Origin of the sequence: Streptomyces sp. NPDC048142 (assembly GCF_043202835.1) — a bacterium.
Classification (GTDB): Bacteria; Actinomycetota; Actinomycetes; order Streptomycetales; family Streptomycetaceae; genus Streptomyces.
Genome location: NZ_JBIDBC010000039.1, coordinates 1 through 57671, shown reverse-complemented (window position 1 = coordinate 57671; position 57671 = coordinate 1). Strand labels below are relative to the sequence as shown.

The following is a 57671-nucleotide window of genomic DNA, read 5'->3' as shown; positions in this document are numbered from 1 at the left end:
GTTCAACCCGGCCGCCCATGTCGAGATCGACCCCGTGCGCAAGCCGAAGGCGCTCGTGTGGACGGACGAGCGGGTCGCCAAGTGGGAGCAGACGGGCGAGAAGCCGTCGCCCGTGATGGTCTGGACGCCGGAACAGACCGGTGCCTTTCTCGACTTCGTCGCTGAGGACCGGCTGTACGCGATGTGGCACCTGATCGCGTTCCGCGGCCTGCGCCGAGGCGAGGCGTGCGGCCAGCCGTGGTCGGAGACGAACCTCGACACCCACTTCCTCACCGTCTCCTCTCAACTCGTCCAGGACGGCTGGGAGGTGGAAGCGTCCGACCCCAAGACCGACAGCGGCTCCCGCGTAGTCGCCCTCGATGACGACACGGTCGACGTCCTGAAGCACCACCGCGAACGGCAGGAAACGGCCCGCGAAGAATGGGGCACAGCCTGGGTCGAGACCGGCCACGTCTTCACGCAGGAAGACGGCTCCTGGCTCCACCCCGGCAAGGTGACCGACCTCTTCGAGCGCCTCGTCGCCGCCTCCGGCCTCCCGCCGATCCGCCTACACGACCTGCGGCACGGCGCGGCCACCCTCATGCTCGCCGCCGACATCGACATCAAGATCGTGTCGGACACCCTCGGGCACAGCGACACCCGGATCACGCGCGACATCTACCAGAGCGTCCTCCCCCACGTGGGGAAGAGCGCCGCCGAGGCGACCGCGAAGCTCGTCCCCCTCCAGCGCAAGGCCGAGGCCGAGAAGGCCGCGCGCAAGGCCACGAAGAAGGAGAAGGCCAGGAAGGCTGCGGCCAAGGAGTCCGACGCTGGTAAGGGCGGCAAGCCGAAGGAAGACAAGGCGAAAGCCCAGGCCAAGGCCGTCAAGAAGGCCACACGCCGCAAGCCCAACAAGTAGGTCCCGAGCGGCTCCGCTCACGCATCGCTCACGCAGGCAACATCACGGCACCCCGACCGTGTGACGCGCCATGCCCGAGCAACAGAAAACCCCAGGTCACGGGCTATGTGACCTGGGGTTCTTCTGAGCCGCCTTCGGGATTCGAACCCGAGACCTACGCATTACGAGTGCGTTGCTCTGGCCAACTGAGCTAAGGCGGCACGCCCTGTCGCACTATGGTGCGATCAGCAGCGGGGCCAAGTCTACACAGTTTCCGGGGGTGCTCCGCACAGGGCGCCCCCGGAAGAGTTTGCGCAGGTCAGGCCAGATCCAGACAGGTCAGGAGCGGGTCAGGTGCACTTCTTGCCGTCGGTGGGCGGGGTGCCCTCCAGGAGGTAGGTGTTGATCGCCGTGTCGATGCAGTCGCTGCCCCGCCCGTACGCGGTGTGGCCGTCGCCGTCATAGGTGAGCAGGGTGCCGGAGGAGAGCTGCTCGGCGAGGGACCGGGACCACTTGTACGGGGTGGCCGGGTCGCGGGTCGTGCCGACGACGACGATCGGGTCGGCGCCCTGCGCCTCGGTGCGGTGCGGGGTGCCCGTGGCCTCGGTGGGCCAGTAGGCGCAGTTCAGGGAAGCCCAGGCGAAGCCGCGGCCGAAGACCGGGGAGGCCTTCTCGAAGTCCGGGACCGCCTTCTCCACCGCGTCGGGGGTGGCGAAGGCGGGCGGCAGGTCGAGGCAGTTCACCGCGGCGTTGGCGAACATCAGGTTCGCGTACGACCCGTCCGGCTCGCGGTCGTAGTAACTGTCGGCCAGGGACAGCAGGCCGGAGCCGTCGCTGTGCTGCGCGCCCGTCAGCGCCTCGCGGAGCTGCGGCCAGGCCGCCTCGTCGTACATGGCGGCGATCACCCCGGTGGTGGCCAGGGACTCGCCCAGTTTGCGGTCGTCGCCGGTCGGGATCGGCTTCGCGTCCAGGTCCTTGAAGAGCTGCTTCAGCGCGGTCGCCGCGTCGGCGGTGGACGTGGTGCCGAGCGGGCAGTCCGGCTGCTTGACGCAGTCGGCGGCGAAGGACTGGAAGGCCCCCTCGAAGCCCGCCGTCTGGTCGCGGTTCATGTCGATGGCCTTGAGGGACGGGTCCATCGCCCCGTCCAGGACGAGGCGACCGGCCCGCTCCGGGAAGAGGTCCGCGTACGTGGCGCCCAGGAAGGTCCCGTACGACGCTCCGACGTAACTCAGCTTCTCGTCGCCGAGCAGCGCCCGCAGGACGTCCATGTCGCGGGCCGTGTCGACGGTGGAGACGTACGGGAGAATCTCGCCGGACCGCTGCTCGCAGCCCGCCGCGAACTTCTCGAAGGACGCACTCAGCTTCTGGATCTCCGCCTCGTCGTCCGGCGTCTGGTCGACCTGGGTGTAGGCGTCCATCTCCGGTCCCGTGAGGCACTCGACGGGCTCACTGCGGGCCACGCCGCGCGGGTCGATGGCCACCATGTCGTAGCGGGCCCTCACCTGAGCCGGATAGCCGAGTGCCGCATACCCCTGGAGATAGCCGATCGCGGAGCCGCCCGGACCGCCCGGATTCACCAGGAGGGAACCGATCCGCTTGCCCGGACCGGTGGCCTTCTTACGGGAGACGGCAAGCTCGATGTCGCCGTCGTCCGGCTTGTCGTAGTCCTTCGGCGCCTTCATCGTCGTGCACTCGAACCCCTCCACCCCGCAGTCGCGCCAGCCCAGCTTCTGCGCGTAGTACGACGACAGCCCCTCGGGAGCCGCTGTACCGGTGGCCGAGGCGTTCGGCGAGGAGCCGCTGCCGCTGCAGCCGGAGATGAGGAGGCCGGCAGTGCCGATCCCGATGGCGAAGGTGCGGAGCAGCCGCCTGGTATCCATCCAGGGAGCGTAACCGCCGGGTGACGAGTCGCCCGATTCCCTGCTCATTCGGGTGAACACGGTCCCGCGCCGGAGCCCTCAGCCCGCCCGCAGCGCCATCGTCATCGCCTCCACCGCGAGCAGCGGCGCCACGTTGCGGTCCATCGCCTCCCGGCAGGCGATCACCGACTCGATCCTGCGCAGGGTCTGCGCGGGGCTCGATGACTCCGCGATCCGGTCGAGGGAGTCCTGCACGTCGACGTTGGCGATGGCGATCCGGGAACCGAGCTGGAGCGCCAGCACATCGCGGTAGAACCCGGTGAGCTCGGTCAGCGCCAGGTCGAGGCTGTCCCGCTGCGTACGCGTCTTGCGGCGCTTCTGCTTGTCCTCCAGCTCCTTCATCGCCCCCGCCGTACCGCGCGGCATCCGGCCCCCGGCCACCCCGCCGAGCGCCGCCTTGAGGTCCTCGGTCTCCTTGACGTCGACCTCCTCCGCCATCTGCTTGGCGTCGTCGGTGGCCGTGTCGATCAGCTCCTGGGCCGCCTTGAGGCAGCCGCCGACGTCGGCGACCCGCAGCGGGACCTTCAGCACCGCCGCCCGCCGCGCCCGCGCCCGCTCGTCCGTGGCGAGACGGCGGGCCCGGCCGATGTGCCCCTGGGTGGCGCGCGCCGCGGAGTGCGCCCGCTCGGGGTCGACGCCGTCGCGGCGGATCAGGACGTCGGCCACGGCCTCCACCGGCGGGGTGCTCAGGGTCAGGTGCCGGCAGCGGGAACGGATCGTGGGCAGGACGTCTTCGAGCGAGGGGGCGCACAGCATCCAGACCGTACGCGGCGCGGGCTCCTCGACGGCCTTCAGCAGAACATTGCCCGCGCCCTCCGTGAGGCGGTCGGCGTCCTCCATGACGATGACCTGCCACCGCCCGACCGCCGGGGAGAGCTGGGCGCGCCGGACCAGGTCGCGAGTCTCCTTCACCCCGATGGAGAGCAGGTCCGTGCGGATGACCTGGACGTCGGCGTGCGTGCCGATCAGGCTCGTGTGGCAGCCGTCGCAGAAGCCGCAGCCGGGGACGCCGCCCAGCGCCCGGTCCGGGCTCGTGCACTGGAGCGCGGCGGCGAAGGCCCGCGCCGCCGTGGACCGGCCGGAACCGGGCGGTCCGGTGAACAGCCAGGCGTGCGTCATCTTCGAGCCCTGGTCCAGCGGCTTGCCGTCGGACACGGCGGTGACCAGCGCATCGGCGTCCTTGGCGGCAGCGGCGAGCTGTTCCTGCACTCGGTCCTGTCCGACCAGGTCGTCCCATACGGTCATGGGGCACCGCCCTTCCGGTGGTGTCGTGCCGTGCGTGGTGCGGCGGAGGCGTTCAGCGTCATCCGGGGTCGCGGTGCGCTGTCCGTCTCGTCGCTCTCCATTGTGGGGGACGCCACTGACAGTCCGGCCCGCCCGCCCCCGGAGGGACGGACGGGCCGGGACTTCACCGTCTGCGGTGGGGCGGGCGCGTCAGCCGCGCGGGCGGCGTCCGCGGCCTCCGGGACCGTGGCCGTCGTCGTCCTGGCCTCCGAGCAGCTCGTCCGCCAGGGTCGGCAGATCGTCCAGCGGAGTCTCCTCCGCCCAGTCCGGGCGGGGGCGCTTGCGGCGGCCCTGCTGCCGGCCGGAAGCCTCCCCGGCCTGCGGGTCCTCGATCTGCGGCAGCTCGCGGGTGCGCTCGTTCTCGCTCTCCGCGGGCGGGGCCGCCGGGCTCTCGTCCCGGAAGAAGCCCCGGGGCACCCGGTCGGAGGGCTGATCGGCGGGCACCGGCGGCAGCACAGCCGTCTCATCCGCGTCCCGGGCAGCCCTGGCGTCCGGGGCGTCCCTGGCCGGGCGCCGGTCCGCCGGGCGCCGGTCCGTGACGCGCGGCAGCATCGCCGTCTCGTCCTCCCCGGAACCGGAACCCGTACCCGTACCCGTACCCGTGCTCGTATCCGTACCAGCACCAGCACCAGCACCAGCACCAGCAGGACGCTCGTCCTCCGGTCGTGTCGTCCGGACCGGCTGCGTGATCTCGTTCGGGTTCACGATCGGTGTGGGCACCGTGAGCTCGTTATCCGGAACGGACGGACCCTCCGACCCCGCCGACCTCTCCGACCCCTCCGACCGTGAGGACGACTCCGTACGGAACGCCCGGTCGGCCTCGGCCCGCGCCGCCTCCGTACGGGCAGCCGCCTCGGCCTCGGCCCGGCGGCGGGCCTCCTCGGCGCGCACCAAAGCCTCCTCGGCCTTGCGCTGCTTCTCCAGCCGCTGCGCCTCGGCCTCCTTGCGGAGCCGGGCCTCCTCCTCGGCCTGCCTGCGCAGACGTTCCTGCTCGGCCTCGCGGACCCGCTCCTCGGCCTCCAGCCGGAGCCGGTCCTCCTCGGCGCGGCGGCGGGCCTCCTCGGCGCGCTGCCGGGCCTCCTCCGCCTGGCGTTCGGCCTCGCGGCGGCGGGCCTCCTCCAGCTCGCGCTGCTTGCGCTCCTCCTCCTCGGCGCGCAGCCGGGCGAGCAGCTCCTGGCGTTCCTTCTCCAGGCGCTCCTCCTCGGCCTTGCGCGCGGCCTCTTCCTCCGCCTTGCGCCGGGCCTCCTCCTCGGCCTTGCGCCGGGCGGCCTCGATGGCCTCGATCTCGGCCTCGGAGAGCGGAAGGAGCTGGTCGAGCCGGTGACGTACGACCGTGGTGATCGACTCCGGCTCCTGGCCGGCGTCCACCACCAGATAACGCGTCGGGTCGGCCGCGGCCAGGGTCAGGAAGCCGGACCGTACCCGCTCGTGGAATGCGGCCGGCTCCGACTCCAGCCGGTCCGGCGCCTCCGTGAACCGCTCCCGCGCGGTCGCCGGGTCGACGTCCAGCAGCACCGTCAGATGCGGTACGAGGCCGCTCGTCGCCCACCGCGAGATCCGGGCGATCTCGGTCGGGGCCAGGTCCCGGCCCGCGCCCTGGTAGGCCACGGACGAGTCGATGTAACGGTCCGAGATGACGATCGCGCCGCGCTCCAGCGCCGGGCGGACGACGGAGTCGACGTGCTCGGCGCGGTCGGCGGCGTACAGCAGGGCCTCGGCCCGGTTGGACAGACCGGCGGAGGACACGTCCAGCAGGATCGACCGCAGCCGCTTCCCGACCGGGGTGGCCCCGGGCTCCCGGGTCACGACGACCTCGTGGCCCTTGGCCCGGATCCACTCGGCGAGCGCCTCGGCCTGGGTGGACTTGCCCGCTCCGTCGCCGCCCTCCAGGGCGAGGAAGAAGCCGGTGGCGGCGGGCGCGACCGCCGGTTCGCCGCCGCGCAGCGCCTCGCGCAGGTCCCTGCGCAGCGGCACGCCCGCCCGGTCGTCCGTCCTGGCGAGGACGAGGGCGGCGACGGGCAGCAGCAGCGCGCCGAGCAGCATCAGGGTGAAGGCGGCCCCGCCGTGGGCGAAGACGAAATCGCCGGCGACCAGGCGGTGCCGGCCGATCGCGGCGGCCAGCAGGGGCCCCGCGACCGCGCCGAGCGCGACGAGCACCCGGACGACGGCCTGGAGGTGCTCGGTGGTCCGGGCCTGCCGGACCGCCTCGGTCTCCTGGTCGATCAGGGTGTGACCGGTGTTCGCGGTGACCCCGGCGGCGTAGCCGGCGAGCAGCGCGATGGCGATCCCGGTCGCGGTGTCCGGCACCAGGCCGAGCGCGAGGAGCGCGAGGCCGGTGACGGCGGTGGCCAGCGCCAGCAGGCGGCGGCGCGACAGGGTGGGCAGCACCTGGCGTGAGGTGCGGATGCCGAGGGCGGTACCGCCGGTCAGTCCGAGGATCAGCAGCGCGAAGGTGGCCGGCCCGCCGCCCAGGTCGTAGGCGTGCAGTACGGAGACGGCCGCGGCCGCTGCGACGACTCCGGCGACGGCCGCGCAGACCGCGACGAGCAGGGGGACGGCACCGGTGCGGCCCTTGTCGGGGCCGTTGCCGGTGGCGGGGCGGCGCAGGCCCTCCAGCGGGGAGCGCGGCCGGGGCGTCCGGGTGGCCGGGAACTCCAGGAAGTACAGGGTGGAGATGGAGGCGGAGAAGAGTCCGGCCGCGACATAGGAGCCCAGGGCCGCCTGGTGGAAGGAGAACCACTCCAGGCCCGAGCCGAGGAGGTTGCCCACCAGCGTGGCCGCCAGCAGGACCACCGCGGCGGCGGGCACGGCGAGGAAGTTCGTACGGAGCGAAAGACGGCGCAGGGCGTCGAGGTGGTCGGGCAGCGGGCGTACGGCCGCGCCTTCGAGAGGCGGGGCCGGAAGCAGCGCCGGGGCGGCACTGTCCTTGGCCACGGCCCACAGGCGCTCACCCGCGCCGGTCACGAAGACGGTGATGAGGATCATCATGAGCGCCTTGTCCGGCGTCCAGTCGATCCACAGCGGGGCGACGACCAGCAGCGCCAGGCGCAGCCCGTCCGCCCCGATCATCAGCCATCGCCGGTCCAGCTTTCCGCCGGGCTCCGTGAGGGACGTCAGGGGCCCCAGGAGTACGGCTCCGAAGAACAGGGTGGAAAGGATCCGGGCACCGAGGACGGCGGCGACGGCGAAGGCCGCCCCCCGGTATCCGGTACCGAATGAGCCCTCAAGGACCGCCGCTTGCAGCGACAGCAGCACCAGCACGAGAAGGGCGAGTGCGTCGCCGATACCGCCGACGAGCTGGGCGCTCCACAACCGCTTCAGCGGGGGAATGCGCAACAGGGCCCGTACGGCGCGCTCGCGTGAGTCTGCGGCAAGTGTGTCGGAGGTGGGGCTCACGACCGTTGGCTGCTCGGCTCGCGTCATCCGCCCAGCCTATCGGCAGCGGTGCGGTCGCTGTCGGCCCGTCCGGACATAGGGACGGGGACAGCTTCCGGCCGCGTCGCCCACCCACCCGTGACGCACCGCCGCCCGGCACCTGGATCACGGGGATCGAGGTGCCGGGCGGCGGGGTGGTTCGTACGACGCGGCCGTCAGTCGTCCGACAGGGCGGAGGAGGAGGCCGAAGCCGTCTTCTTCGCCGTCGTCGCCTTCTTCGCGGCCGTGGTCTTGGCGGCTGTGGTCTTGGCGGCCGTCTTGGCGGTCGTCGCCTTCTTAGCCGTCGTCTTCTTCGCCGCGGTCTTCTTGGTGGCCGTGGTCTTGGCGGCCGTCGTCTTCTTCGCGGCCGTCTTCTTGGCCGTCGCCTTCTTCGCCGGCGCCTTCTTGGCCGTCTTCTTCTTGGCGGGCCCCTTGGCGCGCTTCTCGGCGAGCAGCTCGTAACCGCGCTCGGGCGTGATGTCCTCGACGCTGTCGTCGGTCCGCAGGGTCGCGTTGGTCTCGCCGTCGGTGACGTACGCGCCGAAGCGGCCGTCCTTCACCACGACCGGCGCACCGCTGACCGGGTCGGTGCCCAGCTCCTTCAGCGGCGGCTTGGCCGCTGCCCGCCCGCGCTGCTTGGGCTGGGCGTAGATCGCGAGGGCCTCTTCGAGGGTGATGTCGAAGAGCTGGTCCTCGGAGGTCAGCGACCGGGAGTCGGTGCCCTTCTTCAGATACGGGCCGTAGCGGCCGTTCTGCGCGGTGATCTCGACGCCCTCGGCGTCCTCGCCGACGACACGCGGCAGCGACATCAGCTTGAGGGCGTCGGCGAGGGTGACCGTGTCCAGGGACATGGACTTGAAGAGGGAGGCCGTCCGCGGCTTCACCGCGTTCTTGCCGGTCTTCGGCGTCCCCTCGGGCAGCACCTCGGTGACGTACGGGCCGTAGCGCCCGTCCTTGGCGATGATCTGGTGACCGCTGACCGGGTCCGTGCCCAGCTCGAAGTCGCCGCTGGGCTTCGCCAGCAGTTCCTCGGCGAGCTCGACGGTCAGCTCGTCGGGCGCGAGCTCTTCGGGCACGTCGGCACGCTGGTGCCCCTCGGCGTCCTTCTCGCCCCGCTCGATGTACGGGCCGTAGCGGCCGACACGGAGCTTGATGTCGTTGCCGACGGGGAAGGAGGAGATCTCCCGGGCGTCGATCGCGCCGAGGTCGGTGACCAGTGCCTTCAGGCCGCCGAGGTGGTCGCCGTCGCCGTTGCCCGCGTCGGAGGCCGCTCCGGCTCCGGCGGTGTCGTCACCGGGCTGGACCCCGAAGTAGAAGCGCTTGAGCCACGGCACGGACTGGGCCTCGCCCCGCGAGATGCGGTCGAGGTCGTCCTCCATGCGGGCGGTGAAGTCGTAGTCGACGAGCCGGCCGAAGTGCTTCTCCAGCAGGTTGACCACGGCGAAGGACAGGAAGGACGGGACGAGTGCCGTGCCCTTCTTGAAGACGTAGCCGCGATCCAGGATGGTCCCGATGATCGATGCGTACGTGGAGGGGCGGCCGATCTCGCGCTCTTCGAGCTCCTTGACCAGCGAGGCCTCGGTGTAGCGGGCCGGGGGCTTGGTGGCGTGCCCGTCGACCGTGACCTCTTCGGCGGACAGGGCGTCGCCCTCGGCCACCTGCGGGAGCCGGCGCTCGCGGTCGTCCAGCTCGGCGTTCGGGTCGTCGGCACCTTCGACGTACGCCTTCATGAAGCCGTGGAAGGTGATCGTCTTGCCGGAGGCGGAGAACTCGGCGTCGCGGCCGTCGCTCGCCCGGCCGCCGATCTTGACGGTGACGGAGTTGCCGACCGCGTCCTTCATCTGGGAGGCGACGGTCCGCTTCCAGATCAGCTCGTAGAGCCGGAACTGGTCGCCGGTGAGCCCGGTCTCGGCGGGGGTGCGGAAGCGGTCGCCGGAGGGGCGGATCGCCTCGTGCGCCTCCTGCGCGTTCTTGACCTTCCCGGCGTACGTGCGCGGCTTCTCGGGGAGGTAGTTCGCCCCGTACAACTGCGTGACCTGCGCCCGCGCCGCGGAGATCGCGGTGTCCGAGAGGGTCGTGGAGTCCGTACGCATATAGGTGATGAAGCCGTTCTCGTACAGCTTCTGCGCCACCTGCATGGTCGCCTTGGCTCCGAAGCCCAGCTTGCGGCTCGCCTCCTGCTGGAGGGTCGTGGTCCGGAAGGGGGCGTACGGGGAGCGGCGGTACGGCTTCGACTCGACGGACCGGACCGCGAAGGAGGAGTCGGCGAGCGCGGCGGCCAGGGCGCGGGCGTTCGCCTCGTCCAGGTGCAGGGTCTGGGCGGAACCGGCCTTCAGCTGCCCGTCGGGGCCGAAGTCGCGGCCCTGGGCGATCCGGCGGCCGTCGACCGCGCTGAGGCGGGCGGTCAGTGTCGAAGGGTCGGAGGTTCCCCCAGACTCCGTCCGGGGGGACCCCCCTCCGGTGCGGCCGGTGGCGAACTTTCCGGTGAGGTCCCAGTACTCGGCGGAGCGGAAGGCGATCCGCTCACGCTCGCGCTCGACGACGAGCCGGGTGGCGACGGACTGGACACGGCCCGCCGAGAGCTTCGGCATGACCTTCTTCCACAGGACCGGCGAGACCTCGTAGCCGTAGAGGCGGTCGAGGATGCGGCGGGTCTCCTGGGCGTCGACCATGCGCTGGTTGAGCTCGCGCGGATTGGCGACGGCGGCCCGGATCGCGTCCTTGGTGATCTCGTGGAAGACCATCCGGTGGACCGGGACCTTGGGCCTGAGCACTTCCTGCAGGTGCCACGCGATGGCTTCGCCCTCGCGGTCCTCATCGGTGGCGAGGAAGAGTTCGTCGGACTCGGCCAGCAGCTGCTTTAGCTTCCTGACCTGGGCTTTCTTGTCGGCGTTGACGACATAGATGGGCTGGAAGTCGTGTTCGACATCCACCCCGAGGCGGCGTACCTCGCCGGTGTACTCGTCCGGGACCTCGGCCGCGCCGTTCGGGAGGTCGCGGATGTGCCCGACGCTCGCCTCGACGACGTATCCGGGGCCGAGATAGCCCTTGATCGTCTTCGCCTTGGCAGGCGACTCGACGATGACGAGTCGGCGGCCGCCCTGTGCGGTCTCGCTGGTCGGGGACAACTTCGCTCTTCTCTCCGGTCGACACTCGATGGGCATCCGGGCGGCGTCATGACGCTGCCCGCGGTGCTGTCGCTGCGGAGTGTGACGGTACAACCCGCCCCCGTGTCAAACGGCAAAAGCCCGCAACGGCCACTCGAACGGTAACCCGACTTCCGCCATTCCTGCCGCCCGGACCGCCGGGTCCGCGCCGCGCGGAGGCTCGGCCTGGGTGTTTTCGGTGGTGGTCGCGGTGTCCGCCGGCCGACCTGTCGGCCCGGCGCCGCCCTGCCGGGGGCAGGGATCAGACGAGCGTGAAGCACCACACTCCGAGGCCGAGGAAAACTACGCCGAAGAGCGTCGTGAGTGCGGTGGAGGCGACGGGGCTCACACCGTGCGCCACCGGCGCGCGGTGCAGGGCTCGCGCCCCGGTCCAGATCAGGAGGGCGGCGCCGAACAGTGCCAGGGCCGTACCGGCGAAGACTGCTGAGACGCTCTCCATGTCGTATCCCCTAGCCCGTCGTCGCGAAACCGCCCGGGACGGGCCGACCGGTCCCGGAGCCGGACCTCGGCGGTCCGGCACGGGGAGGTTGTCACCCTGGGGCATCGCCCACACGAACCCCGGGTGAACAGCACTCCCCCGCCGACCAGCGGAACACCATCGGCCGCATACGGGCCGCGTGCCGGGGGTGGCGTCACGTACGGGGGGCGCCGCGTGCGGGGGTGCCGCGTGCCTGGGGGGGGGATGCCGCGTACCCCGGGGGCCGCATACCCCAGGAGGTGCCGCGTTCCCCGAGGGGTGCCGCAAAACCGAGGGTGCCGCCGCGTGTCGGGGGAACCGGACGGGGCTTGCGGGCATCACGTCCGGCCTCCGTGCCGCATATTGCCGGTCGCGACCGGAATATGCGGCACGGGCGCGTCGGAGAGAACGCTGGGCATGAACACGCTGGTGACAAGGAGACCGCCGCCCGAGCAGGGAGCGGCCCCGGCCCGTACCGGAAGGCAGTCGCACGAGCACCGCCTCACGGTCAACCGCCGCGCTTCCGTGCCCTGTTTCACCCCGGGTTCCGGGTTCCGGGGCCAGGAACCCGGGTCCGTGAACCGGGTATGCGTCCGGGAACCCGGGTCCGGGGCCCGTGTCCGGGTACCTGGGGTCGAGGTCCGGGGACCCGGGGTCGATGACATGTCCGGGAACCCGGGGTCCGCCGCCGTATCTCCGCGCCCTGCTCGTCCTCCTCTCCCTCCGCGCCTACGCGCCCTGCTCGCCGCGGTGCCCGGCGCCGGGCACCGGCTCCAGGAAGCCCTCTTCGACCAGCAGCCGGATCGCCTGCGGTGTGCGGTCGCGCAGCAGCACCGGGTCCTCCGCCATCAACTGCGCGATGGCGTCCAGGATCCGCCCGGCGGGCAGCGAACCGTCAGACACGCCCGCGAAGCCGGCAGCCACCGCGTCGACCTTGGTCGCCCGCATCATGCCGCGGTGCTGACGCAGCACCACATGCTCGGGGTCCTCCGCGCCCGGCAGGCCGACCTGCTCCTGCACGACCTCGGCGGCGAGGGCGAAGTGCCCGGCGAGCAGCGCCGCGTCATCCTGATCGCGGAGGTAGTCCTGGCGGGTGAAATGCTCCTGGACGGTCTGCCCGAGCGGCTGCCGCACCGCGTGCGGCCATTCCTCGACGACGATCGAGGGGTTCCCTGCCGCCGCCGCGGCGGATTTACGCAAGGTGATCCAGCCGAACCCGACGGACGTGGCACCCCGCGCCTCGAACTCGTCGAGCCACGCCTCGTACCGCTCGTCGTACTCGGCGGGGTCGCTGCGGTGGTCGCCGCTGTCCCGCAGCCACAGCTCGGCGTACTGCGTGATGTCCTGGACCTCGCGCTGGACGATCCAGGCGTCGCAGCCGTACGGCACCCAGGAGCGCAGCCGGTCCTGCCACTCCTCGCCCTCCACATGCTGCCAGTTGGCGAGGAACTGGGCGTATCCCCCCTCATTCAGGTGGTCGCCGGACTGCTGCACCAGCGTGCGGCACAGGTCGTCGCCGCTCATGCCGCCGTCCCGGTAGGTGAGGCGGGCGCCGGGCGAGATGACGAAGGGCGGGTTGGAGACGATCAGGTCGAACGTGTCGGACCCCACCGGCTCGAAGAGGGAGCCCTCGCGCAGGTCGGCGGGGGCGGCGCCGGACAGGGCGAGGGTGAGCCGGGTGAACTCCAGGGCACGGGGGTTGAGGTCGGTGGCGGTGACCCGGGTCGCGTGCTGTGCGGCGTGCAGTGCCTGGATGCCGGAGCCCGTACCGAGGTCGAGGGCCGAGGCGACCGGTGCCCGGACGGTGATCCCGGCGAGGGTGGTGGAGGCCCCGCCGGCCCCGAGGACGACGCCCTCCTCGCGCGAGCCGATCCCGCCCGCACCGCCGACCGCGCAGCCGAGGTCGGACACGATGAACCAGTCCTCGCCGTCCGGCCCTCCGTACGGCCGCACGTCGACGCTCGCGCGGACCGTGCCGTCGTCCGCCGCCCGGGTCACCCAGCCATCCGCCACGCACTCGTCCAGCGGCAGGGCAACGCGGGCCCGCTCCTCGGCGACGGGGCGCTGCAGAAGGAACAGCCGCACCAGCGTGTCGAGCGGGGTGTCGCCCCGGGCGGCCCGCAGGGCGGGGACGGTCTCGCTGCGGGCGAGGGCGGCATAGGCGGGCGCGCCGAGGCGGTCGAGGAGCCCGTCCGCGGTGAAGTCCGCGGCGAGCAGGGCCTCACGGAGGGCGGCGGCGTGGGCGGGTGCGGGAAGGCTGCTCTTACTCACCCACCCATTGTGTCCGGTCCCACTGACAACGGCAGCGGCCCGGACACCCACCGGGTGTCCGGGCCGGGAAAACGACGCTCAGGCCTTCTTCTCCGAGGAGTCCTTCTCCGTCGATTCCTTGTCCGAGGAGTCCTTGTCGGAGTCCTTGTCCGAGGAGTCCTCCTTCTCGGGGGCCGCGCCCTCCGGGGACGCGTCGGCGTCGGCATCGGCCGCCGCGGAGCCGGAGGGGCCGGTCGAGGCCGTCGGCTTCTGGCAGCCCTTCTGCTTCGACATCGCGACACCGACCTCGCCGGACTGAAGCTTCTTCAGAGCCTGGTCACCGCTGGTGCTGATCTTGTTCAGCTCGTCGGCGATGCCCTTCAGTCCGTCGGCGAACTTCGCCTGGTCCTTGGTGTCGAGCGCGTCGACCTCGGTCTTGAGGTCGGCGTACGCCTTGGAGGAGGCGTTGAGCTCCTTCACCGCCTCCTCCTGCGTGGTCTCGCCGTCGTCGACCGGCGGCGGGCCCGCCGAGTCCACGGCGGTGCCCAGCGACTTGTACGCCTGGGAGATCTGCTGGAAGGCGGCCGAGTCGGTCTTCTGGACGTCGGCGGGCTTGCTGTTGTCCGCGGTCTGCTGCTGGATGGAGGCGTTGGCGTTGGCGATCTTCTGCAGTTGCGGCTGGACCTGGTCGCAGACCTTCTTGGCCCAGTCGTTGACCTTGTTGTCGCTGTCGTCGCTGCAACCCGACAGCGTCAGTACGAGTACCGCACCGCCGGACAGTGCGGCTGCAAGCTTCTTGTTCACCGGATTGGTCCCTTCCAAGGCTCTCGGCCCCGGAACTTACACGCCGAGGGGGCGACAGCCAGGTGCCAGTCATCCGGTGTGCACGCTTTTGAAGCCATTTGCACCAAGGTAAATGAGGGAGACGCCACTCGCGCAGAGAATTCGGACACATGACCGGCAAGTCACCTGAAAGGCCGCTCCTGACCATCGGCCCACGCCGGCGCGGACAACGCCGGTCGGCATCGGGACGAGGGCGAGCGACACCGGACGTGGGCGGATCCGGGTGGATCCGGGCGGGCGAAGACGAACACGGGCGGCCAAGGGGGCGGGCGAGGAAGGACGCGTGCAGACAAGCGCGCGGGGCGAGGACGGACGGTACGTCAGTACGCACCGCCCGCCTCGCCCCTGGTCAAGCCTCACACCGGATGGCGCCGACGCCGTTCCCGGCCGACGCCGCTCCCGTACGCACAGATCACGGAGCCGCCGCGGGATCCGGCGCGGGTACCGAGGGGCCGCCGCCCTGCGAGGCGTCGTCGTCGCCCACGGCGATGCCCCGCCGCTTGGAGACGTAGACCGCGACGACGATGATCCCGACGGCGATGACGGACACCAGCGCCCGCACCCAGGGATTCGCGTCCGCTCCGTAGCTGAACTGCACGATCGCCGGAGCGATGAGCAGGGCGACCAGGTTCATCACCTTGAGGAGCGGGTTGATCGCCGGACCCGCCGTGTCCTTGAACGGGTCGCCGACCGTGTCGCCGATGACGGTCGCGGCATGGGCCTCGCTGCCCTTGCCGCCGTGGTGGCCGTCCTCGACGAGCTTCTTGGCGTTGTCCCAGGCGCCGCCGGAGTTGGCGAGGAACACCGCCATCAGCGTTCCGGTGCCGATCGCGCCGGCGAGGTACGAGCCGAGCGCGCCGACGCCGAGAGTGAAGCCGACCGCGATCGGCGCCAACACCGCGAGCAGTCCCGGCGTGGCCAGTTCGCGCAGGGCGTCACGGGTGCAGATGTCGACGACGCGTCCGTACTCCGGCTTCTCCGAGTAGTCCATGATCCCGGGACGCTCGCGGAACTGCCGCCTGACCTCGTAGACCACGGCTCCGGCGGACCGGGACACCGCGTTGATGGCGAGCCCGGAGAACAGGAAGACGACCGCGGCGCCCAGGATCAGCCCGACGAGGTTGTTGGGCTGCGAGATGTCCAGGCTCAGCCCGAGCTCGCCCGCCCCGGCCCCGACCTCGTCGACCGCCGTGGCGATGGCGTCGCGGTAGGACCCGAAGAGCGCCGCCGCCGCCAGGACGGCGGTGGCGATGGCGATGCCCTTGGTGATGGCCTTGGTCGTGTTGCCGACCGCGTCCAGGTCGGTGAGCACCTGGGCACCGGCTCCCGTGACGTCCCCGGACATCTCGGCGATGCCCTGGGCGTTGTCCGAGACCGGCCCGAAGGTGTCCATGGCCACGATGACGCCCACCGTGGTGAGGAGGCCCGTCCCGGCGAGCGCGACCGCGAAGAGCGCCAGCATGATCGACGTACCGCCCAGCAGGAACGCCCCGTAGACGCCGAGGCTGATCAGCAGTGCGGTGTAGACCGCCGATTCCAGGCCGATGGAGATGCCCGCGAGCACCACGGTGGCCGGGCCGGTGAGCGAGGACTTCCCGATGTCCCGGACCGGACGGCGATTGGTCTCGGTGAAGTAGCCGGTGAGCTGCTGGATGAGCGCGGCCAGGACGATGCCAATGGCCACCGCGACCAGGGCGAAGATCCGCGGATCGCCACCGTGCGCGGCGATCGCCTCGTCGGTGACCCCGTCCAGCTCCGCGTACGAGGACGGCAGATAGGCGAAGGCGGCCACGGCCACCAGAGCGAGCGAGATCACCGCGGAGATGAAAAAGCCCCGGTTGATCGCGGTCATCCCACTGCGGTCGGCACGGCGCGGGGCGACCGCGAAGATCCCGATCATCGCGGTGACGACGCCGATCGCCGGGACCATCAGGGGGAAGGCGAGACCGGAGTCGCCGAACGCTGCGGTGCCGAGGATGAGCGCGGCGACAAGCGTCACGGCGTACGACTCGAAGAGGTCGGCGGCCATGCCCGCGCAGTCACCGACGTTGTCGCCCACGTTGTCGGCGATGGTGGCGGCGTTACGCGGATCGTCCTCCGGAATGCCCTGCTCCACCTTCCCCACCAGGTCGGCGCCCACATCCGCGGCCTTGGTGAAGATCCCACCGCCGACCCTCATGAACATGGCGATCAGCGCCGCGCCGAGACCGAACCCCTCCAGCACCTTGGGCGCGTCGGCGGCATAGACGAGCACCACGCAGGAGGCCCCGAGCAGACCGAGTCCCACCGTGATCATTCCGACCACGCCACCGGTACGGAAAGCGATCTTCATCGCTTTGTGCGAGACAGCGGTGAGATCCTTTTCCGGTTCGCCTTCCGCCGGAGTCGCCTCACGCGCGGCTGCCGCCACCCGCACATTGCTCCGCACGGCCAGCCGCATACCGATGTATCCGGTCGCCGCCGAGAAAAGCGCGCCCACCAGGAAGAAGAGGGAACGCCCCGCGCGCTGCGACCAGTTGTCGGCCGGCAACAGGAACAGCAGGAAGAACACGACGACGGAGAAGACACCGACCGTGCGCAGTTGCCGGGCCAGATAGGCGTTCGCGCCCTCCTGGACCGCCGCGGCGATCTCCTTCATGCGTTCGGTGCCCTCGCCGGCCGCCAGGACCTGGCGTACGAGCAGCTGGGCGACGATCAGCGCGGCGACGGCGACGACCGCCACCATGATGACGATCAGCCGGTTGCCGTCGGTGAGTACCGCCGCCGCGAGGGAGACGGGCCGGTCGGAAAGTGCGGATTCTTGCGACAGTGCTGCCATTGGGGTGGTGAAGAACTCCGCCATACGTCCTCCTTGACGCTCAGCGCTCAAGTCGTGGACGGATTGTAGAGAGCGGAACCTGATCAAAACAGTGGGCGGGAAGAGAATTGATCGCTCTCCCCCCAACGCCGAAAGATCAGCGGAGAGATTCTGCTCGAATGCAGTAAGGGAGCAGGCGCATTACACCGCGGGGATCAAGAAAAAAGGCCCTGCTCAGCAGGGCCGCCTGACAAACAAACATCACCGGCGCACCGGCGCACCAGGTCCCCACGGACCTCAGCCACCTCGAAGCTCCGCAAGGGCGGGTCTCAGCACCTCGGAATCGCCAGCACGGCCCCTCATGGGCGCAAGGGCGGGCTCAGGCGCCTCGCTGTTGCAAGGGCGGGCTCAGCGCCTCGGAGTCGCGAGCAAGGGTCCTCAGCGCCTCGCTGGTCATAGGGGCGGGTCTCAGCGCCTGGCGGTCGCGAGCACGGGGCTCAGCGCCTGGCGGTCGCGAGCACGGGGCTCAGCGCCTGGCGGTCGCGAGCACGGGGCTCAGGGCCGTACCGCGGCGTCGGCCGTCGGCCAGCTCATGCGGATCACTCCGCCGCCCGCACCGGAGCGGACCTCCACGTCGTCGACGAGACCGCTGATGACCGCGAGGCCCATCTCGTCCTCCCCCTCACTGTCCATCTCGGGGCCGGGCCGGGCCGGGCCCGCTCCGGAAGCACCGGCGCCGTTGCGCGCCCCGGGCTCGGCAGGATCGCCGCCGGGGCCGGGAACGCTGTCCCCGACCTCGATGGAGAACGCCTTCTCCTCCTCGGTCAACGCGACGCTGACCGGCGCGGTGATGCCGTGACTGCGGTGCAGCCCGACCGCGCGGCTGCATGCCTCGCCGACAGCGAGCCTGACCTCGTCGAGCACCGCCTCGTCGACACCGGCCCGGCGCGCCACGGCGGCCGCCACCAGGCGGGCCGTCCTGACATGTTCAGGCTGGGCGCTGAAGCGGAGTTCAACGGTGGCCATGCCATCCCCCTCGAACGTTCGGGCGTACGCCTCAGGGGCCCCGGGCGTGTCGCCCGGCACCCCTGCTCTCCTCCGGAAGCCGACAAAGCCGACAGCCGACCCGAGGGTCGACCGCCTGCCCGTCACGGCCCATGCGCTGCCGCTGCCGGCCTGTTCACTGCCTGCCGACCGGCCCGGGGGCCGGCCTGCTCCGACCTCAGTCGGTGGCGGCGACAGCCTCGTCGACCGTGGTGTGAATCGGGAACACCTTGGTCAGACCTGTGATCCGGAAGATCTTGAGAATGCGCTCCTGGTTGCAGACCAGGCGCAACGAGCCCTCATGGGCCCGGACACGCTTCAAGCCGCCCACGAGCACGCCGAGGCCGGTGGAGTCGAGGAAGTCGACGCCTTCCATGTCGACAACCAAGTGGTAGCTGCCGTCATTCACCAACTCGACCAACTGCTCGCGCAGCTTGGGCGCGGTATACACATCAATCTCGCCACCGACCTCGACGACCGTACGGTCGCCACCAGGGCCGGACACATTGCGAGTCGACAAGGACAGGTCCACGGATCCTCCAGCACCTTGCTATCGAGCGGTCGCCCCTCGGTCTCCCCGACGGAGGCCAGGGGACGGATCGCCAGCCGCGATGGCATTCAATCACTTACCAGCAGCCATGCACGACGCCTTGGGACCATTGTCCGTCACGCCAGTGACACACTCGGTGCCGATGGCCAAGAATCACCGTCCCGGACGACCACCCGAGAGTGGGGACTCGCGCCCCTCTCCCGCCATGATCCTCGACCGGCTCGCCGCAGGGGCGGGCCGGGCCGCGCGCATCACTCATACGGAGCACTTGCCCCCGCGATCGGGAACCCATGCCATCTGGCCGGATCGTATCCGGCCAGAAGTGATCTCGGCGATCGAAAAAGCCGGGATCATCCATCCGTGGGCTCATCAGTCCGCCGCGGCCGAGCACGCGCTGGACGGCGAATCGGTCGTGATCGCCACCGGCACGGCCTCGGGGAAGTCCCTCGCGTACCTCGCGCCGGTCCTCAGTGCCCTCCTGGACGGCTCCGAGGCCCCGAACGGGCGCGGGGCCACCGCGCTGTACCTCGCCCCCACCAAGGCCCTGGCAGCCGACCAGCGGCGCTCGGTGAAGGCGCTCGCGGCCCCGCTCGGCAACGCCGTCAGGCCCGCGGTCTACGACGGCGACACCCCGGTCGAGGAACGTGAATGGGTGCGGCAGTACGCGAACTACGTCCTGACCAACCCCGACATGCTGCACCGCGGGATCCTGCCGTCCCACCCCCGCTGGGCGTCCTTCCTGCGCGCCCTGCGGTTCGTCGTGATCGACGAGTGCCACACCTACCGGGGCGTCTTCGGCTCCCACGTCGCCCAGGTCCTGCGCCGTCTACGACGCCTGTGCGCCCGTTACGGGGCCGATCCGGTCTTCCTGCTGGCCTCGGCCACGGCGGCGGATCCCGCGGTCGCAGCCGGGCGTCTGACGGGCCTGACGGTCAAGGAGGTGTCCGACGACGCCTCCCCGCGCGGCGAGCTGGTCTTCGCCCTGTGGGAGCCCCCTCTGACCGACCTGCACGGCGAGAAGGGCGCCCCCGTACGCCGTACCGCGACGGCCGAGACCGCCGACCTGCTCACCGACCTGACCCTCCAGGGCGTCCGCTCGGTCGCTTTCGTACGCTCCCGGCGCGGTGCCGAACTGATCTCGGTGATCGCCAAGGAGCGCCTCGCGGAGGTCGACCGCTCGCTGCCGGAGCGGGTCGCCGCCTATCGCGGGGGTTACCTTCCCGAGGAACGCCGGGCCCTGGAGCGGGCGCTGCACTCCGGCGAGCTGCTCGGTCTGGCGGCCACCACCGCCCTGGAACTCGGCATCGACGTCTCCGGCCTCGACTCGGTCGTCATCTGCGGCTACCCGGGCACCCGGGCGTCCCTCTGGCAGCAGGCGGGCCGCGCCGGCCGCTCCGGCCAGGGCGCCCTGGCCGTTCTCGTGGCCCGGGACGACCCGCTGGACACCTATCTGGTGCACCACCCGGAGGCGCTGTTCCAGCAGCCCGTCGAGTCGACCGTGCTGGACCCGGACAATCCCTACGTCCTGGCCCCCCATCTCTGCGCCGCAGCCGCCGAGCTGCCCCTCACCGGGCCCGACATCGCGCTCTTCGGCCCGGCTGTGCCCGAACTGCTGCCGCAGCTGGAGGCGGCGAAACTGCTGCGCAAACGGGCATCGGGCTGGCACTGGACCCGCCGCGAACGGGCCGCCGACCTCGCCGACATCCGGGGCGGTGGAGGACGTCCCGTCCAGATCGTCGAGGAGGGCACCGGCCGCCTACTGGGCACCGTCGACGCGGCCGCCGCCCACACGGCCGTGCACGAAGGCGCCGTCCATCTCCATCAGGGCCGCACCCACCTGGTCCGGAAACTGGACCTGGAGGACTCCGTGGCCCTGGTCGAGCAGGCCGACCCGCCGTACTCGACGGTCGCCCGCGACACCACCGCCATCACCGTCCTGGAGACCGACACCGAGATCCCCTGGGGACAGGGGCGGCTCTGCTACGGCTCGGTCGAGGTCACCAACCAGGTCGTCTCGTTCCTCCGGCGAAGACTGATCACCGGGGAAGTCCTGGGAGAGACGAAGCTCGACCTGCCGCCCCGCACCCTGCGTACCCGCGCCGTCTGGTGGACGGTGACCGAGGGCCAGCTCGACGCGGCCCGGATCAACCCGGAGATCCTCGGCGGCGCACTCCACGCCGCCGAGCACGCGTCGATCGGGCTGCTGCCGCTCTTCGCCACCTGCGACCGCTGGGACATCGGCGGCGTGTCCGTACCGCTGCACCCGGACACCCTGCTGCCGACGGTCTTCGTGTACGACGGCCACCCAGGAGGAGCCGGATTCGCCGAGCGGGCCTTCCACACCGCCCGTACGTGGCTGACGGCGACCCGTGAGGCCATCGCGTCCTGCGAGTGCGAGGCGGGCTGCCCCTCCTGCATCCAGTCCCCCAAGTGCGGCAACGGCAACGAGCCCCTGCACAAACGCGGAGCCGTGCGCCTTCTCACCGAACTCCTCCGGGCCGCACCCCCGGAACCGGACGGAGCGACCACGCCGGAGGCGTGAACCGCCGGGACAAGACCGCCGGACAACCTGCCGCCGACGAGGCACTGCCAGGAGGTGCTGTCAGAAGGTGCTGTCAGGAAGTGCTGTCAGGACGGCAACAGCGGCGCGACCAGCCGCTTCAGCTCCGTCTCGCCGATCGCTCCGATCCGCGCCGCAGCGATCCGCCCCTCCGGATCGACGATGATCGTGAAGGGATATCCGGCGGTGTTCACCACGCCCTTCGGGAGCCGGAGGAGCTGTCGGCCCTGCGGGTCGTGCAGGCTCGGATACACGAGCTCCGCGTCCTTCTCGAAGGCGCGTGCCTTGCCGACCGACACGTCCGCGTTGACCCCCACCACCCGCAGGCCCTTGCCCCGCAGTTCCTCGTGCACCCGGGAGAGCCCGGGTGCCTCCGCGCGGCACGGACCGCACCAGGATGCCCACGCGTTGACCACGACGACCTTGCCCCGCAGCCCCTTCAAGCTGAACCGGCCTTCGCCGTCGACGCGTTCCCCCGCCAGCTCCGGCATCGCCACCCGGTCTGCCCGGGCATACGACTTCAGCGGCGCGGGCCCGCCGGCGTCGTCCGCGGGCAGGGGTGATGTCGAGCATCCCGCCAGCGCGGCCAACAGGACGGCCACCGCAGTCGAGGTCCGTAGCGTGTTCATGTTCGCCGATATTGCCACCGGGGTCGTGGGCGGGCTCACCTGCCCACCAGGAACACTCGGGCCGGTCGAACGGCCGGTCCCAGCGGTCGTTCCCCTCGGTCGTGCCCTAGCGGCCCGCCGGACCCCGACGCTCCTCTCGGACACCGTGTCGCGGGGAGCGGTTGGGGGGCCGGCCCGGGCCCTGACGGCGGGTTCGTAGGGACCGAACCCCGAACGGGCGGTCACATCGGCGATCTCCCCGTGCACCGCGCAGCGAACGAGCACGGCCCCCTGCGCCAGGGCTACTCGCCGGGCCGCCTCGCACGCGACCACCGCCCCTTGCAGCGCCCGGTCCGCAGCCGCGAGGGCCGCCAGATCCGCTGCCCCGCCTGCCCGGTGACGGGCAGCCACGGCCTGCCCCATCGCGAGCACCACGGCGAACACCGTGCACAGACCGGCCGCGGTGACAGCCACCCACACCGTCGCCACACCCCGGTCCGAGGTCCGGTCCACACCCCGGTCCGAGGCCCGTTCCACGATCCGGCTCCTGCCCTGGCCCGCACCCCGGTTCCCGTCCTGGCCCGCCTCCCTGCCCACTCCTCGGCTCGCCGCCCGGCCCACTCCTCGGCCCACGCCCCAGCCCCTGTTCGCGCCCTTGCCCACGCCGCGGCCCTGGCCCCACCGCCGGAGCACGTCCCGACGACGAAACCCATCCAGCCCCCGGTCCTCGGTCCCTCTCGCTCTCATGGCCCGGCACCCCCCACCGTGTCCTCCGCCAGGGCAGCCGCCTCGGCACTCAGGGTCAGGGCCAGCAAGCCCGGCCCCGGGGTCGGCGCCTCCACCCGGACGCGCCACAGGTCTCCCGCCCGCCCCACCTCGACCCGGGCACCGTGGGGCGCCGCCTCCCGCACGGCTTCCAGCACAACCGCCTCCGGCTCCGAACGGGCAGCGGCCCGTGCGCCCACCCGCGCCGCGTCCACGCAACGGATCTGGTCCGAGGCCGCCATCAGCGCCCACAGCAGTGCCATGGCGAAGCCCACCAACACCGGGATCACCACGGCCGCCTCCGCCGTCACCGCGCCCCGGTCGCCACACCCGTCGCCGTTCGTGGCCCGGATCCGGTGCCGGCCCCGGGGAAGGTCGCGGTCCGACACCACGGGCCCCTTCCCCGGGCAACGGCCCCGGGCGGTCTCAGAACTTCGCATCGAGCGCGTCCTCGACCAGTGACTGCAGCGCCGACAGCACCGGCCCGCTGTTCACCACCTTGTAGAGCACCGCCGCGAAGGCACACGCCGCGATGGTCCCCACCGCGTACTCCGACGTGGTCATCCCTCGATCGGAGCGGCCGAGCCGCCCCGCCCACCGTGCGGGCCACTTCACCGGCCGGCCGGGAGCCCCTGTGGACAGCCGCCCCCTGCGGAGAACATCGACCGCCCGGTTCCAGAACTTCGTTTCCATTTCATCCCCCGAAGAGCATCGATGACGATCGGGCGCCTGAACGGAACACCCGTGAGTGATAGCGAAAGCAAGTGACCACCGGGTCACTGCCGGCCGCGAAACGCGCGCAGCCTCAGCGGCCCGGACGGCCGGTCGCAAGCAGGTCGCCGGCCAGGCCGATGATCACCGGTGCCACCCCGACCGCCAGGAAGGCGGGGAGGAAGCAGAGGCCGACCGGCGCGGTGATCAGCACCCCGGCCCGTTGCGCCCGTGTCACCGCCGCAGCGGCTCGCTCGGCGCGCATCGACTCGGCCAGCCTGGCAACCGGCTCGGCGGCCGGGGCCCCCGTCGAGCCTGCCCGGTGCAGGCAGCGGGCCAGCGGGCCTGCGCCCGGTATCTCCGCGAACCGGCCCCATGCCTCGGCCTGTTCGCCGCCGAGGCGGATCTCTGCGGCAGTTCGGGCGAGCCGATCACCGACCGGGCCACCGATGGATTCGCCCACCACCTCGGCCGCCTCCCGGGGACCTGCCCCGACCGCGATACAGGCGGCCAGCAGATCCGCGGCCAGGGGAAGCTGCCCGGTGATCACGGCACGCTCCGGATGGGTACTGCCGGGACGCGGCCGGGCTCGCTGCCGGCGCCACGTCCCGTACGCCGCGGCCGAACCGACGGCGCAGCCCATCGCACCACCGACCAGAATCCATCCGGTCAGCCAGGCCCCGGCCGGAGCCGCCCACCGCCGAGCGGCCTCGGAAAGACCGGAATCACCGCTCGACCGGAGCCGTTCGATCGTCCGGCTCCACCTGCCGGGCCGTGCGGCCGTAGCCATGCCCAACAGCAGCGCGCCACGCCCGCGAACCGCTCGCTTCCGATACCTGGCGGCAGTCACGACTACCAGCTGCGCCGCCGCGCCCAGCACCGCCGCCGACATCCCCAGGCTGTGGAGAACTTCTCCGCCCACAGCATTCACGCCGCCTCCCCTCCGCGAACGATCCGGCAGGCCCAGAACAGCCCGGCCGCCTCCAGGAACGCGCCCACCGCCAGACAGGCCAGGCCGCCCGGGGTGTGCAGCAGTACGCGCAAGGGTTCGGCTCCGAGGGCCGCTCCCAGCCCCAGACCCGCGACCGGGAGCAGTGCCAGAACCACGACCGTCGACCATGCTCCCGCCAGTTGGGCGCGCAACTCCTCCCGTCTGCGCCGATCCTCCCGCAGCGCGGACTCCAGGCGCTCCAGCCCGGCCGCAAGGCCTGCCCCGCCGTCCACAGCCACTCGCCAGCACGCGGCCATCCCGGACAGACCCCCCAGACCCGGGCCCTCCGCCGCCTGCCGCAGCGCTGTCGGCACGTCGCCGCCGAACCGCGCCGCCGCCAGCACCGCGGCCTCCCCCTCTCCCAGCCGACTGCCGGAAGCGACCGTCGCCGAAGGGTGGTCCTCCTCCATGCCTTCGCGCAGCGCGACCAGCAACGCCTGTCCCGGCTCGCGGCCGGCCCGCAGCTCCCCGACCACCGATCCGCACAACGCCGCCACCGCGATCGCCGCCTTCTCCGCCTCCCGCGCTCCGGCCCGCCTCCGCAGCCACCGGCGTACCAACGGGACGGCAACAGCTCCCGCGACCAGCGGCAGCACCGAACTCCCCAGCACCGCAAGCAGCACCGCCACCGGAACGCACCACCACTCCCGACGTCCCCGGGCTGCCTCCGTCACGCGTCCCCGGGCCTTGAGCAGACAAGGGAACCGACCCCACTTCCGAAGCGGCTCGGGCGGAGTGTCCACGAACAGCACCCGTGCCCGCCGCACCCCCGGGTCCCGCATCATCGCGAGCCACACCGCCGAACCCACGCAGAGAGCCACCGCGTGGGCCCCGTACGCGGACGTTTCCCCCGTCACAGCGCACCTCCGATCAGCGACCGCAGCCGTTCCCATCCCCGCTCCGGAACAAATCCACCGACGCCCCAGCTCAGGGCCGGAACCGTGCGCACCAGACCTGCCGCATCCCGCTCCAGGACGTGCACCTCGGCGACCCGCCGTTGCCCCGCACGGTCCCGCAGGAGATGCACGACCACCGAAAGCGCGGCTGCCAACTGGCTGTGCAGGGCGACCCGGTCAAGGCCGGCTGCGGTGCCCAGCGCCTCCAGCCTGGCTGGGACATGCTCGGCGGCGTTGGCGTGGACGGTGCCGCACCCGCCTTCGTGTCCAGTGTTCAAGGCGGCCAACAGCTCGGTGACTTCGGCGCCTCGCACCTCTCCGACCACCAGTCGGTCGGGACGCATGCGCAGCGCCTGCCGCACCAGATCTCGCAACGTCACCCGGCCCGCGCCCTCCTGATTGGCCGGGCGGGACTCCAGGCGGACCACATGCGGGTGGTCCGGCCGCAGTTCGGCGGAGTCCTCGGCGAGCACGATCCGCTCGTTCACGCCGACCGCGCCCAGCAGACTGGCGAGGAGCGTCGTCTTGCCCGCTCCGGTACCGCCGCTGATCACGTAGGAGATCCGCGCTTCCACGAGGGCCCGCAGGATCCGGTCGCCGCCCGGTGGCACCGTGCCCGCATCCACCAGCTCCGCCAGGGAGAAGGCCCGCGGCCGCACCACGCGCAGGGAGAGGCAGGTCGAGCCGACGGACACCGGAGGCAGTACGGCGTGCATCCGGGTGCCGTCGGGCAGTCGTGCGTCCACCCAAGGCCGTGCGTCGTCCAGCCTCCTGCCGGCCACCGCGGCGAGACGCTGGGCCAGCCTCCGGACCGCCGTCGCGTCCGGGAAGGTGACGGCCGTCAGCTGGAGTCCGCCGCCCCGGTCCACCCACACCCGGTCCGGTGCGGACACCAGCACATCCGTCACCTCCGGATCCGCGAGCAACGGCTCCAGCACCCCCGTGCCGACGAGTTCGCCCCGCAGCTCTGCCGCGGCGCCGAGCACCTCGGCATCCCCCAGCAACCGCCCCTGGGCCCGTAGCGCTGCGGCGACTCCGGCCGGAGTGGGCGCGGTGCCGCTGCGTGCCAGCCGCTGGCGTACGGCGTCGAGCAGTTCGTCCGTCATCCCCTCCCTCCCCCGGGCAGGCCGGTCATCGGGCTGGTGCCGCCGGCCTCCGCCACCTGTTCCCAGAAGGCCGAACAGAACCGGGCCAGCGGGCCCCGGGCGCTGCCGCCGGGCGGGGTCCCATCGTCCTGGGAGACCAGAAGGTCTGATTCCAGGGGAAGTTCACCGACGAGCGGAAGGCCTGTGGCCTGGGCGACCCACTGCCCGTCCAGACCTGCCGCATACGGGCCACGGGGCACCACCCGCAGGTCGTCCAGCACCATTCCGGCCGTGGACGCGACGCGTTTGGCCGCCGCGACCGCGCGCAGTTCGCCCGGCACCACGAGCAGGCCGAGATCGAGTTGGGCCAGGGCTTCGGCGACTCCCTCGTCGACCCGGCGCGGGAGGTCCACGACCACCACCCCGCCGAGCCGGCGCGCGGCGGCGAGCACAGCCCGCATCGCCTGCGGCGGGATCACCACCTCGTCGTCGCGCCCCCAGCTCAGCACCCGAAGCCCGTGGAGCGCGGGCAGCGAGTCCTCTAGGGCTCCACCGCCGAGGCGTCCCTTCGACTGCGCGAAATCCGGCCAACGCATACCTTCGGCGCGTTCACCACCGAGCAGGACGTCGATCCCGCCTCCCAATGGGTCGGCGTCGATCAGCATCGTCCGCCGACCGGACCTCGCCGCACTCACGGCAAGCGCGCAGGCCAGTGTTGATGCGCCGGAGCCGCCCCGGCCGCCCATCACGCCGACGGTGAGCGCGGGCCGCCCCACGCCTTCGGCGGCATTGGCGATCTGGTCAACGAGCCAGCTCTCGGAATCGGGCAGTCGCAGCACATATTCGGCCCCGATCTCCACCGCCCGCCGCCACACGTCCGGGTCGTCCTGGTCCCGGCCGACCAGCATCACCCCCTTCCGGCGGCCGGCGCCCCGGCATCGGGCGGCGGCGTCGTCGCCCACCAGCACCATCGGAGCCCGTTCCCAGCCACCACCACGCGCGGGCGGACCGTGATGAACCTCCGGCTCGGCTCCGGCCGCCGCGCACAGCCGCAGCAGGTCGTCGAGCAGCTCCACGTCCTCCGTCACGATCAGCGGGCCTCCGCGGCACCACTCGGCGACCGCCGCCCCTTCTCCTGCCAGGGATCCAGCCACGATCTCCGCCCCCTTCTCACTGCCCCTTCAGTGCGGTTCGCGGTGTTCTCGAACGTTTCCGAGATGCGCGATTCCGGCACCCGCGGACTTCGCGGGTGGAATCAACGTGCAGCACCGCGGAAAAACATGTGGATCTTGATGAAAAACTGTGGACAACCTGGTGGTTGTGAATAACTCCGTAACCCATACCAGCGACTTCCGCAGCGCAGCCCTTTGGCTACACACTGTGACGAGACGAGTCGCACTACGCCCGGCTCGCACGATCAGGCCGATGGTGGCCAGACGGGAGACTCAGGTGATTCCCACCCCGAAAACGCGTCCGGACATGCGACGACCCCCGCCGGGGGGGGAGAGCGGGGGTCGTCCCCACGGCCGACTCGGGGGGGGGGGAGGAGTCGGACCGGGTTAGCACGGTCGCGAACGATCCGTGACTTCCATGGTGTACCCGAGGGCCTTCTCAGGCAAACCCACGCGCCGGATTTTACGCCGAATGGTGGGCCCCTATGCTCAGCGTTGTGGAAAACTGCTTCTCACCGCGCACAGCAGCCTTCTTTGACCTGGACAAGACGGTCATTGCGAAGTCTTCGACACTGACCTTCAGCAAGTCCTTCTACCAAGGCGGACTGATCAACCGCCGCGCCGTACTGCGCACTGCGTACGCACAGTTCGTGTTCCTCGCCGGGGGCGCCGATCACGACCAGATGGAGCGGATGCGCGAATACCTCTCCGCGCTCTGCAAGGGATGGAACGTCCAGCAGGTCAAGGAGATCGTCGCCGAGACCCTGCACGACCTGATCGATCCAATCATCTACGACGAGGCCGCCACCCTCATCGAGGAACACCACACGGCAGGACGCGATGTGGTCATCGTTTCGACCTCGGGCGCCGAAGTCGTCGAACCCATCGGCGAATTGCTCGGAGCCGACCGAGTCGTCGCCACTCGCATGGTCGTCGGCGACGACGGCTGCTTCACGGGCGAGGTCGAGTACTACGCCTACGGACCGACCAAGGCTGAGGCCGTGAAGGCGCTAGCGGTCTCGGAGGGGTACGACCTTTCCCGCTGCTACGCCTACAGCGACTCGGCGACCGATGTACCGATGCTGGAGTCGGTCGGCCACCCGCACGCGGTCAACCCCGACCGTGCGCTGCGCCGCGAAGCGACCCTTCGCGAGTGGCCGATTCTCGTCTTCGACCGCCCGGTCCGGCTCAAGCAACGCCTGCCCGCCTTCTCGATGCCACCCCGCCCCGCTCTCGTGGCGGCGGCCGCTGTCGGCGCGGCGGCCGTCACCGCGGGGCTGGTCTGGTACGCCAGTCGTCGACGTACCGCCGGCGCCACCCTGCCGGGGTGAAGCGGAACGGGGCGGAGTGAGGCGGAATGAGGCGGGGCGGAGTAACGCCGGGCCAGGGCAGGGCGAAGCGAGGCGAGGTGGCTCGGGACGGGGCGAAGCGGGGCGAGGTGGCTCGGAGCGAGGTGGCTCGGGACGAAGCGAGGCGGGGGGAGGCGCTCCGCCGAGACGTTCCGGCGGGTCTCTCCGCCAGGTTGCTCCGCCGGGGCGCTCGGACGCTCTCGTCCGATTCACCCTTGTTTGAACCTAAAAGTAAAGAAGCGGAGCCAGGGGTTTCCCTTCCCCTGGTCCTGGAGTACAAAGGATTTAACGGCCCGCGAGACCAAGGACATCCGCGAGGATGACCTGTAGCGCAGAACGGCCCCACGGACCGAGCACGAAAGTCGAGCACCCACGCGACGTCGACCCGTCGATTACGGGCCAGCCGCACCAGGTGACGGGCAAAGTACCCGACCTGATGGGCAATTTACGAGGACGCTTGGTAACTGGGCGGACGTGCCAGCGGCGGTACCGCACATCGGTACCGCCGCAACCCTTCCCCGGCCCGTCGCCAACCCTTGCCCGGTCCATCGCATCGGCCGCCCGGGAATCGACTCCCACCGACGCCCGAGGCCCGTGTCCACCACGTCGGCCCTCCAGACCGCGCCGCACCGCCGACGACTGTCGCGTCGGACCCTCAGGCGGCGCCGCGCTGAAGTGCCTCGCACACCGCGGTCGACTCGCGTACGCCGAGTTCGATCGAGCGCCCGCAGTGGGTGATCCAGGCGGCCATCCCCTCCGGGGTTCCGGCCGTGTAGCCCTCGAACGCCGCGACGTAGGCCGCCCGGCCCTGTTCCGCATGCCCCACCTCGGCGGGGCAGATCGACTTCGGGTCCAGTCCGCTGCCGATCAGCACGATGCGCTCGGCGGTCCGGGCCACCAGACCGTTGTGCGAGCCGAACGGCCGTAGCGCCAGCAGTTCACCGTGCACCACGGCGGCCGTGATCAGGGCGGGGGTACTGCCGCCCGCGATGATCAGCCGCGAGAGCCCTTCGAGTCGTCCGGCGACCTCCTCCGCCCCGGGCAGCGGTGCCTCGATCAGCGGCTCGTCGACGGACTCACCCGCCAGCCGGGGACGCCCCACCGCGTCGTCGGGAGTCGCCCCGCCGGCCGCCACCAGATGCAAGCGAGCCAGCACCCGCAGCGGCGACTGCCGCCAGATGGAGAGGAGTTGACCGGCTTCCGCGGTGAGTCGCAGCGCGGCGCCGACCATGCGCGCCTCGTCCTCGCCACTGAAGTCGGTGCGGCGACGCACCTCTTCGAGATTCCAGTCCGCGCCGGCCAGCGCGGCCGAACCGCGAGAACCCCGCAGTGCGGCTTCGGCCGTGACCTCATTGCTGCGGCGACGCATGACGCGATGACCGTAGACCCGGTCGACGGCCTTGCGCACGGAATCCACGGCATCGGGCACGCCGGGCAGGGAGCCGAGCGCGGCAAGCGGGTCTGAGGCAGTCGTACTCATAAGTAGCGAGGCTACGCGCCCACCACACCCGGACCACCCCCAAGTGGCCTTCTTCACGAAGAATGACAGCGCACCGCAATGATGCCGCTACCCTAGGTGAACATGAAGATCGCTTTCGTCGGGAAGGGCGGCAGCGGAAAGACCACGCTGTCCTCGCTCTTCATCCGCCACCTCGCCGCCAACGAAGCCCACGTCATCGCCGTGGACGCCGATATCAACCAGCATCTGGGGGCCGCGCTCGGCCTGGACGAGCCGGAGGCCGCCGCGCTGCCCGCCATGGGCGCGCATCTCCCTCTCATCAAGGACTATCTGCGGGGCACCAACCCCCGTATCGCTTCCGCCGAGACGATGATCAAGACGACTCCGCCCGGCGAGGGCTCCCGGCTGCTGCGGGTCCGAGAGGACAACCCGATCTTCGAGGCCTGCGCGCGTACGGTGCGGCTCGACGACGGGGACGTCCGGCTGATGGCGACGGGCCCCTTCACGGAGTCCGATCTCGGAGTGGCCTGTTACCACTCCAAGGTCGGGGCCGTGGAGCTCTGCCTCAACCACCTGGTGGACGGTCCGGACGAGTACGTCGTGGTCGACATGACGGCGGGCTCGGACTCGTTCGCTTCGGGCATGTTCACGCGCTTCGACATGACCTTCCTGGTCGCGGAGCCGACCCGCAAGGGGGTGTCGGTATACCGCCAGTACAAGGAGTACGCACGCGACTTCGGCATCGCCCTGAAGGTCGTCGGGAACAAAGTGCAGGGCCCGGACGACCTGGAGTTCCTGCGAGCGGAGGTCGGCGACGATCTGCTGATCGGGGTCGGCCACTCCGACTGGGTACGGTCGATGGAGAAGGGCCGGCCGTCCAGGTTCGAGCTGCTGGAGGCCGACAACCGGATGGCCCTGCAAGCGCTGCAGGACGCCGCCGAGGACTCGTACGGGCTGCGCGACTGGGAGCGCTACACACGCCAGATGGTGCACTTCCACCTGAAGAACGCCGAGAGCTGGGGCAACGAGAAGACCGGATCCGACCTGGCCGCCCAGGTCGACCCCGCCTTCGTACTCGACGAACGGCATGCCGGAGCGGGCGTGACCGCACCCGCCTGAGGCGTCACGCGGGGCCGCCACGTCCGCCGCCTCCACGTCCGCCGCCTCCATGTTCGCCGACTCCCTGCTCGCCGCCCCGCGTTCGTCGGCCACCGGAAAGATGGCCGACGAACGATGCGATGCGGTGAGGTTCGGTGCCATGCGGTGAGGTGCGGTGAGGTGCGGTGCGGTCAGCCGGCGTTTCGGCTGGCCGGACCTGCGTCAACCGTTGTCCTGAGCCTTCTCCGGAGCCTTGTCCTGATCCTTCTCCTGGGCCTTCTCCTGGGCCTTGTCGGCATCTGCCTCCGGAGCCTTCTCCGTGCCCTTGTCCGCGGGCGGGGCGGCGGCCGACTGGGTGCCGAGGTAGGACGACCAGCCTGTCTTGGGCGCCTCGCCAACGCCGAGCGTGGTCAGCTTGGCCAGCGTCTTCGGGTCCTGCGCGTCCAGCCAGTCGGCGAGCTGCCGGAAGGACACACAGCGCACGCCCTCCTTGGTGCAGACCGTCGCGATGGTCTCCTCGATGGCGCGCATGTAGGTGCCGCCGTTCCAGGACTCGAAGTGGTTGCCGATGATCAAGGGCGCCCGGTTGCCGCTGTACGAGCGGTCGAAGGCCTGAAGCAGCCCGTCCCGCATCTGGTTCCCCCAGTACTCGTGCTGGGAGGGGTCCCCCTGGGTGGTCGTGCCGGACTGGTTGACCATGAAGTTGTAATCCATCGAGAGGGTCTCGAAGGCGCGGCCGGGCATCGGGACGAGCTGGAGCGGAATGTCCCAGACCCCGTCCTTCTTCTGGGGCCAGACCTGGTTGCCGACGCCGCTGGAGTCGTAGCGGAAGCCCATGGTCCGGGCGGCGGCGACCATGTTCTTCTGGCCTTCGAGGCAGGGGGTGCGGGCGCCGATCAGTTCCTTGTCGTAGTCGAAGGGGAGCGGGGCCTCGCCCTTCAGCTCCGGAACGTTGGTCTTCCAGCTCTTGACGAAAGCTTTCGCCTGGTTGATTTCGCTCTTCCACTCATCGACGGACCAGGTCCCGACGCCGCCGTCCTTGCCGCAGAAGTGGCCGTTGAAGTGGGTGCCGATCTCGTTGCCCTCCTGCCAGGCGGCACGGACCTCGGCGAGGGTGTTGCGGATGCCCTCGGTGTCGTTGAAGCCGATGTCGGAACGGCCCGGCGCGTGCTGGGGCGGGTTGTAGAGGTCCTTCTTCTCCTCCGGCAGCAGGTACACGCCACTGAGGAAGTACGTCATGTTGGCGTTGTACTTCTTGGCCACGCCGCGGAAGTACGAGAAGAGCTTCTGGCTGTCCTCTCCGGCGCCGTCCCAGGAGAACACCACGAACTGCGGAGGCTTCTCGCCGGGCGCCAGACGTTCGACGGCCGGCATCTTCGGCTGGACCCCGGTGAAGGCGGTGGATCCGTCCCCGATGAGCTTGACCGCGTTCTTCGGAGCAGCGTCCGGGGGGTTCTCCTTGGCGCCGTGGGCGCCCTTCTCCGCGTCGGCCCCCGAACCCCCGGACGCGGACCCTCCAGAGCCGGATCCGGAGCCTGCCTCCGCCCCCGCCCCTGCTCCGGAACAGCCCGCGAGAACGGCGACCAAGGCCGTGGTCATGACGCCCAAGGCGATCCTCTTCGTGGCGGCCATCATCCGCCCACCCTCTTCCTTGCAGGTTATTTGCGTCGAAGTGCCGACACGGCGCGGCCAAATTCGCACGCGATCCCACACAGCCAGGGCGACATACCGAATGAAAAGCTGCCTATTCACTTATACGAGTTGCTGACTGGGCCAAACGCCGTGCCCGCCCGGACGTCTTCGACCTGAACCGGAGGAGCCCCGGGCCCGTGCAACCAGATGCCCCCGTTCCGCATCGCCTCCCCAACACGCACACCACCCCACACCACCCCCACATCACCCCGGATCGCCACCGGATCGCCCCTGAATCACCCTCGGCGCACCACGCGGGACGGAACCGCCATGCGCCACACGCCGTACGACAACCCTCGACATCGGAGCGGGATCATGGCTCCATAGATGAAGACACAGGTCTAAACCAATTCCCGGCAGGCACTTGTCACCCGGCCTCGCGCCTGATGAGCTATGCGCCGGGACACAACGGACACCCTGGGACTGGGAGAAGTCGTGAGCAACGAGAGCCTGGCCAACCTGCTTCGGGAAGAGCGGAAATTCGCTCCGCCTGCCGAGCTGGCCGCCAACGCCAACGTCACCGCAGAGGCGTACGAGCAGGCCGAGGCGGACCGGCTGGGCTTCTGGGCCGAGCAGGCCCGCCGCCTGACGTGGGCCACCGAGCCGACCGAGACCCTCGACTGGAGCAACCCGCCCTTCGCGAAGTGGTTCGCGGACGGCAAGCTGAACGTCGCGTACAACTGCGTGGACCGCCACGTCGAGGCGGGCAACGGCGACCGGGTCGCCATCCACTTCGAGGGCGAGCCGGGCGACAGCCGGGCCATCACCTACGCGGAGCTGAAGGACGAGGTCTCCCGGGCCGCCAACGCGCTGACCGAGCTCGGCGTCGGCAAGGGCGACCGGGTCGCCGTCTACCTGCCGATGATCCCCGAGGCCGCCGTCGCGATGCTGGCCTGTGCCCGCATCGGCGCCGCGCACTCCGTGGTCTTCGGCGGTTTCTCGGCCGACGCCATCGCCGCCCGCATCAAGGACGCGGACGCCAAGGTCGTCATCACGGCCGACGGCGGCTTCCGCCGCGGCAAGCCGTCCGCGCTCAAGCCCGCGGTCGACGACGCCGTCTCCCGTTTCGAGAACGTCGAGCACGTCCTCGTCGTCCGCCGCACCGGTCAGGACACCGCGTGGACCGAGGGCCGCGACGTCTGGTGGCACGAGATCACCGCCCGGCAGTCCGCCGAGCACACCCCCGAGGCCTTCGAGGCGGAGCAGCCGCTCTTCATCCTCTACACCTCGGGCACCACCGGAAAGCCGAAGGGCATCCTGCACACCTCCGGCGGATACCTCACGCAGGCGTCGTACACGCACAACGCGGTCTTCGACCTCAAGCCGGAGTCCGACGTCTACTGGTGCACCGCCGACATCGGCTGGGTGACCGGGCACTCGTACATCGTCTACGGGCCGCTGGCCAACGGCGCGACGCAGGTCATGTACGAGGGCACCCCGGACACCCCGCACCAGGGGCGTTTCTGGGAGATCGTGCAGAAGTACGGCGTCACGATCCTCTACACGGCGCCGACGGCGATCCGTACGTTCATGAAGTGGGGCGACGACATCCCCGCGAAGTTCGACCTGTCCTCGCTGCGCGTCCTCGGTTCGGTCGGTGAGCCGATCAACCCCGAGGCGTGGATGTGGTACCGGAAGAACATCGGCGCCGACAAGTGCCCCATCGTGGACACCTGGTGGCAGACCGAGACCGGCGCGATGATGATCTCGCCGCTGCCCGGTGTGACGGAGACGAAACCGGGAAGCGCCCAGCGTGCCCTGCCCGGGATCTCGGCCACCGTCGTGGACGACGACGCCAACGAGGTGCCGGACGGCGGGGGCGGCTACCTCGTCCTCACCGAGCCGTGGCCCTCCATGCTCCGCACCATCTGGGGCGACGACCAGCGGTTCATCGACACCTACTGGTCGCGTTTCGAGGGCAAGTACTTCGCGGGCGACGGTGCGAAGAAGGACGAGGACGGCGACATCTGGCTGCTCGGCCGGGTCGACGACGTCATGCTCGTCTCCGGGCACAACATCTCGACGACCGAGGTCGAGTCCGCGCTCGTCTCCCATCCCTCGGTCGCCGAGGCCGCCGTAGTCGGTGCCGCCGACGAGACGACCGGCCAGGCCATCGTGGCGTTCGTGATCCTGCGCGGCACGGCGACCGCCTCCGACGAGCTGCTCGCGGACCTGCGCAGCCACGTCGGCACGACGCTCGGCCCGATCGCCAAGCCCAAGCGCGTACTGCCCGTCGCCGAACTGCCCAAGACCCGCTCCGGCAAGATCATGCGCCGGCTGCTCCGCGATGTTGCCGAGAACCGCGAGCTGGGCGACGTGACAACGCTGACCGACTCCTCGGTGATGGACCTGATCACCACCCAGCTGCCGTCCTCCTCCGAGAACTGACACCGAGGGCCGAGGGCCGAGGCCGCGGAATCACCCCGTACGGCTCCGATGGGCATCCGGCAACGCGCCGGGTGCCCATCGGGCATTTAGTCTGAAGATCACCTATTAAGACCCCCTCTTCATGCCCCCGGTAGAGTGGGCGCTTCATCGCTTCATCGCTGCTCAATCGCGTCATCAACAACTCCAGAGAACATCTCCACAGGGGCGCCGGGAAGTCTGGTCGGCACATCGATCAGTCATGCCCTCATGCCGCTCCGACCCGGAGGTCCCTCTCGTGGCACCGCCCAACCCGTCCACTCCCACCCCGCCCCAGCGCCCGCTGTTCGGCAGGCTCTCCCTCCCCGAGCGGAACTACGTGGCGGAGGCACTCCGCACCGAGACCGTCGGCGGTGTGCTGCTGCTGGTGGCGGCGGTCGCCGCACTCATCTGGGCCAACACCTTCGGCGGCTCGTACGAGACGGTCAGCGACTTCCACTTCGGCATCGACGCCATCGGCCTGGACCTCTCCGTGGCGCACTGGGCGGCGGACGGACTGCTCGCCGTCTTCTTCTTCGTCGCCGGCGTCGAGCTCAAGCGCGAGCTGGTGGCGGGCGAACTCCGCGACCCGAAGGCCGCGGCCCTCCCGGTGGTGGCGGCCCTGTGCGGCATGGCGGTGCCCGCCCTCGTCTACTTCCTCACCGTGATCGTCGGCGGCGGCTCGACGAACGGCTGGGCCGTCCCGACAGCCACCGACATCGCCTTCGCGCTCGCCGTCCTCGCGGTGATCGGCACCTCCCTGCCGTCCGCGCTGCGGGCCTTCCTGCTCACCCTGGCCGTCGTCGACGACCTCTTCGCGATCCTGATCATCGCGGTGTTCTTCACCTCGGACCTGAACTTCGTGGCGCTCGGTGGGGCCGTCCTCGGCCTGGCCGTCTTCTACCTCCTCCTCCGCTTCGACGTCCGGGGCTGGTACGTCTACGTTCCGCTCGCCCTGGTCATCTGGGGCCTGATGTACAACAGCGGCGTCCACGCCACCATCGCCGGTGTCGCGATGGGCCTGATGCTGCGCTGCAGCCGCCGTGAGGGCGAGAAGCACTCCCCGGGCGAGCACATCGAGCACCTGGTCCGCCCGCTGTCGGCCGGGGTCGCCGTCCCGCTGTTCGCCCTGTTCTCGGCCGGGGTCGCGCTGAACGGCGAGGCGCTTGCGGGCGTCTTCACCCGGCCCGAGGCGCTCGGCGTCGTCCTCGGTCTCGTCGTCGGCAAGACCGTCGGCATCTTCGGCGGCACCTACCTCGCCGCCCGCTTCACCAAGGCCGAGCTGAACAAGGACCTGGCCTGGGCCGATGTCCTGGCACTCGCCTCACTCGCCGGCATCGGCTTCACCGTCTCGCTGCTCATCGGCGAGCTCGCCTTCGAGGGCGACCCGGAGATGGTCAACGAGATCAAGGCCGCCGTACTGCTCGGTTCGCTGATCGCGGCCCTGTTCGCCTGTGTCCTGCTCAAGCTCCGGGTACGCAAGTACAAGGAGCTGTACGAGGCCGAGGAACTGGACGAGGACGGATCCGGGGTACCCGACATCTACGAGCAGGATGATCCGGCGTATCACCTCCGCATGGCCGCGATCTGTGAGCGCAAGGCGGCCGAACACCGCCGTATCGCCGAAGAGCGGGCGGGGGCAGCGCGCAACGAGCCGAACAGTCCGGCATGATCTGACATCGGATGTGTCGGACACGGAGAGGGAGTCAGGGATGAGCGACCCCGGCAATTACGCGGGCAGTGCGGACCGCAGCATCGGGCAGCTGGTCGCCTCGGCGACGGCCGAGATGTCCGCGCTGGTGCACGACGAGATCGCCCTGGCCAAGGCGGAGGTGCGCCAGGACGTAAGACGCGGGGCGATCGGCAGTCTGGCGTTCATCATCGCGGGCGTGCTGGCGCTCTTCTCGATCCCGGTGCTGAGCTTCGCCGCGGCGTACGGGATCCACAACCTGGGCCTCGGGCTCGCCTGGTCGTTCCTGGTCGTGGGCGTGGCGTTCATCCTGCTGGGCGTGCTGCTGGCGTACCTGGGCGTCCGGAAGCTCAAGAAGATCAAGCCGCCGGAGAAGTCCATCGCCTCCGCCAAGCAGACCGCCGCCGTCCTGCAGAAGGCGAAGCCGCACCCGCGCGCGTCGATCGCGGCCGACGCGATCATCGAGCGCTCCGGCAGCACCCTGTCGGGGAAGAGCGTCGAGAGCGGCTCCGGTAAGGACGAGGCCGCCACTGTGGCACGCTCGTCCACATGACCGTTCCCGATTCCAGCGCATTCGGCCCGACGGGTCCGGTGGGCCCGGAGGGTCCGGCCGACCCGTCGGGCCCGGCCGACCCGGCAGCCCAGGTCGGCCGGGCAGCCCCGGCCGGCCGGACCCCGAGCCCTGCGGGCCGGACCGCCCCCACCGGGGGCCCGGTGCGCCTCGACGGCCCCTGGACCCACCGTGACGTGGCAGCCAACGGTGCGCGGTTCCACATCGCCGAGATGGGCGAGGGGCCGCTGGTGCTCCTGCTGCACGGCTTCCCGCAGTTCTGGTGGACCTGGCGTCACCAGATGACCGCGCTCGCCGACGCGGGCTTCCGGGCGGTCGCGATGGACCTGCGCGGGGTGGGCGGCAGCGACCGCACGCCACGCGGTTACGACCCCGCCAACCTGGCCCTCGACGTCACCGGGGTGATCCGCTCCCTCGGTGAGCCCGACGCGGCCCTGGTCGGCCACGACCTCGGCGGCTACCTCGCCTGGACGGCCGCCGTGATGCGGCCCAAACTGGTCCGCCGGCTCGTCGTCTCCTCCATGCCGCACCCGCGCCGCTGGCGCTCCTCCATGCTGTCCGACTTCGCCCAGTCGCGGGCCGGTTCGTACGTCTGGGGCTTCCAGCGCCCGTGGCTGCCGGAGCGGCAACTCCTCGCGGACGACGCCGCCCTGGTGGGGGACCTCATCCAGGACTGGGCAGGCCCCCACACCCCGGAGTTCCCCGACGAGGAGAGCCTGGACGTCTACCGACGGGCCATGAGCATCCCCTCCACCGCCCACTGCTCGATCGAGCCGTACCGCTGGATGGTGCGGTCGATGGCGCGTCCGGACGGGATCCAGTTCAACCGGCGGATGAAGCGTCCGGTCCGGGTGCCCACGCTGCACCTGCACGGGTCGCTCGATCCGGCGGTCCGCACCCGTAGTTCCGCGGGGTCCGGCCAGTACGTCGAGGCGCCCTACCGGTGGCGACTTTTCGACGGTGTCGGGCACTTCCCGCACGAGGAGGATCCGATCGGCTTCTCCACCGAACTCATCAACTGGCTCAAGGACCCCGAGCCCGACCGGTAGCCGCCCGCCCGGCGTGGGCACGCGCGTCCGACGAACAGCCAATTGCCTGCCGCATAGGCCAATTGGCTGACTCGCACACGATTACCGACCTTGGGTCACGGGCAGACGTCGGGGTATGGGCTGGACGCACGACTTCACTGACGAAGCACGCAACCGCCGCTCCACCGCGTCAGCCGGTGTGAGCACTCACGAGGGGGGCGGCCCCCGGGGCCGGGTGCACGATGTGCAGGACCTTCACCGTTCCCGTCTCGGGATCCCGCGCATCCTCCGCCGTCGGGCCCGCTGGGTCTCGGCACGGCTCCGCCACCCCCGTGACTGACCCTCTCCACGGCCGTGCTGTACGGGGGCGGGACAGCCCTCAGAGGGCACAGCCCTGGCTGTCGACCTGCTGGTTGGCCGTGCGGCCGATCTCGATGTCCTCGCGGATCTCGTCGGCCGTCAGCGCGTAGCCGGTGTCCGGGTCGTCGAGCGACTTGGCGAACACCACTCCGTACACCTTTCCGTCCGGAGTGAGCAGCGGGCCGCCCGAGTTGCCCTGGCGCACCGTCGCGTAGAGCGAGTACACATCGCGGCGCACCGTGCCCCGGTGGTAGATGTCCGGGCCGTCGGGGTCGATGCGGGCGCGGACGCGGGCCGAGCGCACGTCGTACGCGCCGTTCTCGGGGAAGCCCGCGACGATCGCGCTGTCGCCGGTCTCCGCGTCGTCGTCCGGGCCGGTGAACTGCAGCGGCCTGGCCCGGAGATCGGGGACGTCCAGGACCGCGATGTCGCGCTGCCAGTCGTAGAGGACGACCGTCGCGTCGTACAGCCGGCCCTCGCCGCCGATCTGGACGGTGGGCTCGTCCACGCCGCCGACCACGTGGGCGTTGGTCATCACCCGGCGCTCGGCGAAGACGAAGCCGGTGCCTTCCAGGACCTTCCCGCAGCTCGGGGCCGTCCCGACGACCTTGACGATCGACTCCTTGGCGCGGGCCGCGACCGGGCTGCCCACGAGGGCCGGGTCCGGGGCCTTGACCTCGGTGATCGGTTCGTTGGCGAACGGGCTGAAGACCTGCGGGAAGCCGTTCTGCGCGAGGACGGAGGAGAAGTCCTGGAACCAGCTGGGCGCCTGTTCGGGCATCACCCGGTCGACGCCGAGCAGGACCGAGGAGTTGCGGACCTCCTTGCCGAGCGTCGGCAGCGAGGTGCCCGCCAGCAGCAGGCCGATCATCCAGGCCACCAGCAGCATGGCCACCACATTGACCAGGGCGCCGCCGGTGGCGTCCAGGGCGCGCGCGGGCGACCAGGTGATGTGCCGGCGGAGTTTGTTGCCCAGGTGAGTGGTGAAGGCCTGGCCGACCGAGGCGCAGACGATCACGATGACGACCGCGCCGATGGCGACCGCGGTGGAGACCTCGGCGTCCTCGGTCACCCGGTCCCAGATGACCGGCAGCGCGTAGACAGCGACGAGCCCGCCCCCGAGGAAGCCGATCACCGACAGGATGCCGACGACGAAACCCTGGCGGTAGCCGATGACCGCGAACCACACGGCGGCGAGCAGCAGCAGGATGTCGAGCACGTTCACCGTCTGTAGCCTCGCAGTTTCGTCACCTGGCCCGTCGGTGGTGACGGGGTCCGGGCCGGGCCCGGAACAGCGCAGCAGGACAGCCAGCGTGTCATGCGCGCCAGTCGAGCGGCACCTGTCTGGACCTGTCCCAGGGGCGTTCCCATCCCGCGTAGTGCACGATCCGGTCGATCACTCCGGCCGTGAAGCCCCAGACCAGGGCCGATTCGACCAGGAATGCCGGGCCGCTGTGGCCGCTCGGGTGGACCGCCGTGGCCCGGTTCACGGGATCGGTGAGATCCGCCACGGGGACCGTGAAGACCCGGGCCGTCTCGGCCGGATCGACCACCCCGACCGGGCTGGGCGCGCGCCACCAGCCGAGCACGGGCGTCACGACGAAGCTGCTGACCGGGATGTAGAGCCGGGGCAGCACGCCGAAGAGCTGTACGCCCCGGGGGTCGAGCCCGGTCTCCTCCTCGGCCTCGCGCAGCGCCGCCCGCAGAGGCCCGGTGGTGGCCTGGTCGCCGTCCTCGGGATCCAGTGCGCCGCCGGGGAAGGACGGCTGCCCGGCGTGGGAGCGCAGGGTCCCGGCACGCTCCATGAGCAGCAGCTCGGGACCGCGCTCCCCCTCACCGAACAGGACCAGGACGGCGGACTGCCGGCCCGCCCCGCTCTCGGGCGGCAGGAAGCGGCTGAGCTGCTGCGGCCGGACGCTGCGCGCGGCGCGGGCGACGGGGTCGAGCCAGGCGGGCAGTCCGTCGGTGGTGACGGCGACGGCCACGTCGGGCGCACCGCCCCCCTGGCCCGCCCCGCTGCCCCGGTCCGCCCGGCTGCCCAGCTCCGGTCCGCTGCCCTGCCCAGGCCCTCTGCGGCTTGCCTGCCCCGGCCCCTCGGCGGGGTCGTTCCTGGCGTGCGTCGTGCCGTGTGTGTACGCGTGCGTCATAGGCACCCCCGTCGTTTCACAACAACGCCTGTCGTCGGCCATTTCGTTCCGAGCCGTTCCGTCCTGAAGGGTGCCCGGGGGGCACCTGCGGGGTGTCCGAGGGGTGCGGGCGGAGAAGTGCCGTTCCGTGCCGTGCGCGGAGCGTCGCCCTCACCCGGCCCCCAGCGCGGGCGCGGGCTTGCCCGGGTAGTCGGCGGGCGGGCTGAGCCGCTGGCCCGGATAGCCGCCCATCTCGTACTTCAGAAGCTTCCTGGCCTTCTCCGGGTCGGTCTCGCCCTCCCCGTACGAAGGGCAGAGCGGGGCGATGGGGCAGGCCCCGCAGGCGGGCTTGCGGGCGTGGCAGATCCGGCGGCCGTGGAACACCACGCGGTGCGAGAGCATCGTCCACTCGCTCTTCGGGAAGATTTCGGCGACCACCGCCTCGACCTTCACCGGGTCCTCCTCGTCGGTCCACTTCCAGCGCCGCACCAGACGCCCGAAGTGCGTGTCGACGGTGATGCCGGGAACTCCGAACGCGTTGCCCAGGACGACGTTGGCGGTCTTGCGGCCGACGCCGGGCAGCTTCACAAGGTCTTCGAGACGTCCCGGAACCTCGCCGCCGAATCGGTCCCGGAGGGCGGCCGAGAGGCCTATCAGCGACTTGGTCTTGGCCCGGAAGAACCCGGTCGGCCGGATGATCTCCTCCATCTCCTCCGGCACGGCCGCCGCCATGTCCTCGGGCGTGGGGTAGGCGGCGAAGAGCGCGGGGGTGGTCTGGTTGACCCTCAGATCGGTGGTCTGGGCGGAGAGGACCGTGGCCACGAGGAGCTCGAAGGGGTTGCGGAAGTCCAGCTCGGGATGGGCGTACGGATAGATCTCGGCGAGCTCGCGGTTGATCCGGCGCGCCCGGCGGACCATCGCGAGATGCGACTCCGCCTTCGGCGCCCTGCGCGCCGGCACGGCCGCGGCCGCCGTGGTCCCGGCTGCCTTGGTCCCGGCTGCCGCACGCGCCGTGGCGGCCTTGCGCGCTGTGGCCGCGGCTGCCGTACGCGCCGTGGCCGCCGTGGTCGCGGCCGCCGTGCGCTTCGTAGCAGCCGCCGTGGTCGCAGCTGCGGTGCGCTTCGTAGCGGCCGCGGTGCTCGCGGCAGCCTTGCGCGCCGTGGCCGCCTTGGCGGGTTTGCCGGGCGTTGACGATGACACTGCGGACCTCCTGGCCGACTTCCGGAGCGGCTTCCCCGGCTCTCCGGGGGAGCCATTCGCGGCATTCTTCGGGCGCGGCCGGGGCTGTTCGCCCAGGGCGGAATCGTCCCCTTTCGGCACCCCGCCGACCCCCTTGGCCTGCGCTCTCCCCGGCATTCTGGACACCCGGCCAGCCTAGAGCCAGGCACTGACAACCACCCCCGTCACGGCGTATCCACCCCCGATCGGCCCCCTGCCGTAGGGTCCGGCACGCCCGTGCGTCAAACTGGTTTGTGATTGATCGCACTGTTTTACCGTCCGGCATGATGGGGACCACGGTTCCCTGAACAGGCCGACAAGGAGAGAACTCGTGGACGACGTTCTGCGGCGCGCCCCGCTTTTCGCGGCGCTCGATGATGAGCAGGCCGCGGAGCTCCGCGCCTCGATGAGTGAGGTGACCCTCGCGCGCGGAGACGCGCTGTTCCACGAGGGCGACCAGGGTGACCGCCTGTACGTGGTCACCGAGGGCAAGGTGAAGCTCCACCGCACCTCACCCGACGGGCGCGAGAACATGCTGGCCGTGCTCGGCCCCGGCGAGCTGATCGGGGAGCTGTCGCTCTTCGACCCGGGCCCGCGTACGGCGACCGCCTCCGCGCTGACCGAGGTCAAGCTCCTCGGCCTCGGCCACGGCGACCTCCAGCCCTGGCTGAACGCCCGGCCCGAGGTGGCCACCGCCCTGCTGCGCGCGGTCGCCCGGCGGCTGCGCAAGACCAACGACCAGATGTCCGACCTGGTCTTCTCCGACGTGCCGGGCCGTGTCGCCCGTGCCCTCCTGGACCTGTCGCGCCGCTTCGGCGTCCAGTCCGAGGAAGGCATCCACGTCGTGCACGACCTCACCCAGGAGGAGCTGGCCCAGCTGGTCGGCGCCTCCCGCGAGACGGTCAACAAGGCGCTCGCGGACTTCGCGGGCCGTGGCTGGCTGCGTCTTGAGGCCCGCGCGGTCATCCTGCTGGACGTGGAGCGGCTGGCGAAGCGTTCGCGCTGACCCGCCCCGTACGCGACAGATGTGACTGATGTGACCTGACGCGAAGGGCCCCGCCGACCGGAGCACGTCCCAGGACGTCCGTCGGCGGGGCCCTTCGCGTCGAGGCGGTCCCCTTCACGGCGTACGGATTCACGGCGTGCGGAACCGAAGGCCCCGGATCAGCCCGGATCAGCCTCGGATCAGCTCTGGATCAGCCCGTGCTCGGTCAGGTACTCCAGCTGCGCCCGCACCGAAAGCTCGGCGGCCGGCCACAGGGAGCGGTCCACGTCGGCGTACACCTTCGCCACCACCTCCGACGGCGTACGGTGCCCGGCCTCCACCGCCGTCTCCACCTGGGCGAGGCGGTGCGCGCGGTGGGCGAGATAGAACTCCACCGCCCCCTGCGCGTCCTCCAGCACCGGACCGTGGCCCGGCAGCACCGTGCGGACGCCGTCGTCGACCGTCAGCGACCGCAGCCGCCTGAGCGAGTCCAGGTAGTCGCCGAGCCGCCCGTCCGGGTGCGCGACCACCGTCGTGCCGCGGCCCAGAATCGTGTCGCCCGTCAGCACCGCCCGGTCGGCGGGCAGATGGAACGAGAGCGAGTCCGCGGTGTGCCCCGGCGTCGGCACCACGCGCAGCTCCAGACCGCCGGTGGTGACCACATCACCCGCCGCGAGGCCCTCGTCGCCCAGCCGCAGCGCCGCGTCCAGGGCCCGCACCTTCGTCCCCGTCAGCTCCGCGAACCGGCCCGCGCCCTCCGCGTGGTCGGGGTGCCCATGCGTGAGCAGCGTGAGGCCCACACGCCGCCCGGACCGCTCCACCGCCCCGATCACGGCCCGCAGGTGTGCGTCGTCGAGCGGCCCGGGATCGATGACGACCGCGAGGCCGGAGTCGGGCTCGGCCACGATCCAGGTGTTCGTCCCGTCGAGCGTCATCGCGGACGCGTTGGGCGCGAGGACGTTGACCGTACGGGCGGTCGCGGGCCCGGAGACCACGGTTCCGCGCGGCTGTCCGGGCAGGGCTGCTGCGTCGCTCACGCGGCACCCCCGGATCCCGCCACGGGCACGTGCTTGGTGAACTCGCCGTGCCCCGGCCAGCTCAGCACCAGCTCGTCGCCCTCCAGACGGGCCTGTGCGAGCACCGGGGCCATGTCCTGCCCGTCAGCCGCCCCGAGCGCCTCGGCGGCCGTCCCGTACGGCGCGAGGGCCCGCAGCGTGGTCACGGTGGGCGGCATCATCAGCAGCTCGCCCCGGTCGTAGCGGCGGGCCGCCTCGGCGGGGGCGATCCACACCGTCCGGTCTGCCTCGGTGGAGACGTCCCGGGTGCGCTGCCCCTCGGGAAGCGCGGCGACGAAGAACCAGGTGTCGTACCGGCGCGGTTCGAACTCCGGGGTGATCCAGCGCGCCCAGGCGCCCAGCAGGTCCGAGCGCAGCACCAGGCCGCGCCGGTCCAGGAACTCCGCGAAGGACAGGTCCCGGGCGACCAGCGCCTCCCGGTCGGCCTCCCAGTCCTTCCCGGTCGTGTCGCCGACCACGGTCCCGGCGGTCGGCCCGGCGAGGAGGACGCCCGCCTCCTCGAACGTCTCGCGCACGGCCGCGCAGACGACGGCCTGCGCCTCGGTGACCGTCGCCACGCCGAGCCGGGCGGCCCAGTGCTCCAGCGGGGGCCCGGCCCACCCGATCAGCCGGTCGTCGTCGCGTGGATCGACTCCGCCACCCGGATAGGCGTACGCGCCTCCGGCGAACGCCATGGAGGTCCGCCGGCGCAACATGTGCACGACGGGCCCGCTCGCCCCGGGCCCGCCCGGATCACGGAGCAGCATCACGGTGGCGGCCCGCCGGGGTGTCACGGCCGTCAGCTCACCGGCGGCGAGGGCCCGGATCCGGTCGGGCCATTCCGGGGGGTACCACTGACCTTGGGACATGGCCGGAGGCTATCCGGAACCGCGCCGATGTTCGAGAGGCTCCCTGATCATCGCGGCGACCCGGCACACCCCGCGCCCGCCCGCGGTACCCCCGTACCTGCCCGCCATGCCCCGTACACACGCGATCCCGCCCGGTCGCGGGACCGGACGGGATCCGAAGGAAGAAGGATGGGAGAAGGGAAGGGAGAAGAGTGAACGGAAAGAGGGTTCTCAGTCGTCGACGAGCTCCACCTGGACCTCGACCTCGACCGGTGCGTCCAGAGGCAGCACGGCGACGCCCACGGCGCTGCGCGCGTGCACGCCCTTGTCACCGAGGGCCGCGCCCAGCAGCTCGCTCGCGCCGTTGATCACGGCGGGCTGTGCGGTGAAGTCGGAGGCCGAGGCGACGAAGCCCACGACCTTCACGACGCGCTTGATCCGGTCCAGGTCGCCGGCGACCGACTTCACGGCGGCCAGGGCGTTGAGCGCGCAGATCTTCGCGAGCTCCTTCGCCTCGTCCGGCGTGACCTCGGCGCCGACCTTGCCGGTGACGGCGAGCTTGCCGTCCACCATCGGCAGCTGGCCCGAGGTGTACACGTACACCCCGGAGCGCACGGCCGGCTGGTACGAGGCCAGCGGCGGCACGACGGCGGGCAGGGTCAGGCCGAGCTCGGCGAGCCGCGCCTCGACGGCGCCCGCCACTACGCCTTCTCCCGCTTCAGGTAGGCCACGAGCTGCTCGGGGTTGTTCGGGCCGGGAACGACCTGGACCAGCTCCCAGCCGTCCTCGCCCCAGGTGTCCAGAATCTGCTTGGTCGCGTGCACGAGAAGGGGCACGGTCGCGTATTCCCATTTGGTCATGGGCCCGACTGTAACGCCCGGCACGTACGGTCCCGTGCGTAGCCCGGGGCCGGACTGGTTAGGCTCGAATACGTGAGCAGGTTCCAGGTCGTCAGCGGCAAGGGCGGTACCGGTAAGACCACGGTCGCCGCCGCCCTCGCGCTCGCCCTCGCGACCGAGGGCAGGCGCACTCTCCTCGTCGAGGTCGAGGGCAGGCAGGGCATCGCCCAGCTCTTCGATTCCGACGCGCTCCCCTACGAGGAGCGCAAGATCGCCGTCGCGCCGGGCGGCGGCGAGGTGTACGCGCTGGCGATCGACGCCGAGCGCGCGCTCCTCGACTACCTCCAGATGTTCTACAAGCTCGGCAGCGCCGGCCGGGCCCTGAAGAAGCTCGGCGCGATCGACTTCGCCACCACCATCGCGCCCGGAGTGCGGGACGTCCTGCTGACCGGCAAGGCGTGCGAAGCCGTACGCCGCAAGGACAAGCAGGGCCGGTTCGTCTACGACCACGTGATCATGGACGCCCCGCCGACCGGCCGGATCACCCGCTTCCTGAACGTCAACGACGAGGTCGCCGGGCTGGCGAGGATCGGCCCCATACACAACCAGGCCCAGGCCGTGATGCGGGTCCTGAAGTCCCCGCAGACCGCGGTCCACCTGGTGACCCTCCTGGAGGAGATGCCGGTCCAGGAGACCGCGGACGGCATCGCCGAGCTGCGCGCCGCCGAACTGCCCGTGGGCCGCGTCTTCGTGAACATGGTCCGGCCGCACCTGCTGGACGAGGACGCCCTGCGCACCGCCGCGGGCGGCCGCCGCAAGGAGATCGCCAAGACGCTGACCCGGGCCGGAGTGACCGGTTCCGCCGCCCTCGTACGCCCTCTGGTCGAACAGGCGGCCGAGCACGCCGAGCGGGTCGGCCTGGAGCGGGAGCAGCGCGCGGTGCTGGCCGGGCTCGGCCTGCCGACGGCGGAGCTCCCGCTGATCGGCGACGGGGTGGACCTCGCCGCACTGCACGACCTGGCCACGGAGCTCCGTAAGCAGGGCACGGGGGAAGAGGGGGACGCATGACGGCGGACACACCCGTTACGGATCCGGCGCTGCCGGCGGCGGACGGCGGGCTGGACACGGACGCGCTGCTGGACGACCCGGGCATCCGGATCGTCGTGTGCTGCGGCTCCGGCGGGGTCGGCAAGACCACGACCGCCGCCGCCCTCGGCGTACGGGCCGCCGAGCGCGGCCGGAAGGTCGTCGTCCTCACCATCGACCCGGCCCGCCGGCTCGCCCAGTCCATGGGCATCGACCGGCTGGACAACGTGCCCAGGCGGGTCGACGGCATCGACGGCGAGGGCGAACTGCACGCCATGATGCTCGACATGAAGCGGACCTTCGACGAGACCGTCGAGGCGCACGCGGACGCCGAACGGGCCAGGGCGATCCTGGAGAACCCCTTCTACCAGTCCCTGTCGGCCGGGTTCGCCGGTACGCAGGAGTACATGGCGATGGAGAAGCTCGGGCAGCTGCGGGCCCGCGACGCGTGGGACCTGATCATCGTCGACACCCCTCCCTCGCGCTCCGCGCTGGACTTCCTGGACGCGCCGAAGCGGCTCGGGTCGTTCCTCGACGGGAAGTTCATCCGGTTGCTGATGGCGCCCGCGAAGGTGGGCGGCCGGGCCGGGATGAAGTTCCTCAATGTCGGCATGTCGATGATGAGCGGAACGCTGGGCAAGCTGCTCGGCGGCCAGTTCCTGCGGGACGTCCAGACGTTCGTCGCCGCGATGGACACCATGTTCGGCGGCTTCCGCAGCCGCGCGGACGCCACGTACAAGCTGCTCCAGGCGCCCGGCACGGCGTTTCTCGTGGTCGCGACGCCGGAGCAGGACGCGCTGCGCGAGGCCGCCTATTTCGTGGAGCGGCTGGCCGCCGAGAAGATGCCGCTGGCCGGTCTGGTCCTCAACCGCGTGCACGGCAGCGAGGCTTCACGGCTCTCGGCCGGGCAGGCGCTGGCCGCCGCAGAAAATCTTGACGACACCCGCATTGTGGATCAGAGGGCCGGGAAGGCTGGCCTTGGTGACCGGGAAGCCCCCGACCCGGCGGTCACCGCTTCCGGAACGACCGAGCCGCCCCTCTCCCCCGGGGCCGGGCAGGCGTCCGGCCCCGAGCCCGCAGCCGAGCACCAGGACACGACGGAGAACGAGCCGCCCCACAAGAACATCGTGAAGAGCATCGCGACCGCCGATGGCGGCGACAAGGCCGGCGCCATCGGCGCCGAGGAACTGACGGCCGGTATCGGCGTCGACGACCTGACGGCCGGTATCGGAGTCGAGGAACTGACGGCCGGTATCGGAGTCGAGGAACTGACGGCCGGTCTGCTGCGTCTGCACGCCGAGCGCATGCAGGTCGTCGCCCGCGAGCACCGCACCCGCGGCCGCTTCACCGCGCTCCACCCCGAGGTGGCGGTGACGACCGTGGCAGCGCTGCCCGGCGACGTACACGACCTGGCCGGACTCCGGGCCATCGGCGACCGCCTGGCGGGCGGTTCCGCCCCGGCTCCGGCCGGAGCGGCGTAGCCACCCTTCCGGGCGGCGGGGCCCTGACCTCGTGGTGCCCGCCCGCGCCTACCCCGCGGCGGCGAATGTCTCGTGCAGCTCCTCGTCCTCCAGCCCGATGACTCCGGGCAGCATGCCGGTGGACCGCTCGTATTCGCTGCGTGCGGTCTCCAGCAGTCGGCGCCAGGACGTGACGGTCGGCCGGCGGCGCAGCAGTGCGCGGCGCTCCCGCTCCGTCATTCCGCCCCACACGCCGAATTCGACGCGATTGTCCAGCGCGTCGGCCAGGCACTCGGTCCGCACCGGACATCCGGTGCACACCGCCTTGGCCCTGTTCTGCGCTGCCCCTTGTACGAACAGTTCATCCGGATCGGTAGTGCGGCAGGCTGCCTGCGCACTCCAGTCGGTTACCCAGCCCATGCCGGCGCCGTCCTCTCCCGAATCGAGGCTCCCCCACGGCGGTAGCGGCATATTCACCGCTGCCAGTTGAGGACGTTACGGAAGGTGGGGACAGCACAACACCCCCTTCGGGCCCAATCTTGAATGGTCCGAACGGACTATGCGTATGCGGCAGATCACCCAGAGGAGTGAGCCGAGGACATACGTGACTATCTCCATGAAATGGGGACAGTGCACTCAAGTCGCAATGGACTTCTCGCGACATACAAGGCGATTTCGGGAGCGCCTCGATGGGTGCGTGAAGGGCAATGCGGTGACGCATCGGCCGGGTGAAGAATGACCAGAAGACGCGCATGGGGTGGCAGGGGACTTGATACGGAACCGGACTGCTGTGACAGTTGAGAGCAGCTTAGGCCAAGGCCTGTCCGTCTGTCCGGCGAATAGGAACGTAGCCGCCTCGCGTCCGCGCGCCCGCGCCGCGATGCCCTTTGCCCGCTCCTGCACGTTCCGCACGCTCTCGCCAGGAGGCCGCGGACGGCCGGTCCGGCGCGTGCCGGCAGGTGGCCGCGGCAGGCGTCCCGCCCGCCCGGATGTCACGGTCCGGTACCCGAACGCTCCGAGAGACCCCCGCTCCTGCGACACCTTCATCACTACGGATTAGGCTGCCCCCCATGCCAAAGAAGCGCTCGGGCGGGGGTCTCACCACGACCCAGCAGGCCGCCAAGTTCCTCGGTGTCGCCGCGCTCTCCGGAGCTGTCCTGGCAGGCATCGCGCTGCCCGCAGCCGGAGCGCTGGGGCTCGCCGCCAAGGGGACGGTCGAAGGATTCGACGAGATCCCCTCCAACCTCAAGACTCCACCGCTCAGCCAGCGGACCACGATCCAGGACCGCGACGGCGGCACCATCGCCACGGTGTACTCCCGCGACCGCACGGTCGTCCCGCTCAAGGACATCTCGCCGTACATGCAGGAAGCGATCATCGCGATCGAGGACTCCCGCTTCTACGAGCACGGCGCGATCGACCTCAAGGGCATCCTCCGCGCGATGAACCGCAACGTGCAGGTGGGCGGGGCCGCACAGGGCGCGTCGACCCTCACCCAGCAGTACGTGAAGAACGTCTTCGTCGAGGAGGCGGGCGACGACCCGGAGAAGGTCGCCGAGGCCACGCAGCAGACGCTCGGCCGCAAGATCCGCGAGCTGAAGTACGCGATCCAGGTCGAGGAGGAGCTCGGCAAGAAGAAGATCCTGGAGAACTACCTCAACATCACGTTCTTCGGGCAGCAGGCGTACGGCGTCGAGGCCGCGTCCCAGCGCTACTTCTCCAAGCACGCCAAGGACCTCAAGTTGGAGGAGGCCGCGCTGCTCGCCGGCATCGTCCAGTCGCCGAGCCGCTACGACCCGGTCAACGACATCGAGGAAGCGACCAAGCGCCGCAACATCGTGCTGGCACGGATGGCCGCAGTCAAGACCATCTCGCAGGCCGAGGCCGACAAGGCCATGGAGACGCCCATCAAGCTGAAGGTCTCCCGGCCGAAGAACGGCTGCATCACCGCCGTCGCCGGCTCCGGCTTCTTCTGCGACTACGTCCGCAAGACGATCCTCACCGACCCGGCCTTCGGCAAGACCGACGAGGACCGGGCCAAGCTCTGGAACCTCGGCGGTCTGACCATCCGGACCACGCTGGACCCGCGCGCCCAGAAGGCGGCCAACGAGGCCGCCACCGCGAAGGTCAACAAGGACGACAAGTTCGCGGCGTCCGTGGTGCAGGTCCGGCCGGGCAGCGGCGAGATCCTCTCCATGGGCCAGTCCCGCCCGTACGGCCTGGACCAGAAGCAGAACGAGACCGTGCTCAACCTCGCCGTCAGCAACAAGATGGGCGGCAGCACGTACGGCTTCCAGGTCGGCTCCACGTTCAAGCCGTTCACCGCGGCGGCGGCGCTGGAGAAGGGCATCAGCCCGGCCACGACGTTCACGACGGACTGGAAGCTGACGGTGCCGGAGAGCTCCTTCCGGACCTGCGACGGAGCGCCCGCCGGAAACCAGCCCTGGAATCTGGTGAACGAGCTGAAGTCCGAGAAGGGCACCTGGGACATGACGAGCGCGCTCGGCAAGTCCATCAACACCTACTTCGCGCTGCTGGAGCAGAAGGCCGGGCTCTGCGAGACGCTGACCATGGCGAAGAAGGTGGGCTACGAGCGCGGTGACGGCAAGGAGATCCTGGAGCGGCCCGCGGCCACCCTGGGAAGCGTCGACAGCACCCCGCTCTCGATGGCGTCCGCGTACGCGACCTTCGCCAACCGGGGCACGTACTGCACGCCGATCGCCATCGAGTCCATCAAGGACCCGCAGGGCAAGAAGGTCCCGGTGCCGAAGACGTCCTGCTCGCGGGCGATGAGCGAGAAGACCGCGGACACGATCAACCAGATGCTCAAGGGCGTCGTGGAGGACGGCACCGGTACGCAGGCCGGGCTCAGCGACCGGGACAACGCCGGCAAGACCGGTACGACCAACGGACGCAAGGACGCCTGGTTCGTCGGGTACACGCCGAACCTCTCCACCGCGGTGTGGGTGGGTGACGACATCGGCGAGAAGAGCTCGATGTTCGGCGTCACCATCGGCGGCCAGTACTACGCCAAGGTCTGCGGCGGCTGTCTGCCCGGTCCGATCTGGCGCATCGCGATGACCGGAGCGCTGGACGCGTCCGAGACCCCCGGGTTCAACCCGGTCTCCGTTCCCCGTGGCAAGGAGAAGGAGGAGAAGGAGGAGAAGGAGGAGGGCGACCGGGACCGGAACCGGGACCGCGGCGACGAGGACCGTGAGGACCGCAAGCCGGGCGGTGGCGACGACGACGACGGCAACCGATACCCCGACATCGATCTCCCGGACGGCTTGACCGGCGGGCCGGGCGGTGGCGGTGGGCGAGACCGGAACGGCGGCCAGAACGGCCCCTGACCCGTACCCGTGACTCATACCCGTAGCTCATACCCGTACAGGTAGAAGAAGGGTGGGCGCCCCGGTCCGGAACCGGAGCGCCCACCCTTCTCTTCGTCTGTTCCGCGCGTGCCTCAGCCGGCGAGGAGCTTCTTCACCGTGGCGGCGACCCGGCCGCCCTCGGCGAGCCCGGCGACCTTCGGGTTGACGATCTTCATGACGGCGCCCATCGCGCGCGGCCCCTCGGCCCCGGCGGCCTTCGCCTCCTCGACGGCGGACGCCACGATCGCGTTCAGCTCGTCGTCGGAGAGCTGCTTGGGCAGGTAGCCGTCGAGCAGCTCGCCCTCCGCCTTCTCCCGCTCGGCCTGCTCGGTCCGGCCGCCCTGGGCGAAGGCCTCGGCCGCCTCACGGCGCTTCTTCGCCTCCTTGGCGATCACCTTCTGCACCTCGTCGTCGGAGAGCTCGCGCGCCGACTTGCCGCTGACCTCTTCCTTGGTGATCGCGGTGAGGGTGAGCCGAAGGGTGGACGAGGTCAGCTCGTCGCGCGCCTTCATGGCCGTGTGGAGGTCTTCCTTGAGCTTGGACTTGAGCGTGGTCATGCCGCGATTGTGACAGGTGCGGGGCGCGGGGCGCCCGCAGGTTTTCCGGTCGCCCCGTCCGGTCTGCGACGATGGGCGCATGCGCGCACGCTACGGAGTACCCCTGAAAGTCACGGCAGTCGGCGCGGCGGTCGGCGCCGCCTCACTCGCCTACGCCGCCGGGTTCGAGGCCCGCTCGTTCCGCCTGCGACGGGTCACCGTTCCCGTACTCCCGCACGGGGCCCGCCCGTTGCGCATGCTCCAGGTCTCCGACATCCACATGGTGAGCGGTCAGCGCAAGAAGCGCGCCTGGCTCCAGTCGCTCGCCGGGCTGCGCCCCGACTTCGTCGTGAACACCGGCGACAACCTCTCGGACCCGGAGGCCGTGCCCGAGGTGCTCGACGCGCTGGGCCCGCTGATGGAGCTCCCGGGGGTGTACGTCTTCGGCTCCAACGACTACTACGGACCCAAGCTCCGCAACCCCGCGCGCTACCTCCTGGAGAAGGCCCGGGGCAAGCACGGCCTCAACGGCAACGAGCCCGCGGTCGGCGTTGTCCACAACCCGTGGGAGCCGATGCGCGACGCCTTCGACGAGGCGGGCTGGCAGAATCTGTCGAACGCACGGGGCCGGCTCAAGCTCGACGGCCTGGAGCTGGCGCTCACCGGCCTGGACGACCCGCACATCAAGCGGGACCGGTACGCCGAGGTCCAGGGCGGCCCGGAGGCCGGCGCCGACCTCTCCATCGGTGTGGTCCACGCCCCGTACCTGCGCTCCCTGGACGCCTTCACAGCCGACGGCTATCCCCTGATCCTTGCGGGCCACACGCACGGCGGTCAGCTGTGCATCCCGTTCTACGGAGCGCTGGTCACCAACTGCGACCTGGACACCGACCGGGTCAAGGGCCTGTCCTGCCACACGGTCGGCGACCGCCGCGCCTACCTCCACGTCTCCGCGGGCTGCGGCACCAACCGCTACACCCCGGTCCGCTTCGCCTGCCCGCCCGAGGCCACTCTGCTGACCCTGGCCCCGAAGGACTGAGCGGGGGGCCAGGGCCCGCAACGCGGCGGCACGGGGGGCCACGCGGGGGCACGGGGGGCGCGGCGGGCGCGGGGGCCACGCGGGGCGAGGCCAGCGCGAGGCCCAGGCGCGGCGGGCGCGGGGCGAGGCCAGCGCGAGGCCGACACGCGGCGGGCGCGAGGCCCAGGCGCGGCGGGCACGGGGCGATGCACGTTCACGCGCGGCGGGCGCGGGGCGAGGCGAGCGCGAGGCCCACACGCGGCGAGGGCGGGGAGCGGCGCCTTCACGCGCGGCGGGCGACGAATCGCGGGGGTCTTCCCACCCGCTTACGGTACGAATCATGACCGCTCCCCGGACCGCCCTGCTCCCCCGCCCCCGGGCGGCAGAGGTGCTCCCGGACCCCACCGGCCCCCGTCACCCCTGGGCCACGACCCTGCGCGCTCTGATCTGCGGGGCCGCGGCCGCGGGCCCGGTCATCGCCCTGGCGACCAGGTACGCGTCACCGACGCTGATCCACTTCACGGTCCTGGCGAACCTCCTGATCGCGGGGGCTTTCGGGTGGTCGGCGGTACGTTCCTGGCGGGGCGGTCCGCCGCTGTCGCCGCGCCTTTCGGGCGGGCTGCTCCTGCTCGCCGCGGTCACCGGGCTGATGTACCACCTGGTGCTGGTGAACTACGGCGGCTCCCCGGTCAGCGCCACCCCGGGGGGCCCGGACACGGAGACCGGCTGGTCCACCGCCACGAGCCTCCTGCTCCACACGGTGACCCCGCTGGCCGTCGCGGCGGACTGGTTTCTGCTGACCGCACCCCGGACCCTGCGCCTGGCCCACATCCCGCTGTGGCTGTCGGCCCCCGCGGCCTACCTGGGCTTCGCCCTGGCCCGCGGAGCCCTGCTGTCCCCCGACGCCTCGGCCCGCTACCCGTACCCATTCCTCGACGTCGACACATACGGCTACGCCGGCGCCCTCACCCAGGCCCTCGCCCTCGGTCTCCTCTTCGCCGCCCTGGGCGTCCTGATCACCGCCGTGGACCACCTCCGGCCGAACGTGGCGGGGTGGTTCCAGCACCGGAGAAACCGGATTTCGCCTCCGGCCGCCGGTGGGCTAAAGTAATCGATGTCGCCGGGAGTCCGGTGGACATCGGGGTGTAGCGCAGCTTGGCAGCGCGCTTCGTTCGGGACGAAGAGGTCGTGGGTTCAAATCCCGCCACCCCGACAGCTGTAAGACCAGGTCAGGCCCGGTTCTGAGAGATCAGAGCCGGGCCTGATTTGCTTTGCGGCCCGGTTTTGGGAGCCGTTTGGGAGCCAACTGGGTGTGATCTTCGAGATCCGGCTCCCGGTGGCTCCCCGAGGAGCGGCCTTCTGCCTCCACTCGGCGCGGGCGTACGCATCGCGCCCCGGATCAGTCACCGCACGGCTTGTGCCGAGCAGACCCAAGACGGTACGACGATTGCCATGCACCCTTGGTCTCCGTTGAATGACCGGCAGCTCGCACTCCTCACCCGCATCGGGGGCGGCACCGACCCCGTCACGTCGGACAGCCCCGAGTTCGCCGTCACGGCTCGCGCGCTCAGGGACCGGGGCTTGGTGACCATGCCCAGGAAGAAGGGGAGGTGGCAGGCGGAGATCACTGACGCGGGGCGCTTCTACCTGGAGCACGGGCATCATCCCGATCGTCCGGAGCTGGCTCCACGCAAGGCTCGCGCAGCGGCGTCTGAAGCCGAGGTGCCGGCGGCCTCTGGTCCGTCGCAGGATGCCGATCTCCCGACCGAGACGAAGCCTGCGAAACAGGCTGTGAAACCTCCGCGCCCGTCGCCGGCGGCTGTCGGACCGGCGCTCATCGCGCAGGTGCAGGAAGCCGGACGATTCCTTCGGATCCCGAACCCCGGCGAGGCGGAACGGGCTCGGTATCGCAGAGCGTTCGACGCGGCGCGGCAGTGCGCTCCGGAGGGGTACCACCTGAAGTACAGCGGGCGGGCGAAAGGCGACTTCTTCCTTGGCTTGCTCCGGGTGTCCGGCGAGGACGACACCGAGTGGAACCGGATCCGTCTGGCGCGCAGCCGTGTGATCACCGACGTCGAGGACGTGCTCGCCGCGGTCATCAAGGACCACAGCGCCTTCGAGATCTCCGAGGAGGTATTGCCGAGGGTGCTCGCACTGATCCGGCTCCTCGCCGATCAGGCACTCGCGCGGTACGGCGAGATCGCTGTGTCCAAGAAGCGCAGGCAGCCGAGGCCGCTGCTCACTGTCCACGGCAGGACGTACGAGATCAGCTTCCGTGAGCGGCAGAAGCAGGTCCGGTACGTCCCCAAGCAGCCGGGCCGAAGGACGTACGACTGGCAGCGGGTCACGCCGGCCCACAAGTTCGAGCCGTCCGGCGAACTGGAGCTGCTGGTCAGCGAGAACTCGGGGTACAGCTACGGCTGGAAGAAGGAATGGGCCGACACGGCCAAGAAGCCGTTGGAGGAGCAGATCGCCTCAATCTTCCGGGCGTTGAAGGCGCGCGCGGAGGAGCAGGAGCGGGCCCGGTTGGAGCGAGAGGCGGAGCAGCGGCGTCTGCGAGAGGAGCGTGAGCGCCAGGAGGCCGAGCACCGGCGGCTGGCGGCGGAGCGGGAGGAGCGTGAGCGGCAGGAGTGGGAAGCCGCGGTCAGTGCGGCTTCGGTCAAGGCGGTTCACGCGGTACGGGCCGAGCACTTCGGCACAGCCCTTGAGCAGTGGCGGGCCGCGGGTGAGATCCGGGCGTTCTGCGCCGCGCTGGATGAAGTCGCCGCCGCGTCGGAAGATGTCCTCGAAGCTGAGAGGCTGCGTGAGTGGTCCGCGTGGGGGAACGCGGAGGCAGATCAGCTTGACCCCACGACGAACGGCAAGGGTCTGGGCGCCCGCGACTTCAACGCGGAGCCGACGAAGAAACAGCTGCGACCGTTCCTCGACGGCTGGCACCCGGACCGGCCTGAGAAGGAGAAGCCCCAGGCTCAGCCAACGCCTCCGAAGCCGGAGCCAGACCCGTGGCGCGGCGTCATCGACGCACATCAGGATCAAGGGTGGCGATATGGACGCCAAGGTCGCGCTCAATGGTGGAGGCGATGACGCCGTGACCTCGGTCGCGTAGGGCCTTGGCAGCCTTCTCGACGAGTTCCCCGAGCCGGATGACCTCGGCACGCAGGGCCACCAACTCGTCGTAGCGGTCGGCCTTGTCTTCGCCGCACCAGGCCCGGACGGTTCGCAGGACGGCCGACTCCGCGTCCAGCTTCCGGTCGTCCCGTCGGCTGTAGGAATACCAGGAGGACTGGGCACGCTCCTGCTCGATGCCCTGCTGCTTGCGGTCCACCTCCGGAAGGATCTCGTCGGCGAGGCGGCCGGCGACCTGGCGGGCGGCGCGCTCGGCGACCGGCCATCCGGCCAGGCACATGCCGTGGCGGTTCTCGTAGACCATGGCGTTGCCGCGGAGTTCAGCTGCGTCCATGCCGATGAGCGGTGCCGTCTCATCGAGGCGGCTCAGCTCCAGGACCCCGGCGTCAGCCACGGTTCGGCGCAGGCGCAGCCTGTTCTTCGGACGGACGAATCCGAGGATCATGCGGGCGGCCTCGAAATCCGTGCTGCCCCGGACCTCCCTCGACGCCTCGGCCAGCGTCAGCTCCGCTGTGTCATCCGCTCTGAAGGAGTCAACGTCATTCCACGAGGCCACCAGGCAGCTGGGGCTCACCCACTCCTGCAGGCCAGCTTCATCACCGTCCAGGAACCGCACATGAATGTTCCCTGATCTTCCAGAACCGCGGACCCGAACAATCTCGACCTGGCGCACCGCGCCGCCCAGTTCCTTCGGCGTGGCCCGATACGCCCAGCGTTCCCCGGTCTCCATGCGTCCATTGAGCCAGGTCGACGGCACCGCCACGCGCCAATCAACAGATCCAAGGTATGTCTGATTTCCGCCGTCCCCTCGGGTGCAAACCTGAGAGAGGATCACGGTCAGCTTCTCCCAGAGGGATCTCACATGACAGTGAGCTGTACTGAGATTTGTGGAGTCCCTGATGCCAGGGTTACCGTCCTGGCGAAGGAGAACTACCAGCACCATGGCAGCACCCCGTAAATACC

At 70.8% G+C, this 57671-nt stretch carries 44 protein-coding genes, 2 tRNA genes and 2 pseudogenes (1 of these 48 running past the window's edge); 17 read left to right on the top strand and 31 right to left on the bottom strand.

Features of this window, described 5'->3' with window-relative positions:
* A pseudogene (locus ACGF2Y_RS32445) lies at positions 1–898 on the top strand (tyrosine-type recombinase/integrase) (its annotated part extends 485 nt beyond the left edge of the window); the annotation flags it as partial.
* Positions 899–1024: 126 nt separating this feature from the next.
* On the opposite strand, the gene ACGF2Y_RS32440 reads toward ACGF2Y_RS32445, so the two are convergent.
* From ACGF2Y_RS32440 to ACGF2Y_RS32390, 11 genes are all read right to left on the bottom strand, one after another.
* Positions 1025–1098, bottom strand: a tRNA-Thr gene (locus tag ACGF2Y_RS32440).
* A 129-nt stretch (positions 1099–1227) separates the two neighbouring features.
* Positions 1228–2757, bottom strand: coding sequence for an alpha/beta hydrolase (locus ACGF2Y_RS32435; protein WP_392954862.1), 1530 nt, complete (start codon positions 2755–2757; stop codon positions 1228–1230).
* A gap of 78 nt (positions 2758–2835) precedes the next feature.
* Positions 2836–4041, bottom strand: coding sequence for a DNA polymerase III subunit delta' (locus ACGF2Y_RS32430; RefSeq protein ID WP_392954860.1), 1206 nt, complete (start codon positions 4039–4041; stop codon positions 2836–2838).
* A 189-nt stretch (positions 4042–4230) separates the two neighbouring features.
* Positions 4231–7503 carry a dTMP kinase gene (tmk, locus tag ACGF2Y_RS32425; protein ID WP_392954858.1) on the bottom strand — a complete coding sequence of 1091 codons (3273 nt, stop codon included), beginning with the start codon at positions 7501–7503 and terminating at the stop codon, positions 4231–4233.
* A gap of 167 nt (positions 7504–7670) precedes the next feature.
* Entirely contained in the window at positions 7671–10622 is a 2952-nt protein-coding gene (gene topA / locus ACGF2Y_RS32420) for a type I DNA topoisomerase (RefSeq protein WP_392954856.1), read from the bottom strand.
* A gap of 280 nt (positions 10623–10902) precedes the next feature.
* The gene (locus ACGF2Y_RS32415; RefSeq protein WP_032791540.1) at positions 10903–11100 is read right to left on the bottom strand and encodes a hypothetical protein; all 198 of its coding nucleotides are present in this window, start codon (positions 11098–11100) and stop codon (positions 10903–10905) included.
* A gap of 747 nt (positions 11101–11847) precedes the next feature.
* Complete coding sequence (locus ACGF2Y_RS32410) at positions 11848–13389, bottom strand: methyltransferase (protein WP_392954853.1); 1542 nt, start codon at positions 13387–13389, stop codon at positions 11848–11850.
* A 78-nt stretch (positions 13390–13467) separates the two neighbouring features.
* Positions 13468–14172 (bottom strand): small secreted protein, encoded by a 705-nt coding sequence (locus ACGF2Y_RS32405; RefSeq protein ID WP_392954851.1) that lies wholly within the window; start codon positions 14170–14172, stop codon positions 13468–13470.
* 451 nt (positions 14173–14623) lie between these two features.
* Positions 14624–17053 carry a sodium-translocating pyrophosphatase gene (locus ACGF2Y_RS32400; RefSeq protein WP_392954849.1) on the bottom strand — a complete coding sequence of 810 codons (2430 nt, stop codon included), beginning with the start codon at positions 17051–17053 and terminating at the stop codon, positions 14624–14626.
* A 510-nt stretch (positions 17054–17563) separates the two neighbouring features.
* Complete coding sequence (locus ACGF2Y_RS32395) at positions 17564–18034, bottom strand: ATP-binding protein (protein WP_392954847.1); 471 nt, start codon at positions 18032–18034, stop codon at positions 17564–17566.
* 196 nt (positions 18035–18230) lie between these two features.
* Entirely contained in the window at positions 18231–18584 is a 354-nt protein-coding gene (locus ACGF2Y_RS32390) for an STAS domain-containing protein (protein ID WP_003967428.1), read from the bottom strand.
* A 79-nt stretch (positions 18585–18663) separates the two neighbouring features.
* On the opposite strand from ACGF2Y_RS32390, the gene ACGF2Y_RS32385 reads away from it, so the two are divergent.
* Positions 18664–21144 carry a DEAD/DEAH box helicase gene (locus ACGF2Y_RS32385; protein ID WP_392954845.1) on the top strand — a complete coding sequence of 827 codons (2481 nt, stop codon included), beginning with the start codon at positions 18664–18666 and terminating at the stop codon, positions 21142–21144.
* A gap of 86 nt (positions 21145–21230) precedes the next feature.
* On the opposite strand, the gene ACGF2Y_RS32380 is transcribed toward ACGF2Y_RS32385, so the two are convergent.
* From ACGF2Y_RS32380 to ssd, 8 genes and pseudogenes are all read right to left on the bottom strand, one after another.
* Complete coding sequence (locus ACGF2Y_RS32380; protein WP_392954866.1) at positions 21231–21791, bottom strand: TlpA family protein disulfide reductase; 561 nt, start codon at positions 21789–21791, stop codon at positions 21231–21233.
* A 225-nt stretch (positions 21792–22016) separates the two neighbouring features.
* Positions 22017–22517, bottom strand: a pseudogene (locus ACGF2Y_RS32375) (Rv3654c family TadE-like protein); the annotation flags it as partial.
* Positions 22514–22975, bottom strand: coding sequence for a TadE family type IV pilus minor pilin (locus ACGF2Y_RS32370; protein ID WP_392954843.1), 462 nt, complete (start codon positions 22973–22975; stop codon positions 22514–22516). The gene ACGF2Y_RS32370 and the pseudogene ACGF2Y_RS32375, both read right to left, overlap by 4 nt.
* A complete protein-coding gene (locus ACGF2Y_RS32365) occupies positions 22962–23228 on the bottom strand; it encodes a DUF4244 domain-containing protein (RefSeq protein WP_392954841.1) in 267 nt (88 codons plus the stop codon). Before ACGF2Y_RS32365 ends, ACGF2Y_RS32370 begins: the two co-directional genes overlap by 14 nt.
* A 112-nt stretch (positions 23229–23340) precedes the next feature.
* The gene (locus ACGF2Y_RS32360; protein WP_392954839.1) at positions 23341–24177 is read right to left on the bottom strand and encodes a type II secretion system F family protein; all 837 of its coding nucleotides are present in this window, start codon (positions 24175–24177) and stop codon (positions 23341–23343) included.
* A complete protein-coding gene (locus ACGF2Y_RS32355) occupies positions 24174–25094 on the bottom strand; it encodes a type II secretion system F family protein (protein WP_392954837.1) in 921 nt (306 codons plus the stop codon). The genes ACGF2Y_RS32360 and ACGF2Y_RS32355 overlap by 4 nt, the downstream gene beginning before the upstream one ends.
* Positions 25091–26239 carry a TadA family conjugal transfer-associated ATPase gene (locus tag ACGF2Y_RS32350; protein ID WP_392954835.1) on the bottom strand — a complete coding sequence of 383 codons (1149 nt, stop codon included), beginning with the start codon at positions 26237–26239 and terminating at the stop codon, positions 25091–25093. Before ACGF2Y_RS32350 ends, ACGF2Y_RS32355 begins: the two co-directional genes overlap by 4 nt.
* The gene (gene ssd, locus ACGF2Y_RS32345; RefSeq protein ID WP_392954833.1) at positions 26236–27372 is read right to left on the bottom strand and encodes a septum site-determining protein Ssd; all 1137 of its coding nucleotides are present in this window, start codon (positions 27370–27372) and stop codon (positions 26236–26238) included. Before ssd ends, ACGF2Y_RS32350 begins: the two co-directional genes overlap by 4 nt.
* A 503-nt stretch (positions 27373–27875) precedes the next feature.
* Between ssd and ACGF2Y_RS32340 the strand changes: the two genes are divergently transcribed.
* Complete coding sequence (locus tag ACGF2Y_RS32340; RefSeq protein WP_392954832.1) at positions 27876–28721, top strand: HAD family hydrolase; 846 nt, start codon at positions 27876–27878, stop codon at positions 28719–28721.
* Between the two features lie 673 nt (positions 28722–29394).
* Here the strand turns inward: ACGF2Y_RS32340 and ACGF2Y_RS32335 are convergent.
* Positions 29395–30219, bottom strand: a complete 825-nt coding sequence (locus tag ACGF2Y_RS32335; RefSeq protein ID WP_392954830.1) for an oxidoreductase — start codon at positions 30217–30219, stop codon at positions 29395–29397.
* A 102-nt stretch (positions 30220–30321) separates the two neighbouring features.
* Between ACGF2Y_RS32335 and ACGF2Y_RS32330 the strand changes: the two genes are divergently transcribed.
* Positions 30322–31317, top strand: a complete 996-nt coding sequence (locus ACGF2Y_RS32330; RefSeq protein ID WP_392954828.1) for an ATP-binding protein — start codon at positions 30322–30324, stop codon at positions 31315–31317.
* Between the two features lie 201 nt (positions 31318–31518).
* Here the strand turns inward: ACGF2Y_RS32330 and ACGF2Y_RS32325 are convergent, their stop codons facing one another.
* Positions 31519–32931, bottom strand: a complete 1413-nt coding sequence (locus tag ACGF2Y_RS32325) for a hypothetical protein (protein WP_392954826.1) — start codon at positions 32929–32931, stop codon at positions 31519–31521.
* Between the two features lie 450 nt (positions 32932–33381).
* On the opposite strand from ACGF2Y_RS32325, the gene acs reads away from it, so the two are divergent.
* The 5 genes from acs (at position 33382) to ACGF2Y_RS32300 (ending at position 39020) form a co-directional block, all read left to right on the top strand.
* A complete protein-coding gene (gene acs, locus ACGF2Y_RS32320) occupies positions 33382–35376 on the top strand; it encodes an acetate--CoA ligase (RefSeq protein ID WP_392954824.1) in 1995 nt (664 codons plus the stop codon).
* Between the two features lie 274 nt (positions 35377–35650).
* On the top strand, positions 35651–37063 hold the full coding sequence (gene nhaA, locus ACGF2Y_RS32315; protein ID WP_392954822.1) for a Na+/H+ antiporter NhaA: 1413 nt from the start codon (positions 35651–35653) through the stop codon (positions 37061–37063).
* A 40-nt stretch (positions 37064–37103) separates the two neighbouring features.
* Positions 37104–37634: a phage holin family protein gene (locus tag ACGF2Y_RS32310; RefSeq protein WP_392954820.1), complete on the top strand. Its 531-nt coding sequence runs from the start codon at positions 37104–37106 to the stop codon at positions 37632–37634.
* Positions 37631–38701: an alpha/beta fold hydrolase gene (locus ACGF2Y_RS32305; RefSeq protein WP_392954818.1), complete on the top strand. Its 1071-nt coding sequence runs from the start codon at positions 37631–37633 to the stop codon at positions 38699–38701. Before ACGF2Y_RS32310 ends, ACGF2Y_RS32305 begins: the two co-directional genes overlap by 4 nt.
* Before the next feature lie 115 nt (positions 38702–38816).
* The gene (locus ACGF2Y_RS32300; protein WP_392954817.1) at positions 38817–39020 is read left to right on the top strand and encodes a hypothetical protein; all 204 of its coding nucleotides are present in this window, start codon (positions 38817–38819) and stop codon (positions 39018–39020) included.
* 39 nt (positions 39021–39059) lie between these two features.
* Here the strand turns inward: ACGF2Y_RS32300 and ACGF2Y_RS32295 are convergent, their stop codons facing one another.
* The 3 genes from ACGF2Y_RS32295 to nth all read right to left on the bottom strand — a co-directional run bounded on the left by ACGF2Y_RS32295 (position 39060) and on the right by nth (position 42366).
* The gene (locus ACGF2Y_RS32295; protein WP_392954815.1) at positions 39060–40265 is read right to left on the bottom strand and encodes a MarP family serine protease; all 1206 of its coding nucleotides are present in this window, start codon (positions 40263–40265) and stop codon (positions 39060–39062) included.
* Between the two features lie 91 nt (positions 40266–40356).
* Positions 40357–41187 carry an NUDIX hydrolase gene (locus ACGF2Y_RS32290; RefSeq protein WP_392954813.1) on the bottom strand — a complete coding sequence of 277 codons (831 nt, stop codon included), beginning with the start codon at positions 41185–41187 and terminating at the stop codon, positions 40357–40359.
* A 150-nt stretch (positions 41188–41337) separates the two neighbouring features.
* Complete coding sequence (gene nth, locus ACGF2Y_RS32285; protein ID WP_392954811.1) at positions 41338–42366, bottom strand: endonuclease III; 1029 nt, start codon at positions 42364–42366, stop codon at positions 41338–41340.
* A gap of 349 nt (positions 42367–42715) precedes the next feature.
* Here nth and ACGF2Y_RS32280 point away from each other — a divergent pair, with 349 nt between their 5' ends.
* The gene (locus ACGF2Y_RS32280) at positions 42716–43390 is read left to right on the top strand and encodes a Crp/Fnr family transcriptional regulator (protein ID WP_003967450.1); all 675 of its coding nucleotides are present in this window, start codon (positions 42716–42718) and stop codon (positions 43388–43390) included.
* A 179-nt stretch (positions 43391–43569) separates the two neighbouring features.
* On the opposite strand, the gene ACGF2Y_RS32275 is transcribed toward ACGF2Y_RS32280, so the two are convergent.
* The 4 genes from ACGF2Y_RS32275 to ACGF2Y_RS32260 all read right to left on the bottom strand — a co-directional run bounded on the left by ACGF2Y_RS32275 (position 43570) and on the right by ACGF2Y_RS32260 (position 46132).
* The gene (locus ACGF2Y_RS32275) at positions 43570–44406 is read right to left on the bottom strand and encodes an MBL fold metallo-hydrolase (protein WP_392954809.1); all 837 of its coding nucleotides are present in this window, start codon (positions 44404–44406) and stop codon (positions 43570–43572) included.
* Positions 44403–45293, bottom strand: coding sequence for an NUDIX hydrolase (locus ACGF2Y_RS32270; RefSeq protein WP_392954807.1), 891 nt, complete (start codon positions 45291–45293; stop codon positions 44403–44405). Before ACGF2Y_RS32270 ends, ACGF2Y_RS32275 begins: the two co-directional genes overlap by 4 nt.
* A gap of 210 nt (positions 45294–45503) precedes the next feature.
* Complete coding sequence (locus tag ACGF2Y_RS32265; protein ID WP_392954805.1) at positions 45504–45974, bottom strand: RidA family protein; 471 nt, start codon at positions 45972–45974, stop codon at positions 45504–45506.
* Positions 45974–46132, bottom strand: coding sequence for a DUF4177 domain-containing protein (locus ACGF2Y_RS32260; RefSeq protein WP_003967454.1), 159 nt, complete (start codon positions 46130–46132; stop codon positions 45974–45976). The genes ACGF2Y_RS32265 and ACGF2Y_RS32260 overlap by 1 nt, the downstream gene beginning before the upstream one ends.
* 72 nt (positions 46133–46204) lie before the next feature.
* Between ACGF2Y_RS32260 and ACGF2Y_RS32255 the strand changes: the two genes are divergently transcribed.
* Together ACGF2Y_RS32255 and ACGF2Y_RS32250 are read left to right on the top strand one after the other, a co-directional pair.
* Positions 46205–47179, top strand: a complete 975-nt coding sequence (locus tag ACGF2Y_RS32255; RefSeq protein WP_392954803.1) for an ArsA family ATPase — start codon at positions 46205–46207, stop codon at positions 47177–47179.
* Positions 47176–48678, top strand: coding sequence for an ArsA family ATPase (locus ACGF2Y_RS32250; RefSeq protein WP_392954801.1), 1503 nt, complete (start codon positions 47176–47178; stop codon positions 48676–48678). The genes ACGF2Y_RS32255 and ACGF2Y_RS32250 overlap by 4 nt, the downstream gene beginning before the upstream one ends.
* Before the next feature lie 48 nt (positions 48679–48726).
* On the opposite strand, the gene ACGF2Y_RS32245 is transcribed toward ACGF2Y_RS32250, so the two are convergent.
* Positions 48727–49077, bottom strand: coding sequence for a WhiB family transcriptional regulator (locus ACGF2Y_RS32245; protein WP_392954799.1), 351 nt, complete (start codon positions 49075–49077; stop codon positions 48727–48729).
* Positions 49078–49727: 650 nt separating this feature from the next.
* Between ACGF2Y_RS32245 and ACGF2Y_RS32240 the strand changes: the two genes are divergently transcribed.
* On the top strand, positions 49728–52007 hold the full coding sequence (locus tag ACGF2Y_RS32240) for a transglycosylase domain-containing protein (protein ID WP_392954798.1): 2280 nt from the start codon (positions 49728–49730) through the stop codon (positions 52005–52007).
* A 113-nt stretch (positions 52008–52120) separates the two neighbouring features.
* Here ACGF2Y_RS32240 and ACGF2Y_RS32235 read toward each other — a convergent pair whose 3' ends face one another.
* Positions 52121–52585: a GatB/YqeY domain-containing protein gene (locus tag ACGF2Y_RS32235; RefSeq protein WP_356567483.1), complete on the bottom strand. Its 465-nt coding sequence runs from the start codon at positions 52583–52585 to the stop codon at positions 52121–52123.
* Positions 52586–52664: 79 nt separating this feature from the next.
* On the opposite strand from ACGF2Y_RS32235, the gene ACGF2Y_RS32230 reads away from it, so the two are divergent.
* The 4 genes from ACGF2Y_RS32230 (at position 52665) to ACGF2Y_RS32215 (ending at position 56666) form a co-directional block, all read left to right on the top strand.
* Complete coding sequence (locus tag ACGF2Y_RS32230; RefSeq protein WP_392954795.1) at positions 52665–53603, top strand: metallophosphoesterase; 939 nt, start codon at positions 52665–52667, stop codon at positions 53601–53603.
* Positions 53604–53922: 319 nt separating this feature from the next.
* Positions 53923–54693 (top strand): Pr6Pr family membrane protein, encoded by a 771-nt coding sequence (locus tag ACGF2Y_RS32225; protein ID WP_392954793.1) that lies wholly within the window; start codon positions 53923–53925, stop codon positions 54691–54693.
* 28 nt (positions 54694–54721) lie between these two features.
* Positions 54722–54795, top strand: a tRNA-Pro gene (locus ACGF2Y_RS32220).
* 794 nt (positions 54796–55589) lie between these two features.
* Positions 55590–56666, top strand: coding sequence for a hypothetical protein (locus ACGF2Y_RS32215; RefSeq protein WP_392954792.1), 1077 nt, complete (start codon positions 55590–55592; stop codon positions 56664–56666).
* Here the strand turns inward: ACGF2Y_RS32215 and ACGF2Y_RS32210 are convergent.
* Positions 56596–57438, bottom strand: a complete 843-nt coding sequence (locus ACGF2Y_RS32210; protein ID WP_392954864.1) for a PE-PGRS family protein — start codon at positions 57436–57438, stop codon at positions 56596–56598. The two genes, ACGF2Y_RS32215 and ACGF2Y_RS32210, sit on opposite strands and share 71 nt — an antisense overlap.
* Positions 57439–57671 lie beyond the last annotated feature (233 nt).

Excerpts from the sequence above, each read along its gene's own strand:
- ACGF2Y_RS32430 (WP_392954860.1), bottom strand. The coding sequence starts at position 4,041 with ATGACCGTATGGGACGACCTGGTCGGACAGGACCGAGTGCAGGAACAG.
- ACGF2Y_RS32435 (WP_392954862.1), bottom strand. The coding sequence starts at position 2,757 with ATGGATACCAGGCGGCTGCTCCGCACCTTCGCCATCGGGATCGGCACT.
- ACGF2Y_RS32305 (WP_392954818.1), top strand. The coding sequence starts at position 37,631 with ATGACCGTTCCCGATTCCAGCGCATTCGGCCCGACGGGTCCGGTGGGC.
- ACGF2Y_RS32400 (WP_392954849.1), bottom strand. The coding sequence starts at position 17,053 with ATGGCGGAGTTCTTCACCACCCCAATGGCAGCACTGTCGCAAGAATCC.
- ACGF2Y_RS32245 (WP_392954799.1), bottom strand. The coding sequence starts at position 49,077 with ATGGGCTGGGTAACCGACTGGAGTGCGCAGGCAGCCTGCCGCACTACC.
- ACGF2Y_RS32335 (WP_392954830.1), bottom strand. The coding sequence starts at position 30,219 with ATGAGTACGACTGCCTCAGACCCGCTTGCCGCGCTCGGCTCCCTGCCC.
- ACGF2Y_RS32235 (WP_356567483.1), bottom strand. The coding sequence starts at position 52,585 with ATGACCACGCTCAAGTCCAAGCTCAAGGAAGACCTCCACACGGCCATG.
- ACGF2Y_RS32240 (WP_392954798.1), top strand. The coding sequence starts at position 49,728 with ATGCCAAAGAAGCGCTCGGGCGGGGGTCTCACCACGACCCAGCAGGCC.
- ACGF2Y_RS32230 (WP_392954795.1), top strand. The coding sequence starts at position 52,665 with ATGCGCGCACGCTACGGAGTACCCCTGAAAGTCACGGCAGTCGGCGCG.
- ACGF2Y_RS32385 (WP_392954845.1), top strand. The coding sequence starts at position 18,664 with ATGGCATTCAATCACTTACCAGCAGCCATGCACGACGCCTTGGGACCA.
- ACGF2Y_RS32310 (WP_392954820.1), top strand. The coding sequence starts at position 37,104 with ATGAGCGACCCCGGCAATTACGCGGGCAGTGCGGACCGCAGCATCGGG.
- ACGF2Y_RS32370 (WP_392954843.1), bottom strand. The coding sequence starts at position 22,975 with ATGCGAAGTTCTGAGACCGCCCGGGGCCGTTGCCCGGGGAAGGGGCCC.
- ACGF2Y_RS32330 (WP_392954828.1), top strand. The coding sequence starts at position 30,322 with ATGAAGATCGCTTTCGTCGGGAAGGGCGGCAGCGGAAAGACCACGCTG.
- ACGF2Y_RS32395 (WP_392954847.1), bottom strand. The coding sequence starts at position 18,034 with ATGGCCACCGTTGAACTCCGCTTCAGCGCCCAGCCTGAACATGTCAGG.
- ACGF2Y_RS32300 (WP_392954817.1), top strand. The coding sequence starts at position 38,817 with ATGGGCTGGACGCACGACTTCACTGACGAAGCACGCAACCGCCGCTCC.
- ACGF2Y_RS32380 (WP_392954866.1), bottom strand. The coding sequence starts at position 21,791 with ATGAACACGCTACGGACCTCGACTGCGGTGGCCGTCCTGTTGGCCGCG.
- ACGF2Y_RS32325 (WP_392954826.1), bottom strand. The coding sequence starts at position 32,931 with ATGATGGCCGCCACGAAGAGGATCGCCTTGGGCGTCATGACCACGGCC.
- ACGF2Y_RS32270 (WP_392954807.1), bottom strand. The coding sequence starts at position 45,293 with ATGTCCCAAGGTCAGTGGTACCCCCCGGAATGGCCCGACCGGATCCGG.
- ACGF2Y_RS32365 (WP_392954841.1), bottom strand. The coding sequence starts at position 23,228 with ATGGAAACGAAGTTCTGGAACCGGGCGGTCGATGTTCTCCGCAGGGGG.
- ACGF2Y_RS32350 (WP_392954835.1), bottom strand. The coding sequence starts at position 26,239 with ATGACGGACGAACTGCTCGACGCCGTACGCCAGCGGCTGGCACGCAGC.
- ACGF2Y_RS32260 (WP_003967454.1), bottom strand. The coding sequence starts at position 46,132 with ATGACCAAATGGGAATACGCGACCGTGCCCCTTCTCGTGCACGCGACC.
- acs (WP_392954824.1), top strand. The coding sequence starts at position 33,382 with ATGCGCCGGGACACAACGGACACCCTGGGACTGGGAGAAGTCGTGAGC.
- ACGF2Y_RS32250 (WP_392954801.1), top strand. The coding sequence starts at position 47,176 with ATGACGGCGGACACACCCGTTACGGATCCGGCGCTGCCGGCGGCGGAC.
- ACGF2Y_RS32415 (WP_032791540.1), bottom strand. The coding sequence starts at position 11,100 with ATGGAGAGCGTCTCAGCAGTCTTCGCCGGTACGGCCCTGGCACTGTTC.
- ACGF2Y_RS32340 (WP_392954832.1), top strand. The coding sequence starts at position 27,876 with ATGCTCAGCGTTGTGGAAAACTGCTTCTCACCGCGCACAGCAGCCTTC.
- ACGF2Y_RS32290 (WP_392954813.1), bottom strand. The coding sequence starts at position 41,187 with ATGACGCACGCGTACACACACGGCACGACGCACGCCAGGAACGACCCC.
- tmk (WP_392954858.1), bottom strand. The coding sequence starts at position 7,503 with ATGACGCGAGCCGAGCAGCCAACGGTCGTGAGCCCCACCTCCGACACA.
- ACGF2Y_RS32210 (WP_392954864.1), bottom strand. The coding sequence starts at position 57,438 with ATGGAGACCGGGGAACGCTGGGCGTATCGGGCCACGCCGAAGGAACTG.
- ACGF2Y_RS32225 (WP_392954793.1), top strand. The coding sequence starts at position 53,923 with ATGACCGCTCCCCGGACCGCCCTGCTCCCCCGCCCCCGGGCGGCAGAG.